This window comes from Streptomyces sp. NPDC086080 (genome assembly GCF_044540255.1).
Lineage (GTDB): Bacteria > Actinomycetota > Actinomycetes > Streptomycetales > Streptomycetaceae > Streptomyces.
The window spans coordinates 1-57671 of record NZ_JBITRU010000036.1; the positions used below are offsets into that span (position 1 = coordinate 1).

The following is a 57671-nucleotide window of genomic DNA, read 5'->3' on the forward strand; positions in this document are numbered from 1 at the left end:
CCCGCGAGGTCTACCGCGCCCTGACCACCACACCAACGGAACGAATCACCCAAACCGACCTCGCTCCTGCCGCTTGACAAGCATAGGAGCATCCCCCCGCGGTGCGCGCTGGGCCGTGCGGTGCGCGCCGGCTCCTGCGGTGTGCGCCGCTCCCTTTGCGCCCGCAGGCAGTCATGCCTCCCGGGGCGGCATGGGTGGGTGCGACGGCAGCCTGTCGGGGCCGGGCCGCGCGACCTGCCCCGGCCCGCGGCAACGGGTGGCATTCGTGGTCCCTCTCGGGGGTGTGTCCCATGGGCCGGATCGACGTGCGGGGGCGAGCGAGGTCCCGCGGGGTCAGGCCGCCCGGGCTGTCGGCGCGGGGTCTGCCGTGTGCAGGGACCGGTGCGCGCCCAGGTCCGTGAGGATCGCGCCGGCGGCCCGGTGGGCCGAGTGCAACGCGCCCTGCACGGACCCCGTGTCCCGGTGGTCGCCGCAGACGTACAGGCCCGCCAGCAGCCGCACCGGCCGGCGCAGGTCGTGCGGCGGGCGCATCGAGGGGACCGCCTCCGCGGTGTGGTGCACGGCCAGCGTTTCCCAGCGCGCCGTGGACACCCCGTACAGCCGCGCCAGATGCAGGCGTACGGCGGTGTCGACGCCCGGCGTCGCGGGGCCCAGGACCGTCGAGGTCACCAGCGTGCGGCCGGCCGGGGCGCGGGACGCGTCGACCCGGCTGACGACCGCCGTGTGCGCGACCGGCCCGCCCCGGTCGGCGTCGAGCAGCAGCGAGGCACCGGTGGCGGGCGGCTCGTCGGTGGTGTGGTGCACCACCGTCACCGGGTGGAAGCCCGGCAACCGCAGCCCCGGCAGCAGTTCGGCGGCGGCCCGCGCGCCGGTCGCGACCAGCACCGCGCCGCACCGGAACTCGCCGTGCTCGGCGGTGGTCACCGAGGTCGTCGACACGGACGTGACCCGCACACCCGTGCGCACCGTGCCCGGTGGCAGCGTCCGCGCCAGTTGCTGCGGCAGCGCCTCCGCACCGCCCTCCGGCAGACACAGCCGCCCGCTCGCGAAGGCGTGCAGCGCGAGGTCCGCGCACCGGCTGGAGGTGGTGAGGTCCGGGTCGCACAACAGGGCGGCGAGCAGCGGGCGCAGAAAGCCGTCGACGGTGCGGGCGGGCAGGCCCCGGGCCGCCAGCGCCTCGGCGGCGGGCAGTTCGGGACGGACCGGCAGCTGTTCGACGGGCGTGCCCGCGAGCCTGTTCAGCGCGGCCCCCAGCCGGGCCTGGTCGATCGCCGTGCCCAGCGGAGCACCGCCGCGGCCGCGGGCCACGGACACCGGCCGCCCGGGCACGGCCACCGGCCTCCTGGGGCCGGACCCCGGCCGGGGGGCGCTCGCAAGGGCGCGCACCGCATGGAGTGCGCCCCTCGCGCTGCGCGTCCCCCTCTGCTGTACGCCGGCGCGATGGTGGCGTCCGTCGCTGTGCAGGAGGACACCGGGGTCGAAGGGCCGCAGGACCAGCCCGTCGAGCCCGGGAGCCCGCCGCAGTTCGGGATACGCCGTGGAGAGCAACCGCCCGATCCTGTCGAGCCGGAAGCCGTCGACCTTCTCGGTCGCCATACGGCCGCCCACCTCGTGGGCGGCCTCCAGGACGATGGTGGTGACTCCTGCGCCGGTCAGTCGTCGTGCCGCGGAGAGCCCGGCGACCCCGGCTCCCACGACGACGACGTCCGCCCGGTACGTGGGCTCAAGCACGTGCCCCTCCTCGAGGTTGCGCGGGCGCTGGAGACGTCATGCCCTCAACAGGTCCCAGGAATACCCGAGTTCTGGACGAGGTTAGGACCGTGATCGGCCACCGGGTCAGTCGCGCACGGGCAGTGCACGGGCGCACGGCGGTCGCATACGCACGCCGCGTGGGCACGATGTGGTCGCAGGGGAGTCAGTGCCGGAGGTCGTGCCCCACGACGTGGTGCAGGGGATCAAGCACCGCGCGTCCGGTTCGCGGCCCATGGCGGTCTCCGTGGTGACGGCAGCCCGGGAAGCGTCACGGTGAGGCGGGCCGGACGTCGGACGGCGCGCGGGCCCGGCCCCGGCCTGCGGATTCCGGCGCCCTGATCCGCTACACCGCCGGGCGGGACGCCATCGTGCCGGAGCGGTTCGGGTGCGGGCGGTCGCGTGCGGTCACAACGCGGCCCTCACCGCCTCCTCGATGCCGGGGTACGTGAACCGGAAGCCCGACTCCAGCAGCCGCGTCGGTACCACCCGGGCGCTGCCCAGCACATCCCCGGCCATCTCGCCCAGCACCGTCCGCAGGACCGGGGCCGGCACCGCGAACAGCGCCGGCCGGCGCAGTACGCGTGCCATCGCCTCGGTGATCTCACGGTTGGTCACCGGGTGGGGGGCCGTCAGATTGAACGGTCCGGACAGCCCGTCGGTGTCGAGGAGGTGGCGCAGCGCCGCCACCTCGTCGTGCAGCGCGATGAACGACCAGTACTGGCGTCCGTCCCCCATCCGTCCGCCCAGCCCGGCCCGGAAGAGCGGGAAGAGCCTGGCCCACGCCCCGCCCCCACGGGCCACCACCAGACCGGTCCGCGCGAACACCGTCCGCACGCCCGCCTCCCGCGCGGGCGCCGCCGACGCCTCCCACTCCACGCACAGACGCGGCAGAAAGCCCTCGCCCGGAGGCGCGCTCTCGTCCACCGTCCGGTCGCCGGTCTCGCCGTAGTAGCCGATCGCGCTGCCGTTCAGGAACACCCGGGGCCGTACGTCCTCGGGCAGCCCGGCGACGGCCTCGGCGAGCGCGGTCGTGCCCCGTACCCGGCTGGCCCGGATCCGCGCCTTGTAGGCGTCCGTCCAGCGCCGGCTGCCGACCCCCGCCCCCGCCAGATTCACCACCGCGTCGCACCCGGCGAGCCCGGCCGCGTCCACGGTCCCCTGCTCCGCGTCCCACCGGACCTCGTCCGCCCCCCGCGGTGCGCCCCGCACCAGCCGGACCACCGTGTGCCCGTCCGCCGTCAGGGACCGCACCAGGGCACCACCGATCAGCCCGGACGCCCCGGCCACCGCGATTCGTGAACGCTCCATGGCCTCCATCCTGCCCTCCCGGCACCGGAATCACGGCCGGGCCGCGCCCGATCCGGTGGTGTCCTACGAGGTCACCGGGTCGCCCGTGTCCACGGGTGCCGTCGCGTCCGCCGCGCGCTCGGCGTCGTCCGCGACCTCGCCCGCCGTCAGGACGTAGCCGGTCTCCGCGTCCGTGGTGGAGCGCGCGAACACCACGCCGAACACCCGCCCGTCGGTGGTCAGCAGCGGGCCGCCGGAGTTGCCGGGACGGACGGTGGAGCGGACCGAGTAGATCTCACGGGTGACCGTCGCGTCGTTGTAGATGTTCTGCCCTCTGGCCTGGAGCCGGTTGGCCACCGTCGCCGCCTGCAGATTCAGGGCGCCGTCCTGCGGATAACCCGCGACGACCGCCGAATCACCGCGCCCGGCGTCCTTCACGAACTCCAGCACCGGCGCCCGCAGACCCGGCACGTGCAGCACGGCCACGTCCTTCTGCGGGTCGAAGAGCACCACCCGGGCCTCGTACGTCCGCCCGACCCCGCCCACGCGCACCGTCGGCTCGTCGATGCCCGCCACCACATGGGCGTTGGTCATCACATGTTCCCGCGCGTACACGAACCCGCTGCCCTCGCGGCCCTGCGTGCCCGCGACACCCTCGACCTTCACCGTGCTGCGCTGCGCCGCGCGGGTCGCGGCCGCGGTGACACTGTCCCCGGAGGGCTCGGCGACCTCGGCGGTCGACTCGTTCTCGAACGGGTTGAACACCTGCGGGAAACCCGCCTCGGTCAGCGCCGAGGTGGCCCGGGAGAACCAGCCCGGAGTGCTGTCCGGCATCACCTCCTGCACGGTGCCCAGCAGCCGGGAGTCCCGGATCGCCGACGTCACCAGCGGGGAGGACGACACCCCCAGTACGCTCGCCACCACCCACGCCACGATCAGCACGGCCACCGAGTTGGCCAGCGCCCCGCCGATCCCGTCCGCCACCCGCAGCGGGCCCCGGTCCAGTTCCCGCCGCAGCCTGAGCGCCAGCCGGCCCGCCAGCTCATGGCCCACCACGGCCGGCAGCAGCACCGTGAACACGGCCGTCACCGTCGCCCGGGTCGTCCCCGCCGTCACCAGGTCCATGACCCACGGCAGGATCCACACGCCGACGACCGCACCGCCGACGAAACCGGCCAGCGAGACACAGCCGGCCAGCAGCCCCCGCCGGTAACCGGACGCCGCGTAGGCGAGGACGACCAGCAACAGCAGGATGTCGAGCAGGTCCACGCGCGCCGCCTTTCTCTCGGGACCACCGACCCATCAATACGGGATGGAGGGGCCAGGTGATCAGCCTCGCGCGCGCGGCCCCCGGAAGGCGGCCACGCGCGCGTGCACTGGGGAAAACGTCACGCACCGAGGCGATGGTTCCACCGAGTGGCACAGCACATATCGCGGACCCCGCCGATCGCACCCACAGTGAGACCATGCGTGTCCCGAGACGACCGCGCGGAGCGCGGAAGCGCCGCTCCCCCCGGATAACCGGCGGGCCCGGCTCACCGCGGCTGCCCCGAGCCGCCACGGTGGCGCTCGGCTGTCTGCCGGGCCTGGCCGCCGCCGTCGCCCTGGTGCTGTGCGCCTACGGCGTCGAGCGGGCCGCCGGCTCCACCGACGCCGCTTCCACCGCCGCCCGGACCGAGCCCGCCTTCCGGGCGCCCCGGCCACCGATCGTGCCGCGTTCGGTCTGGCTGGGCGACGGCGCCCGCGAACAGCCGCCCCCGCGCTACGACCACGAGGTCGTCGCCGTCTTCATCCACCACACCGACTCGCCGAACGGCTACGACTGCGCGGACGCGCCCGGCATCATCAGGGCCTTGTACGAGGGCCAGACCCTCGGCCGCGACTGGGACGACCTCGGCTACAACTTCGTCGTGGACCGCTGCGGCACCATCTACGAGGGCCGCGCGGGCGGCACCGACCTGCCCGTCACCGGCGCCCACACCCAGGGCTTCAACCACGGCACCGCCGGCATCGCGGCCCTCGGCACCTTCACGGAGGGCGCGCACGTGCCGTCCGGGATGCTGGACGCGATCGCCGCACTGACCGCCTGGAAGCTCGGCACCTCCGGCACCGACCCGCGCGGCGAGGTGCGGCTGGTCTCCAGCAACGGCGGCAGCCGCTACGCGGCCGGCACCACCGCCACGCTGCACGCGGTCGCGGGACACAGCGACGGCTACATGACCAGCTGCCCGGGCGCCGCCCTGCAGGCCCGGCTCCCCGACATCAGGACCCTCGCGGCCCGCATCCAGGGCCGCGACACCACCCAGCAGGCCAGTGCCACCCGGAAGGACACCCCGACGAGCCACGCGACACCCTGAAACAGAACGTCACACGGAACGAAGAGCAGACGTCATGAGCGACACCCCTGAGCGAAGTACCACCTGGGCGGACGTCCTGCGCCGCCCCTGGACGGCGCTGTGCGCCGCGGCGGCCGTCGTGCTGGGCCCGGCGGCCCACACCGCCTCCGCCCTCACCCAGGCCAACGCCGCACCCCTGCGCCACGCGCCGAGCCCGCACCGCCGTCTGTGAATCCCGCCCCCAGGCTGCGCTGCGAAAGCGGCGCCTGCCGTGCGACGCCCGGCACACACGCTCGCCGCACCGGCCGCAGACCCGGGAACGCCCCGTGCCGCCCTTCGGGCGACGACGCCGCGTTCGCAACACCACCGGCGTCAGCAGTTGGGCAGTCCCATCGGCGCAGAATCTGCCCTCCCGGGGCGTGGTCCACCTGGCCCTGGCCGCGTGCCTGCTCCCGGAGGTGGGACACCCCGGCGTGGGGCGCAGGCCCACCAGGGCGCCCTTCGGCTCACGCCGGTCATGCCACGGCGAGCGCGCGCCCGCCCAGGCCGGCCGACGCGTCGGCAGCACGCCGCTGCGGTGGCGGTTTCAGCCGCCGGAGGCCGCCGCACCGCCGCCGAGCATGCCGCGCAGCAGTTCCCCGAAACCGCGGCGCAGCTCCTCGCGGGCGGGCACCTCGGAGTGGTACGAGCCGGCCACGCAGGAGAACATCATTCCCTCGCTCCAGGCGAGCAGGGACAGGGCGTGCCGCTCCGGCTCCGGTGATCCGACGCCCTTCATCACCGCGGCCAGCACGTCGCGGAACTGCCGTCCCGTCGCGTCGTAGAACTCCCGCAGCTCGGGCCTGCGGGTGGCCTCGAGCGCCAGTTCGTAGCGCGACACCAGCAGTCCGCGGTGATGGGTGAGGTACCGGTGCAGCGCGTGTGCCAGCGCGTCGACGAGGAGCTCGGGTCCGCCCGCCGGATCCGGCAGCTCTCCGGGGAGGAGTACCTGGGCCTCGCGCTCCGCCTGCCGTCGTACGGCGGTCTGCAGCAGCGCGAGACGGGTACGGGCGTGATTCGAGGTCGACCCCTGGGGCAGCCCGGCCCGTTCGTCCACCGCCCGGTGGGTCAGCCCGCGCAGCCCGCGCTCGGCGAGCAGGACGAGGGCCGTGTCGGCGATGAGCTCGGGGCGGGAGACGCCGCCGGTGGCGCGTGCGGGCATGGGGACAATCTACCGGGCTCACTACGGTTGTAGTATCTTCACTCTCACTACAGGTGTAGTAGACGAGGGAGTGGTCACGCATGGCAGCAGCGGACGTACAACGCCACGTGGTCGTCGTGGGAGGCGGCATCGGCGGACTGACCGCCGCCGCCGCACTGCACCGGGCCGGCCGGCGCGTCACCGTCCTGGAACGCGCGGACACCCTCCGCCCCGTCGGCGCCGGCATCTCACTCGCCCCCAACGCCCTGCGCGCCCTCGACGTGATCGGCCTGGGTGACGAGATCCGGTCCCTGGCCGCCTGGCAGGGCGAGGGCGGCCTGCGTACACCGGGCGGCCGATGGCTCTCCCGCACCGACAGCTCGGCCGCCGCCGGACGCTTCGGCGACCCCTTGGTGCTGCTGCACCGCGCCACCCTCGCGGAGCTGCTCGCTGCCCGGCTGCCGGAGGGCGCGGTACGGACGGCGAGCCCCGCCACCCTCACCGACCCCGGCGAGCCCGGCGGCCGGCCCGCCCTCGTCGACACCCCCGACGGCACCCTGGAGGCGGACCTCGTCATCGGCGCCGACGGCATCCGGTCCGGAGTGCGGCACACCCTGTTCCCCGCCCACCCGGGGCCGCGGTACGCGGGCTTCACCACCTGGCGCGCCGTCGTGCCCGCGCCGGAGCGGCCCTTCCGTCCGCACGAGACCTGGGGCCGCGGCCGGATCTGGGGCACCCAGCCGCTGAAGGACGGCCGGGTCTACGCCTACGCGGCCGCCGCACGCCCCGAGGGCGAGCGCGCCCCCGACGAGAGGGCGGAACTGCTCCGCCTGTTCGGCGACTGGCACCACCCCGTACCCGAGATCCTCGCCTCCGTCGCCCCTGAGGACGTGCTCCGGCGCGACGTGCGGTTCATGGGGGAGCCGCTGCCCGCCTACCACCGCGGCAGGACCGCGCTCCTCGGCGACGCCGCGCACGCCATGCCGCCCAGCATGGGCCAGGGCGGCAACCAGGCCATCGAGGACGCCGTCGTCCTCGCCCATCTCGTGAACGGCGAGAGGACCCTCCGGGACGCCCTCGAGGACTACACCCGCGAACGGCTCCCGCGCACGATGGAGGTCGTACGCCGCTCGGCTCGCACCGGCAGGATGACGATGCTGGAGAACCCCGCGGCCGTCGCCCTGCGCAACGCCGCGGTCGCCGCCGTCGGCAGGATCGGGCCCGCCCTCGCCCTGCGAGCCTTCGACGGCATCGCCGACTGGCGCCCGCCGTCCGGCACGTCTTCCGCGGGACCACGGGACACGCGGTCCGCCGCACCACACTGAGGTCGTGGACACCCTGCGCTTCCTGATGCCGGCCTTGAAGCTAGCCCCGGAACCGTTCCCAGAGCCGTGGATAGCGTTCGGCGAGCAAGGCCTTGTTCTCGAAGTCGGCCGGCGTGCCCTCCGGCTCCTCCGGGGCCGGGGGCAGCCCGAGATCGGGTGCCACCGTCCCGGTGAGCTGCTCGTACGCCTCGTCCGCCGCGTAGCCGAGGTCCTCGCCGTCGCCGTCGATCTCCTCGTCGAAGTCGTCGCCGAGGAGATCGGCCAGCGCGTCCGGGTCGTGCAGCGCGCCCTCGAAGACCTCACGGCCCTGGCCGATCAGCCAGCAGCGGAAGGAGTCGAAGGCGTCGTCGCTCGCACCGTCGAGGAGCACCCACGCGGCCCCCCACAGATCCCACTGGTAGGCGCGGTGGTAGCGGGACTCGAAGTGCCGGGCGAAGTCCAGGACCGCCTCGGGGTCCAGTCGCAGGAGCCGCTCCACGAGCAGATCGGCCTGCTCCTCGGGGTCGCCCTCGGCGTCCTCCCGGGCGGCGTCCATCAGCTCCCAGAACTCCGTCTCGTCCATCACGAGGTCAAGCATCGACCCTGCGGCCCCCGGACGCACTCCAGACCACACAAGCCACCCCCTGAAGCACCACGGGCCCACCCAGAAGCGGCACGGGACTGCCCCTGAAGGGGCGCGGGGAACTGCGCGACGGGGTCTGGGGCGGAGCCCCAGGACGGGACGGGAAGGGGCGGCGGGGGCGAAGAAGCCAGGCACCGCACCACCGCTTCCAGAGACACAAGCACCCACCCCAGAGCCGCACCAGCCGAACCACCCCGGACCTCACCCCCCGTACAACGACGCCATCCGCGCGGCCTCCACCGCGAACCGCTCCCGCAGGGACGCCGGCGCCACCACCTCCACCTCCGCCCCCAGCGCCGTCAACTGGTGGTGGGCGACCTCCTCGGACTCCACCGGCAGAATCACCCTCACCCAGCCGTCCTCCCCGGGCTCACCCGCCCCGGCCAGGGCCTCCCGCGCGGCCAGTGGATCGACGGCGTGCGCCAGCCGACGTACACCCCGCGCTGACAGCCGTACCACCACCTCCGCCCGCAGGAGCGAGCGCGCGAACTGCTCCGCCCGCTCCACCCAGAAGGCCGGCAGATCGAACTCCTCCGCACGCTCGAAACGCTCCTCGCCCGCCTCCGCCGCGGTGAAGCGGTCGATCCGGTACACCCGGAAGGAGCCGTGCCCCGCGACCCGCGCGCACAGGTACCAGACGCCCGCCTTGAGCACGAGCCCGTACGGCTCCAGCCGCCGTTCCACCTCGCTCTCACCGCGCCGGTAGCGGGCGGTGATCCGCCGGTCGTCCCACACGGCGTCGGCGACAACCGGGAGCAGCCCGGGTGTCGTCGGCTCGCTGAACCAGCTGGGGGCGTCCAGATGGAAGCGCTGCGCCGCCGTGCGGGAGGCGTCCCGGTGGGACGGCAGCAGGGCGGCCGACACCTTCAGGCGGGCCGCCGAGGCCGCGTCCTCCAGCCCCATCTCGCGCAGCGCCCCCGGTACCCCGGACAGGAACAGCGCCTCCGCCTCACCGCGGGCCAGCCCCGTCAGCCGCGTACGGTAACCGCCGATCAGCCGGTAGCCGCCGAGCCGCCCCCGGTCCGCGTACACCGGCACCCCGGCCTCCGACAGTGCCTGCGCGTCCCGGGTGACCGTGCGCTCCGACACCTCCAGTTCCCGCGCCAGTTCGGCGGCGGTCATGGAGGACCGGGACTGGAGCAGCAGCACCATCTTGATCAACCGGGCAGCACGCATGCGCCCCATCATGCAAGAGGCCCCCGCCGGGCGTGGCGGGGGTCTCCTGGGGTGATCAGGCCCTACAGGCCGTACTTCGCGCGCGCTTCCTTCACGGCCGTGGCCGCGACCTCGCCGCGCCGGGCCAGCTGGGCCAGGGCCGCGACGACGATGGACTCGGCGTCGACGCCGAAGTGCCGGCGGGCCGCGTCACGGGTCTCCGACAGACCGAAGCCGTCGGCACCCAGCGACGTGTAGTCCTGCTCGACCCACTGCGCGATCTGGTCCGGGACCTGGCGCATGAAGTCGGACACCGCCAGCACCGGGCCCTCGGCGCCCTGCAGCGCCTGCCGGACGAACGGCACCCGGTCCTCGCCGCGCAGCAGCGCCTCGTCGGCCTCCATGGCGTCGCGGCGCAGCTCGGTCCACGAGGTGGCGGACCACACGTCGGCGGCCACCCCCCACTCCTCGGCGAGCAGCCGCTGAGCCTTCAACGCCCAGTGGATCGCCGTACCGGAGCCGAGCAGCTGGATGCGCGGGGCGTTGGCGGCGGGGCTCAGCCCGGCCGTCTCCGCCGTGTTGAAGCGGTACAGGCCCTTGACGATGCCCTCGTCCACGCCGGCCGCGGACGGCTTGGCGGGCTGCGGCAGCGGCTCGTTGTAGACCGTCAGATAGTAGAAGACGTTCTGGTCCTCGCCCGGCCTGCCCTCGCCGAACATCCGGCGCAGACCCTCCTTGACGATGACACCGATCTCGTACGCGAACGCCGGGTCGTACGTCAGCGCCGCCGGGTTGGTGGCCGCGATGACCGGGGAGTGTCCGTCGGCGTGCTGAAGGCCCTCGCCCGTCAGCGTCGTACGGCCCGCCGTGGCGCCGACCAGGAAGCCGCGGCCCATCTGGTCGCCGAGCTGCCACATCTGGTCGCCGGTGCGCTGCCAGCCGAACATCGAGTAGTAGATGTAGAACGGGATCATCGTCTCGCCGTGCGTCGAGTACGACGTCGAGGCGGCGACGAACTCGGCCATGGCGCCGGCCTCGGTGATCCCCTCGTTGAAGATCTGGCCGTTCTTCGCTTCCTTGTAGTACATCAGCTGGTCGCGGTCGACCGGCTCGTACGTCTGGCCCATCGGCGAGTAGATGCCGAGGGACGGGAAGAGGCTCTCCATGCCGAAGGTGCGCGCCTCGTCGGGGACGATCGGCACCCAGCGCTTTCCGGTCTCCTTGTCGCGGACCAGGTCCTTGACCAGGCGGACGAACGCCATCGTGGTGGCCACGTTCTGCGAGCCGGAGCCCTTGTCGAACGCGGCGAACGCCTTGTCGGCGGGCTGCGGCAGCGGCGCGACCGGGTGCACGCGGCGGGCCGGGGCCGGACCGCCGAGGGCGGCGCGGCGCTCCTGGAGGTAACGGACCTCGGGGGAGTCGGCGCCCGGGTGCACGTAGGGCACCACTCCGTCGACGAACTGTGCGTCGGAGACCGGAAGTTCCAGCCGGTCGCGCATCGCCTTGAACTCGTCCACCGTCAGCTTCTTCATCTGGTGGTTGGCGTTCTTGGAGGCGAAGCCCTCACCGAGGGTGTGGCCCTTGACCGTCTGGGCGAGGATCACGGTCGGCGCGCCCTTGTGGGCGAGCGCGGCCTTGTACGCGGCGTAGACCTTGCGGGACTCGTGGCCGCCGCGCGAGAGGTGGAAGCACTCGAGGATCTTGTCGTCGCTCAGCAGCTTCGCCATCTCGGCGAGCGCCGGGTCCTTGCCGAAGAAGTCCTCGCGGATGTAGGCGGCGCCGCGCGTCTGGTACGTCTGCACCTGCGCGTCCGGTACCTCGCGCAGCCGCCGTACCAGGGCGCCGGTGGTGTCGAGCCGGAACAGCTCGTCCCACGCGGTGCCCCAGAGCGTCTTGATGACGTTCCAGCCGGCGCCGCGGAACTGGGCCTCCAGCTCCTGCACGATCTTGAAGTTGGCGCGGACCGGTCCGTCGAGGCGCTGCAGGTTGCAGTTGATGACGAACGTCAGGTTGTCCAGCTGCTCGCGGGAGGCGAGGGTGAGCGCGGTCGTCGACTCGGGCTCGTCCATCTCGCCGTCGCCGAGGAAGGCCCAGACGTGCGACTCGGAGACGTCCTTGATGCCGCGGCTGGTCAGATAGCGGTTGAAGCGCGCCTGGTAGATCGCGGAGATCGGCCCGAGGCCCATGGAGACCGTCGGGAACTCCCACAGCCAGGGCAGCCGGCGCGGGTGCGGGTACGACGGCAGCCCGTTGCCGCCCGCCTCACGGCGGAAGTTGTCGAGCTGCTCCTCGCCGATCCGGCCGTCGAGGAAGGCACGGGCGTAGATGCCGGGGGAGGCGTGGCCCTGGATGTAGAGCTGGTCGCCCGAGCCGTCGCCCTCCTTGCCGTGGAAGAAGTGGTTGAAGCCGGTCTCGTACAGCCAGGCGGCGGAGGCGAAGGTGGCGATGTGGCCGCCGACGCCGTACTTGCTGCCCCGGGTCACCATGGCGGCCGCGTTCCAGCGGTTCCAGGCGGTGATCCGCTGCTCCATCGCCTCGTCGCCGTCCACGGTGGGCTCGGCGGAGGTGGGGATGGTGTTGACGTAATCGGTTTCGAGGAGCTTCGGCAGCGCGATGCCGGCGCCCTCGGCGCGTTCCAGAGTGCGGCGCATCAGGTACGCGGCACGGTGCGGCCCGGCCGCCTCGGTGACGGCGTCCAGGGAGGCCTGCCATTCGGCGGTCTCCTCGGGGTCGCGGTCCGGGAGCTGGTCGAGCTCGCTCGGCTGGATGGCGTTGAGGTCGGTCATGACGCCGCCTTCCTCAGTCGAAGGGGGGTGCCCCAGGTCTTTGGCAGGACAGGGCGAAGGGCTCGGGTGAAAGCCCGGGGGTGACAATAACTCCCTGATCGATGATCGATCAAAGGGTTGAAGGGTAAAACCTCTCGATCCCGAGAAAGTCGGCACGGGGTGCCTCCGGCGGTGGCACGGGGTGACTGTCCCTTCGGGGAGTCTGCGCAGGTGAGGGGGCGTGCGCGCGGAAGAGCGACCGCGGGCCGCCAGTGGCTGATCGCGCAGTTCCCCGCGCCCCTTCAGGGGCGCGGGGAACTGCGCGAAGGGGGTCTGGGGGCGAAGCCCCAGGGACGGGATGGGAAGGGGCGGCGGGGGCGAAGAAAGGCCACGCCACTACGCCCGCGGCGCGCACCCCAGCACATGCGCCTTCACCAGCTCCGCGATCCGCGGATCACGCCGCCGGAACGCCGCGACCAGCTCCTCGTGCTCCTCCGCGTACGACTGCTGCACCGTCCCCAGCCACCGTATCGACAACGCGGTGAACACCTCGATCCCCAGCCCCTCCCACGTGTGCAGCAGCACCGAATTCCCCGCGGCCCGCACCAGCTCCCGGTGGAACGCCACCGTGTGCCGCACCTGCCCGGTCCCGTCCGCCACCCGGTCCGCCTCGTACAGCGCGGCGACATGCGGTTCCAGCGTCGAGCAGTCCTCCGCCAGCCGCTCCGCCGCCAGCTCCGCCGCGATCGCCTCCAGACCGGCCCGGACGGGGTAGCTCTCCTCCAGATCGGCGGCCGTCAGATTCCGTACCCGTACGCCCTTGTTCGGCGCCGACTCGATCAGCCGCAGCGACTCCAGCTCCCGCAGCGCCTCCCGCACGGGCGTCTGGCTGACCTCCAGCTCCGTCGCGATCCGGCGCTCCACGATCCGCTCGCCCGGCTTCCAGCGTCCGCTGATGATCCCTTCCAGGATGTGCTCGCGGATCTGTTCGCGCAGCGAGTGGACGACGGGCGCGGTCATGAGGGGCTCCTTAGCGGGGCCCACGGGCCCCCGGGGGGCTTTGACGATTAGACAATACGGCTGTGAGCCCGTCCCGCAGGGGCGCACAGGGGTGCTTTCGCCCAGGTGAGACGAGACTTACACGCCCCACACGGCGATGCCCCCGCCCGGAAAGCCCTCAGGGGCTTCCGGACGGGGGCACCGTACGACCGTGTCAGCGGCCGAAGATCACCGGTCGGATCACAGGCCGAGCTCGACCTCGAACTCACCGGCCTCCAGGATCGCCTTGACCGCCGTCAGGTAACGGGCGGCGTCGGCACCGTCCACCAGGCGGTGGTCGTAGGAGAGCGTCAGGTAGGTCATGTCGCGGACACCGATGACCGTGCCCTCCTCGGTCTCGATGACGGCCGGACGCTTGACCGTGGCACCGATACCGAGGATCGCGACCTGGCCCGGGGGCACGATGATCGTGTCGAACAGCGCGCCGCGCGAACCGGTGTTGCTGATGGTGAAGGTCGCGCCGGACAGCTCGTCCGGGGTGATCCTGTTGCCGCGGACCTTGCCGGCCAACTCCGCCGTGGCCTTGGCGATACCGGCGAGGTTGAGGTCACCGGCGTTCTTGATGACCGGGGTCATCAGGCCCTTCTCGGAGTCCACCGCGATACCGATGCTCTCGGTGTCGAAGTAGGTGATGGTCCCCTCGGCCTCGTTGATCTTGGCGTTGACGACCGGGTGGGCCTTCAGCGCCTGGGCCGCGGCCTTGACGTAGAACGGCATCGGGGAGAGCTTGACGCCCTCGCGCGCCGCGAACGCGTCCTTGGCCCGGCCGCGCAGCTTCATCAGCCGGGTGACGTCGACCTCGACGACCGAGGACAGCTGGGCCTGCTCGTGCAGGGCCTTGACCATGTTGTCGCCGATGACCTTGCGGATCCGCGGCATCTTCACGGTCTGACCGCGCAGCGGGGAGGCCTCCAGGACGGGGGCCTTCTTCGCGGCGGGAGCGGCGGCCGCGGCCGGAGCCGGGGCGGCGGCCTTCGCGGCCTCGGCGGCGGCGATGACATCCTGCTTGCGGATGCGGCCGCCGACGCCGGTGCCCTTGACGGTGGACAGGTCGACGCTGTTCTCGGCGGCGAGCTTGCGCACCAGCGGGGTCACGTAGGCGCCCTCGTCCGTGGCCTGCGCGGCGGCCGGGGCCGGAGCCGCGGGCGCCTGCGGAGCCGGGGCCGGGGCCGGGGCCGGAGCCGGAGCCGGAGCCGGAGCCGGAGCGGCCTGCTGAGGTGCCGGTGCCGGTGCCGGCACCGGGGCAGCGGGGGCGGGAGCCGGGGCCGGGGCGGGCTGCGCCGGGGCCTCGGGAGCGGCCGGGGCGGGAGCGGCGGCCGGCGCGGCACCGGCCTCGCCGATGACGGCGAGCTTGGCGCCGACCTCGGCCGTCTCGTCCTCGCCGACCACGATCTCCAGCAGCGTGCCGGAGGTGGGCGCCGGGATCTCGGTGTCGACCTTGTCCGTCGACACCTCCAGCAGCGGCTCGTCGGCCTCGACGGTGTCACCGACCGACTTCAGCCAGCGGGTGACGGTGCCCTCGGTGACGGACTCGCCGAGTGCGGGCAGGACCACGTCCGTGCCCTGCGCGGAGCCGCCTCCGGCCGCGGCCTCGGCGCTGGGCGCCGGAGCCGGGGCGGGCTGCTCGGTGGACGGCTGGGCCTGCGGCTCCGGGGCGGGAGCCGGCGGGGCGGCCTGCTCGGCGGCCGGGGCCTGCTCGGCCGCCGGAGCGCCGCTGCCGTCGTCGATCAGGGCCAGCTCGGCGCCGACCTCGACCGTCTCGTCCTCGGCGACCTTGATGGAGGACAGCACGCCGGAGACGGGAGAGGGGATCTCGGTGTCGACCTTGTCGGTGGAGACCTCGAGCAACGGCTCGTCGGCCTCGACGCGCTCACCCTCGGCCTTCAGCCACCGGGTGACAGTGCCCTCGGTGACGCTCTCGCCGAGCGCCGGAAGGGTTACGGAAACCGCCATGGTTTCGGTTGCTCCTTTAAAAGTGCGGAAGTCTGTGTCGTAGCGCCCGATGACCGAGAGCGTCAGTCGTGGGAGTGAAGGGGCTTCCCGGCCAGCGCCAGGTGGGCCTCGCCCATCGCCTCGTTCTGCGTCGGGTGGGCGTGGATGAGCTGGGCCACCTCGGCCGGCAGCGCCTCCCAGTTGTAGATCAGCTGCGCCTCGCCGACCTGCTCGCCCATGCGGTCACCGACCATGTGGACGCCGACCACCGCACCGTCCTTGACCTGGACGAGCTTGATCTCGCCCGCGGTCTTGAGGATCTTGCTCTTTCCGTTGCCCGCCAGGTTGTACTTCAGGGCGACGACCTTGTCCGCGCCGTAGATCTCCTTGGCCTTGGCCTCGGTGATGCCGACGGAGGCGACCTCCGGGTGGCAGTACGTCACGCGCGGGACACCGTCGTAGTCGATCGGGACGGTCTTCAGACCGGCCAGACGCTCCGCCACCAGGATGCCCTCCGCGAAGCCGACGTGCGCGAGCTGGAGCGTCGGGACGAGGTCACCGACGGCGGAAATGGTGGGGACGTTGGTGCGCATGTACTCGTCGACCAGGACATAGCCGCGGTCCATGGCGACCCCGGCCTCCTCGTAGCCCAGGCCCTGCGAGACCGGGCCGCGGCCGATGGCGACGAGCAGGATCTCGGCCTCGAACTCCTTGCCGTCGGCGAGGGTGACCTTCACGCCGTCCTGGGTGTACTCGGCCTTCTGGAAGAAGGTGCCCAGGTTGAACTTGATGCCCCGCTTGCGGAAGGCGCGCTCCAGCAGCTTCGAGCTGTTCTCGTCCTCGACCGGGACGAGGTGCTTGAGGCCCTCGACGATCGTGATGTCCGTGCCGAAGGACTTCCACGCGGAGGCGAACTCGACGCCGATGACGCCGCCGCCCAGCACGATCGCGGACTTCGGCACACGGTCCAGGACCAGGGCGTGGTCGGAGGAGATGATGCGGTTGCCGTCGATCTCCAGGCCCGGCAGCGACTTCGGCACGGAGCCGGTCGCCAGCAGGACGTGGCGGCCCTGGACGCGCCGGCCGTTCACGTCGACGGAGGTGGGGGAGGACAGCCGGCCCTCACCCTCGATGTAGGTGACCTTGCGGGAGGCGATCAGTCCCTGCAGGCCCTTGTAGAGCCCGGAGATGACGTCGTCCTTGTACTTGTGGACGGCCGCGATGTCGATGCCCTCGAAGGTGGCCTTCACACCGAACTGCTCGCTCTCGCGGGCCTGGTCGGCGATCTCGCCCGCGTGCAGCAGGGCCTTGGTGGGAATGCACCCGTTGTGCAGGCAGGTACCGCCGACCTTGTCCTTCTCGATCAGGGCGACGTCCAGGCCCAGCTGCGCCCCGCGCAGCGCCGCGGCGTAACCACCGCTGCCACCGCCGAGGATCACTAGGTCGAAAACGGTGCTGGCGTCGTTCGCCACGTCACGTCCTCCATGCATGTGCGCCACGCCGGTCTCCAGTGACCGGTCGGCGGCTGGTGTCCGGCCGCTCAATTGTTCTCGGCCCTTGAGTGGGGCCCTGTCCTGCCGAGCCCTATCCTCGCACCTGTCACGCCTGAACGAGACGCCGGGCCGTTGTGTGACACGTCCCACGTCCGCCCGCCGTGGAGGGCGGGGCGGCCCGCCGGGGCCGCGGGCCGCACCCGGCGCACGGCTCCGCCGCGCGGGCGCGACCCTTGCGCGTCACCCGCGCTCGCCACGCGACGGACGGACGGACGGACGAACCGACCGGACCGTCCGGTGCCGGGCCCTCGCTCCACCCGCGTGCCAGGCCCCGGCACCGGGGCGCGTCCCGCGAGGTGGTGTGAGCGATCACGCGCTTCGCCCTCCGGTCCCCGGATCGCGGTGATCTCCACGTCGGCGCGGCACGCGAAGTGCTCTCGGTGGGGCGCCAGGAGTGCCCCAGCCGGTCGACGGGCCGGCGTGACGTGCGAGTTCCGGTCCGTCGATCGGCTGCACCACCCGGCGGGACGCCATCCGGCACCGGACGAGGGGTCAGTCCAGGTCGCCGGAGGCGGCCCGCTCCGCAAGGCGGACCAGCGTGCGCACCGCGGAGCCCGTACCGCCCTTGGGCGTGTACCCGTACGGGCCGCCCTCGTTGAAGGCCGGACCGGCGATGTCGAGGTGGGCCCAGGTGATGCCCTCGCCGACGAACTCGCGCAGGAACAGACCGGCGACCAGGCCGCCGCCCATCCGCTCACCCATGTTGGCGATGTCGGCGGTGGCCGAGTCCATGCCCTTGCGCAGGTGCTCCGGCAGCGGCATCGGCCAGGCCGGCTCGCCGGCCTCCTCGGCGGCCTCGAGCACGGCGGAGCGGAACGCGTCGTCGTTCGCCATGATCCCGAACGTGCGGTTGCCCAGGGCCAGGACCATGGCGCCGGTCAGGGTCGCGACGTCCACGAGGGCGTCCGGCTTCTCCTGGGAGGCGGCCCACAGCGCGTCGGCGAGGACGAGCCGTCCCTCGGCGTCGGTGTTGAGCACCTCCACGGTCTTGCCGCTGAACATGCGCAGCACATCCCCCGGACGGGTCGCCGAGCCGGACGGCATGTTCTCGGCCAGCGCCAGCCAGCCGGTGACGTTGACCTCCAGGCCCAGGCGGGCGGCGGCGACGACCGCGGCGAACACCGCGGCGGCACCGCTCATGTCGCACTTCATCGTCTCGTTGTGGCCGGCCGGCTTCAGCGAGATGCCGCCCGAGTCGTAGGTGATGCCCTTGCCGACCAGGGCGAGGTGTTTCTTCGCCTTGGACGCGGTGTACGACAGCTTCACCAGGCGCGGACCGGCCGCGGAGCCGGCGCCGACGCCGAGGATGCCGCCGTAGCCGCCCTTGGTCAGGGCCTTCTCGTCGAGCACCTGCACCTTGATGCCGTGCTCCTTGGCCGCCGTCATCGCGACGGCCGCGAACGCCTCGGGGTCGAGGTCGTTCGGCGGGGTGTTGATCAGGTCACGGGCGCGGTTGAGCTCCTCGGCGACGGCGGTGGCGCGCTCGACGGCGGCCTTGTACGCCTTGTCGCGGGGCTTGCCGCCGAGCAGCGCGGCCTCGGCGAGCGGCGCCTTGCCGTTCTTCTTGTCCTTGCCGTCCTTGCCGTTGTCCTTGTAGGCGTCGAAGGAGTACGCGCCGAGCAGCACGCCCTCGGCGACCGCGCCGGCGTCGGCGGCGTCCGTCAGGGGCAGGGCGAACGCTGCCTTCTTGGTACCGGCGAGGGCGCGGGCGGCCACACCGGCCGCCTTGCGCAGCGCCTCGGTGCCGTAGCCGGAGTCCTTCTCGGGCTGGGCTCCGAGGCCCACCGCCACCACGAGCGGCGCCTTGAAGCCGGCCGGCGCGGGGAGTTTCGTCACCTCGCCCTCGGCACCGGAGGCGCCGAGGGTCTCCAGGACGCCGGCGAGCCGGCCGTCGTACGCCTGGTCCACGGACTCGGCGCCCGGTGCGACGACGGGGCCCTGGGACTTCGCGGCAGAGCCCTTGGCGACACCGATCACGATCGCGTCGGCCCGCAGGCCGGGGACCGCGGCGGTGCTGAGAGTGAGAGCAGTCACGGTGGTGAAATCTCGCTTCCGATGTGAAGTTGCGGTGGCCGAAAGATGTGGGTCGACCGGGCCCGGCAGCCGACCCTAGTTGCGCTGTTCGGGTGCGGTCCCGTCGGGGCCTCTCCCCGGTGTGGCGGACACGTGGGACGAGCCTACGCGCGTCCGCGCCCGCGCTCCTTCACGAGGGTGTTCACCTTCCGGTGACGTCGCGGCCGTGCCCGGGGCCTCGCCACGGGAACCGGCGGACGGCGACGATCATCTTGCACAGTCCCCGGCAGTGGCTCGTCGTCCCGCGCGGTCGCGGTGCGCCCGCCCTGCCGCCCGCCCCTTCTTCTGGAGACCGTCGGTGAGACGACCGTTCCCGTTTGTCATGCTGCTCGCGCTGCTGTTGGCGGCCTGCACCACCACGCCCAAACCCGATGCCACGTCCGCGCCCGGACCCGGTGCGACGTCCCCGTCCGGTGACCGCTGGCGGCCACGGCCGGGCCTTGCCTGGCAGTGGCAGCTCAGCGGGCGGCTCGACACCTCCGTCGACGTCCCCGTGTACGACATCGACGGCTTCGACCACTCCCGCGCGACGGTCGCGAAGCTGCACCGCGACGGCCGCAAGGTCATCTGCTACCTGTCGACCGGAGCCTGGGAGGACTTCCGCCCGGACGCCGGCGACTTCCCCGCGGCGGTGATCGGCCGGGGCAACGGGTGGGAGGGCGAGCGCTGGCTCGACATCCGCCGTACCGACGTCCTGGAGCCGCTCATGGCCGAGCGTGTCGACATGTGCCGCGACAAGGGCTTCGACGCGGTCGAGCCGGACAACATGGACGGCTACCGCAACCGCACCGGCTTCCCGCTCACCGCCGCCGACCAGCTCCGGTACAACCGTCTGATCGCCCGGCTCGCCCATGAACGGGGACTGGCCGTGGGCCTGAAGAACGACCTGGACCAGATCCCGCGGCTGGTCGACGACTTCGACTTCGCGGTCAACGAGCAGTGCGCCCAGTACGGCGAATGCGCGCGGCTGACTCCGTTCGTCGAGGCGGGCAAGGCCGTCTTCCACGTCGAGTACGAGCTGCCCACCGGCCGCTTCTGTGCCGACTCCAGGCGTCTGAAGCTGAGTTCACTGCTCAAGAAGTACGAACTGGACGCATGGCGCCGGCCGTGCTGAGCCCCAGGCCGGTCACCGAGGTGCCCGCCACCCGGTCGGCGAGGGACCGGTGGCCGGGGCCGAGCACCGGCAGGGCGTTGAAGAGGAACAGTGCCACCGCCACCGCCCACACCAGCACCGACAGCAGGATCTCCCCCTCGACCAGCAGCACACAGGCCACCGCGTACACGGCGACATCGGTGGCCGTGGTCACCGCCGCCCTGAGCGCCGCCCGGCCGGGCACGCGCGGGGTGACCCTCAGCCCGGTCAGGCCCTTGCCGAGGGTGCGCCCGGCCAGAGCGAGGCACCCCCACTGGTAGAGGAACGTCGTGACGACCAGCACCCCGAAGGCCTGTTCGACGTAGAGCACCGACTTGTCCCACAGGGACACACCGACGTTCCCGGAGGCGCCGATCACGTCACCGCGCGAGGCCAGCAGGTCGAAGCCGCCGCGGGCGGCGAGTTCGGGGACGTCGGTGACCAGGGCGGACACCCGGTTGAAGGTGAGCACCGCGAGCACCGAGGCGAGCGCCGCCACCAGTGCGAAGTCGATGAACCAGGCCATGGATCGACGGAATTTCGGCATCAACGTCCCCCGTTGTCTCGTCGGTTCGGCCGACCACGGTAGCGGGCGGGAACCGCGCGGCCACCGGGGGCCCTCGCGACCACACATATGTACGAAAGAAATCCGACATCACCCGAATGCCGAGTGGAAAGCGCGCCACGGCGCCCAGCTTCGGGCGGAGCCGGACGCCGTCCCGCCATGCTGGCTCAGGGAGTCTCTCCGAGCCCGTAGTAAGGAAGTGGACAGTGGCGGACAAGAGCACAGTGGCCTCGTTCGACGAGGAGACCTACGAGGACGAGCTGCCGGTCCGGCGCAAGAAACCCGGCAACGTCGTGGTCAAGTGGCTGACGACCACGGACCACAAGACGATCGGCACGCTCTATCTCACCAGTTCGGTCGTGTTGTTCGTGGTCGGCGGCATCATGGCGCTGGTGATGCGGGCCGAGCTGGCCCGGCCGGGTCTGCAGATCGTGTCGAACGAGCAGTACAACCAGGCGTTCACGATGCACGGCACGGTCATGCTGCTGATGTTCGCGACACCGCTGTTCGTGGGCTTCGCGAACTGGATCATGCCGCTGCAGATCGGCGCGCCCGACGTGGCCTTCCCGCGGCTGAACATGTTCTCCTACTGGCTGTTCCTGTTCGGCTCGCTGATCGCGCTGAGCGGTTTCCTCACCCCGGACGGCGCGGCGAGCTTCGGCTGGTTCGCCTACACCCCGTTGTCGGACGTGACGCGCTCACCGGGCATCGGCGGTGACCTGTGGATCATGGGTCTGGGGCTCTCCGGCTTCGGCACGATCCTCGGCTCGGTCAACTTCATCACCACGATCATCTGCATGCGCGCCCCCGGTATGACGATGTTCCGCATGCCGATCTTCACCTGGAACGTGCTGCTGACGGCGGTGCTGGCCATCCTCGTGTTCCCGGTACTGGCGGCCGCGATGCTGGCTCTGGAGGTGGACCGCACGTTCGGGGCGCACATCTACGACCCGGCCAACGGCGGGCCACTGCTGTGGCAGCACCTGTTCTGGTTCTTCGGCCATCCCGAGGTGTACATCATCGCGCTGCCGTTCTTCGGCATCGTCTCCGAGATCATCCCGGTCTTCTCCCGCAAGCCGATCTTCGGCTACCTGGGCCTGATCGGTGCGACCATCGCGATCGCGGGTCTGTCGATGACCGTATGGGCGCACCACATGTTCGCCACCGGTGCGGTGCTGCTGCCGTTCTTCTCCTTCCTGACGTTCCTGATCGCGATCCCCACCGGCGTGAAGTTCTTCAACTGGATCGGCACCATGTGGCGGGGCAGTCTGTCGTTCGAGACGCCGATGCTGTGGTCCCTGGGCTTCATGATCACCTTCCTGTTCGGTGGTCTGACCGGCGTCATCCTGGCCTCGCCGCCGCTGGACTTCCACGTCACGGACTCGTACTTCGTGGTGGCGCACTTCCACTACACGGTGTTCGGCACCGTCGTCTTCGCGATGTTCGCCGGGTTCTACTTCTGGTGGCCGAAGTTCACCGGCAAGTTGCTCGACGAGCGCCTGGGCAAGATCAGCTTCTGGACGCTGTTCTTCGGCTTCCACGGCACCTTCCTCATCCAGCACTGGCTGGGTGTCGAGGGCATGCCGCGCCGGTATCCGGACTACCTCACGGCCGACGGCTTCACCGCGCTGAACACGGTCTCCACGATCGCCTCGTTCCTGCTCGGCCTGTCGCTCCTGCCGTTCTTCTACAACATCTGGAAGACGGCCAAGTACGGCAAGCCGGTCGGCGTCGACGACCCCTGGGGCTACAGCCGTTCGCTGGAGTGGGCGACGTCCTGCCCGCCCCCGCGGCACAACTTCCTCACCCTGCCGCGGATCCGCAGTGAATCCCCGGCGTTCGACCTGCACCACCCGGACATCGCCGCGCTCGACGACCTCGAGAACCATCCCCAGGCCTCCAAGACCGTGGCCCCCGGTGACAAACAGCGATGAGGTGACGGCCCGGACCATGGAGGAGCGTGTGAACCCCCGTCAGGACAGCGCCCTCGATCTCCACCGGATCGAGGGGCACCTCCTGTGGGCCGCCGAGGTCGACGACGCCCGGCGGCGGGCCGAACGGTTCACCGGGGAACTGGAGTGGCTGACGACCGCCCAGCGCGAAGAGGTGGAACGCGCGTACCGGGCCGACCGGATCGCCGCCTCCCGGGACACCCTGGTGCGGATCTGCGACCGCGCGGCCGAACTGCGCGCCGAGTACGAGGCCCGCTACCGGCAGCTCCGGGCGCGCTGTGTCGCCCTGGCGGTCGTCGCGGTGGCGGGCGGCGGGGGCACGGCGGTCATCGCGATCCTCGGCCGGTAGTGACCCCCGGTTCCGGCGCGGTCTCAGCCCAGCGAGGAGACGACGAGCGCGGTCGTCGCCGCCGTCTCCGCGAGCCCGCCGAACACATCGCCGGTGACCCCGCCGAAACGGCGGACGCAGTGCCGCAGCAGCAGTTCGGCGACGGCGACGGCCGCCACCACCGCGAGCACGGCACGCAGGACGTCGTACGCCCCCAGGAACGCGCCACCGGCCGCCGCGAGCGCGGTGACCACGAGCACGGCACCCACCGCGGCCGCGGTCGGCACCACTTCCGCGACTGCCGCGCCCAGCCCCTCCGGCCGGGCGGACGGCACGCCGTGCCGGGCGGCCACGGTGAGCGCGAGCCGCGCCGCGACCGCCGCCACGACGGCGGCGAGAGCGCCCCGCGCCCCGCCGTGGCCGTAGGCCTGCGCCAGCGCTGCCACCTGCGCCAGCAGGACGAGAACCAGTGTGAGCACCCCGAACGGGCCGATGTCGGACTGCTTCATGATCCGCAACGCGTCCCCGGCGGGCTTGGCGCTGCCGAGCCCGTCCGCGGTGTCGGCGAGCCCGTCGAGATGCAGACCCCGGGTCAGGACGGCCGGCACGGCGACGCTCGCGACGGCGGCGAGCAGTGCGCCCGCGCCGAGGAGCAGCAGAAGAAGGCCCACCCCCGCGGCCAGGGCACCGACCACCAGGCCGACCACCGGGGCGCACAGCATTCCGGCGCGCGCGGCCGGCCGGTCCCAGCGGGTGACCGCGACCGGGAGCGCGGTGAGCGTGCCGAAGGCGAAACGGAGGCCTTCGGCGGTGGAGACAGGGGATGCGGGGGATCCGGGACATCCGGGGGAGGGTTCGGGGGGTGCGGGCACCGGCGCAGAGTACCCGGCTCACCCGGCGGGCACCGGGGCACCCCCGGCAGCCATGACTAAAGTGCACATATGGGACAATGGCTGGACCGGAACATCATCGAGCCGGGCAAACTTCCGCTGCTCCTCGCGCTGGCGGCCTTCGTCCTCACCTTCCTGATCACCCGGGCCATCACGCGTCTGATCCGGGCCGGCAAAGGGCCCTTCGGCAACGTCACGGCGGGCTCGGTGCACATCCACCACGTGGTGCCCGGCGTCGTCCTCATCGTGATCGGCGGGTTCGGCGCGGTGGCGAGCGGCGGGCACGGCTTCGGTTCGGCGTTCAGCGCCGTGATCTTCGGCATCGGTGCGGGGCTGGTCCTCGACGAGTTCGCGCTCGTCCTCCACCTCGACGACGTGTACTGGACCGAGGCCGGGCGCAAGAGCGTGGAGATGGTCGTCCTCACCGCCGCCCTGGTCGGGCTGCTGCTGGCGGGGTTCAGCCCGTTCGGCGTCGACGATCCCTCCGAGGACGAGCTCCAGAACCGTGCCGGGGTGGTCGTCGCCGTCGGTGTGAACTTCCTCTTCGCGCTGATCGCGCTGAGCAAGGGCAAGGCACGGACCGCCGTGTTCGGCGTGATCGTTCCGGTGGTGGCGCTGATCGGGTCGGTGCGGCTGGCCCGGCCGGAGTCGTGGTGGGCGCGGCACTTCTACCGGCGGCGGCACCGGGCACGGGCGCGGGCGATCCTGCGGGCCTACCGCCACGACCGCCGCTGGTCCGGACCCCGCCGGACCTTCGAAGACTGGCTCGGCGGCAAACCGGACCCCCCACACCCCCTCAAACGCGGCTGAGACCATCCCCCTCCAGGACCACGACGAACTCCACGAGCACCCGCCCGCGCCCCTTCAGGGGCGCGGGGAACTGCGCGAGCAACCACCCACCCACCCGCACGTCCGGGGTCAAAGGGGCAGCGCCCCTTGAGGACGGGACGGGAAGGGGCGGCGGGGGCGAGGAAAAAAGGGGGGGCGCCCCCTGGGTCACTCCGCGTCCACCGCGTCCACCGCGTCCACCGCATCCCCCGGGCCCCCCGCCCGCTCCGGCAACTCCGCCCGCTCCGGCAACTCCGCCGCCAGCGCCGCCGCCGCCTGCACCAGCGGAAGGGCCAGCAACGCCCCCGCTCCCTCCCCGACGGTCACCCCCTGAGGCAGCAACGGTTCCAGCGCCATCCGGTCCAACGCCTTCGCCTGCCCCGGCTCACCACTCGCGTGCGCCGCCACCCACCAATCCGGTGCCCGGAACGCCACCCGCTGCGCCACCAGCGCACACGCCGCGGTCACCACCCCGTCCAGCACGACCGGGAGCTTGCGCACCGCCGCCTGCAACAGGAAACCCGTCATCGCGGTCAGATCGGCGCCGCCCACCGTCGCCAGCAGCCGCAGCTGATCGCCCAGCACCGGGCGCGCCCGCCGCAACCCGTCACGGATCGCCGCACACTTGCGCATCCACGCCAGGTCGTCGATCGCCAGCCCCCCGCGCCCGGTCACCACCGACGCGTCCGTCCCGCACAGCGCCGCGACCAGCACGCCCGCCGCGGTGGTCCCGCCCACGCTCACATCGCCGAGCACCACCAGATCCGTACCGGAGTCGGCTTCCTCGTCGGCCACGGCCATCCCCGCGCGGAACGCCGCCTCGGCCTCGTCCGCGCTCAACGCGTCCTCGATGTCGATGCGCCCACTGCCCCGCCGCACCCGGTGCCGCACGACGTCCTCGGGCAGCACTCCGGGATCGCAGTCCAGGGCCATGTCGACCACCCGCACCGGCACGCCCAGCCGCCGGGCCAGCACGGACACCGGACGGCCGCCGTCCAGCACCTCCCGCACCAGTTCCACCGCGGTGCCCGCGGCACGCGCGGAGACATCCAGCGCGGCGATCCCGTGATCACCGGCGAACAGCACCACGCGCGGCCGTTCGATCGGCCGTACCGGCACCGAGGACTGCGCCGCCGCCAGCCACTCGCCCAGCTCGTCGAGCCGGCCCAGTGACCCGGGCGGCACGACCATGCGCTCCCGCCGGGCCTCCGTGTCGCGGCGTACCCCGCCGTCCGGACGCTCGATCAGATCGGTGAAGTCGTCGAGATTAAGCGAGCTCATTCGCCGAACAGTACCGGCCCTGATGGAACGCCACGCGGCCCCGGTGAGGCCCCCGCGCGCACGTTGCCGGCCCCACCACGCCACCCCGGCGCCGTTCCACCCCCGAAGGCCCTCCCATCCGTAACGTTTTGCCATGTAATGCCGGACATCCAACCGTCCGTCCTGCCCATCCCGCCCGCCTCGTCCGTCCCGCCCGCCCCGTACGTCCCCTCGCCTCCGCGCCACGCCGTACGCCCTCACGCAGGGAGCCGCCCATGTCCGCACCGACCCCCGACGCCGCGATCCCCGTCTCCCACGGCTCCGCGCGGGTGCACGAGCCGCGCCGCGCGGACTGCCCCTGGTGCGGCTCCGCACGGCTGCGCAACCGGCTGAGAACCGGTGACCTGCGACGGCACCGGCCCGGCCTGTTCACCGTCGACGAATGCCGGGACTGCGGCCACACCTTCCAGAACCCCCGCCTCACCGCCGAGGGCCTCGCCTTCTACCGGAGGGCCGTACGCGGCGCCCCCCGCGACCCGGCCACCGAACGCGTCCTCGCCCTGCACGCCGTACGGCGCCGCCGCCGCGCCGCCGCCCGGGCGATGCTCCCCTTCGGGGAACCGGAGAGCTGGCTGGACGTCGGTACCGGACTCGCCCGGTTCCCGGAGACCGCGCGGGAGTTCTTCCCGTACACCGCCTTCGACGGCACCGACCTCACCACGCGGGTCGAGAAGGCCCGTACGCTCGACCGCGTCGAGGAGGCCCACATCGGGTCACTGACCGACCCGGGGGTCATGGCCCGGCTGGCCGGCCGCTACGACGTGGTCAGCCTGCTACACCACCTGGAACACACGACGGATCCCCGCGCGGAGCTCCACGCGGCCCTCGACGCCCTGCGCCCCGGCGGCCATCTGCTCATCGAGACCCTGGACCCGCGCTGCGCCTTCGCCGCCCTGTTCGGCCGCTGGTGGCTGCCCTACGACCAGCCCCGCCGACTGCACCTGATGCCCCGTCACAACCTCCGCGCGGAGCTGGAGGAACACGGCTGCACACTCGTCACCGCCGGGAAGCGCGCCGCGCACGTACCGCACGACCTGGCGGGACTGGCCGCTCTCACCCTCTCCCACGTCCTGCCCGCACCCGACACCCCCTGGCGCGCCGTCCCCCCGACCCCGCTGCAGCGGCACCTGCGCACGGTACTGCTCCGTGCGGGCACCCCGCTGGTGGTCGCCGCGGCGGCCGCCGACCTGGCCCTCGCCCCCTTGCTGCGCCACACCCCGTTCGCCAACGCCTACCGCGTCATCGCCCGCAAGCCGTGACGCCGGTCCGCCCCCGGACGACACCCGCCTGCCTCGTCGCAGCCCCGATCACCTTCCTCGGGTACGGCCGCGCGCGCCCGCCCGCCCGTGGGCCGACGGGCGGTGACGGTGGCTGACCTGGATCTCGCCGTTGCCGGGCCGCACGCCGCGGAACCGACCGAGCGCGGTAGGGGAGCACCGCCCGGGTCTCATCCCCGCAGGACGACCGCCTGGCCGGCCACCACCAGCAGCACCTGCTCGCACTCCTGAGCGAACGCCGCGTTCAGCCGCCCCAGTTCGTCCCGGTACCGGCGGCCGGACGCGGTGGCGGGCACGATGCCCGAGCCCACCTCGTTGGACACCGCGACCACGGTCCGACGGGTCTCGCGCACCGCCTCGGTCAGGGCCCGGACCCGCTCCCGCAGCGCCCGTTCCCCGCCGTCCGCCCACTCCGCGTCGTCCCACGCCCCCACGGAGTCCATCGCGTCCGTCAGCCACAGCGACAGACAGTCCACCAGCAGCGGCGGCCCGTCGTCCTTCAGCAGCGGCACCAGATCGCAGGTCTCGACGGTCCGCCACGACCCCGGCCGCCGCTCCTGATGCGCCGACACCCGCACCGCCCACTCCGTGTCACCGTTGCGCGAGCCGCCGGTCGCCACGTACAGCACCTCGGGAAACGACTCCAGCCGTCGCTCGGCCTCCACCGACTTGCCCGAGCGCGCCCCTCCCAGCACCAGTGTCCGCCGCGGTACGTCGGGAACGTCCTCGTAGGCGCCGACCTCCAGCGTGGTCCCGTCCGGTACCGCGCGGGCCCCGGCCACCGCGAGCCGGCGCCGCGATTCCCGGCCCGGCGGCACATCGTGGTCCAGGTGGACGGCGACGACATCCGTGGTCGGCCCGACCGCGCCCACGTCCCGCAGCCGCGCCAGCGCGTCCGGGCGCCCGACGACGTCCAACAGCACCATCGCGTACGACTCGGCCGGCTCCTCGAGACCGGCGGGCGCCCCGCCCGGCGGCAGGTACAGCAGCCGCTGCCCGTCCGGACCGGACACCGCGTACCCGGTGCCGGGCGCGTCCAGTGCCACCGCCCGTACCCGATGGCCCGTCAGCAGCGCCAGCTCCCGTCCGTCCGGCACCCGCCCCGGCTGCGGCAGCCCGGCCGGCACCTCCACCGCGGGGCCGTCGTGCGGGTGGGACAACAGCACCTGGCGCACGCCGCCCAGCGAACGGCCCGCACGAGCGGCCGCGAACGCCGCGCCCGGGGTGAGGTCGAGCAGCAGCGCCCCGTCCACGAGCAGCGAGGTGGCCGCCCGCGCGTCCGCGCCGAGCGCGGAGGCGCACGCGGCGCAGGGACAGTCGGGGCGGGGCAGTCCCGCGGGGGCACCGGTGCCGAGCAGAGTCAGTTCCACGGACCCGATCCTCTCCCGTCCCCACGACCACTGCCCGTCCGACTAGGCTTCCGGCAGGAGCCGGACCGAGATCCGGCTTCTTTCGTGCAGTGTGCTCACACCATGGGAGGCGTACATGGCGGCATGGACGTGGCGGTTCGAGAAGGCCGACGGGACGCAGGTCGAGCCCGCGGTGCCGCCGGAGGAGTTCTCCACACAGGGGGACGCCGAGTCCTGGATCGGGGAGAACTGGAAGGCACTCGCGGAGGGTGGTGCCGACCAGGTACGGCTGCTGGAGGACACCACGGAGATCTACGGCCCGATGAGCCTGCACGCGGAGACGGAGGCGGAGTCGGAGTCGGAGTCGGGCACGGAAGAGGCGTAAGCCCTCGGGGCGGCGCCAGGCCCTCCCTCGCCCCCGCCGCCCCTTCCCGTCCCGTCCCCTGGGGCTGCGCCCCAGACCCCCGTTCGCGCAGTTCCCCGCGCCCCTTGAGGGGCGCGGGGAACTGCGCGAACAACCCCCACCCACCCGCGCGTCCGGGGTCAAAGGGGCAGCGCCCCTTGGGGACGGGAAGGGAAGGGGCGGCGGGGGCGAGCCTCAGCCCCGGACCCCGCACAGGTGCAGCAGCGAGGCGACCCCCCGGTACGGATCCGTCCGCCCGGCCCGGTCCTCGACCGCGAGCAGCGTGTCCAGCTCAGCCGGAAGGCGCGCGTCGTCCGCCACGCTGTCCGTGAAGACCCGCACCCCGTACCAGGCGTGCAGCGGCGCCCCGATCCCCGCGAGCGTCGACGTCAGCCTCTTCAGCCCGTACCCCGCCGTGCAGAAGCCCGCCAGCGCCCCGGCCCAGTCACCGGACAGGCCCGCCCGCATCGCCGGCGCGTCGCCGTTGCGCACCAGCAGGGACAGCAGCCCGCCCGGCGCCAGCATCCGGGCCACACCCGCCAGCAGCGCGTCCTGCTCCTCGACGTGCATGAGCACGCCATGACACAACACCACGTCGAAGCTGCCCGGCAGGAAGTGCACACCCGTGTCCCCGGCCTGGCCCTCGATGATCCGCATCCGCTCCCGGATGCCCTCGGGCTGCCCGGCGAGCTCCTCCCGCACGACGGAGATCATCGTGGCGTCCTGTTCGACACCGGTCACCTGGTGGCCGGCCCGGGCCAGCCGGAGCGCCTGCGCGCCCCGGCCCATGCCCACGTCGAGCACCCGCAGCCGCCGTCCGACCGGGAAACGCCCGACTATCTGCTCGTCCAGCTGGCGGGCCACCAGCTCCTGCCGGACGACGTCGCGCAGACCGTCGAGCCCCGGGCGCCGGTCCGCTGCCGTGCCGTCGGCGAACGGCGTGGTGCTCAGGGCCGCTCCCCGCGCTTGACCTGGGGCTTGGGCAGCCGCAGCCGGCGCATCTGGAGCGAGCGCATCAGGGCGTAGGCCACCGCACCGCGCCGCCTGTCGTCGGGGAAGCGCTCGGCCAGCCGCTTCTTCAGCCGGAACCCGCTCACGATCGAGTCGACCACGATCATCACGATGACCAGCAGCCACATCAGCAGCGCGGCGTTCTGCAACTGGGGCACCTGGACCAGGCTCAGCCCCAGGATGATCACGGCCATCGGCAGGAAGTACTCCGCGATGTTGAACCGCGAGTCCACGAAGTCACGCGCGAACCGGCGCACCGGTCCCTTGTCACGGGCGGGGAGATAGCGCTCGTCGCCGCTGGCCAGCGCCTTGCGCTGGCGCTCCAGCGCGCTGCGGCGCTCCTCCCGCTGCCGCTTGGCGGCCTCCTTGCGCGTCATCGACGTGTTGGCCACGCTGCGGCGCTGCGACTGGGCCACGCTGCGCTTGGGTGTGGGGCGGCCCTTCGGGGCCTCCGGGTGACGGGTCTGCTTGGAGTCGGTCATCGTCGCCTTGTCGGCGACCGATGCCTTCTCTTCCTTGGCACGGCTACGGAACACAAAACCCAAGGGTACGGGGTGCCCGGGGTTGGACCCCAGCCCGGTGGGGAACGATCCGGCAACACCGGACGTCTCCAAAAGGACAGGAGGGGACGTAGTACGGCTCTCCGGGGCGTCCCGCGGGGCCGACCCCGGGAACCACCTACTCCTTGCGCCGGAGCGGAGGGGCACGTAGTCGTCCTTGGGGATGAGCGCATCCGTCCTTGGACAGTGCGGTAATGGATGCAGGGCCCGTACTGTGGGTTCTGTTGCAGTCACTGGAGCTGGAGTCCGTCAGAAGGGGGCGCGCGAAGCCCATGAGCGGTGTCATGAAGCGTATGGGGATGATCTTCCGCGCGAAGGCGAACAAGGCCCTTGACCGGGCCGAGGACCCGCGCGAAACCCTCGATTACTCGTACCAGAAACAGCTGGAGCTGCTCCAGAAGGTCCGCCGCGGCGTCGCCGACGTGGCGACCTCGCGCAAGCGGCTGGAGCTCCAGCTCAACCAGCTCCAGTCCCAGTCGGGCAAGCTGGAGGACCAGGGCCGCAAGGCACTGGCGCTCGGCCGCGAGGACCTGGCGCGCGAGGCGCTCTCCCGCCGTGCCGCGCTCCAGCAGCAGGTGACGGACCTGGAGACCCAGCACGCCACGCTCCAGGGCGAGGAGGAGAAGCTCACCCTCGCCGCCCAGCGCCTCCAGGCCAAGGTGGACGCCTTCCGCACCAAGAAGGAAACCATCAAGGCCACCTACACCGCGGCCCAGGCGCAGACCCGGATCGGCGAGGCCTTCTCCGGCATCTCCGAGGAGATGGGCGATGTCGGCCTGGCGATCCAGCGGGCCGAGGACAAGACCGCCCAGCTCCAGGCGAGGGCCGGCGCGATCGACGAACTGCTCGCCTCCGGTGCCCTCGACGACCAGTCGGGGATGCACAAGGACGACATCCAGGCCGAGCTGGACCGGCTCTCCGGTGGTACGGATGTAGAGCTGGAACTCCAGCGCATGAAGGCCGAACTGGCCGGAGGCGGCAGCGGTGACCGACAGGCCATCGAGGGCGGCGACGCGTCGCAGCAGGCCCAGCAGCAGCCGCAGGACACACCGCGCTTCGACAAGCAGTAGCCCACGCCGAGGAGGGCGACATGATCGTACGGATCATGGGGGAGGGGCAGGTGACGCTGGCCGAGAGCCGGCTCGCCGAGCTGGACGTACTGGACGAGGAACTGCTCGCCGAGATGGAGAACGGCGACGGGCCCGGCTTCCGCGCCACCTTGAAGGCGCTGCTGGCCAAGGTCCACGAACTCGGCAAGCCCTTGCCGGACGACTCCCTGGAGCCCTCCGACCTGATCCTGCCGTCCCCCGAGGCGACCCTGGAAGAGGTCAGGGAACTGCTGAGCGACGACGGCCTGATCCCGGGGACGACCTAGCTGTTCCGTCCACGAGGGCGCCTGCCGCGCGACGCCCGGCACGCCCTCCCGCCGCACCGGCCGAAAGCCCGAGTACGCCCCGTACGAGGACTTCCGGCGGGCACGCCGAGAGCACGTACCGGACGCCGCGCCGCCGCCCTCCCGGCGACGACGCCGCGTGCGCAACAGGCCCTGGCTGCAAGCGGGGCCGGAAGCGGGGGAGAGCCGGTGCACGGAGCGCCCTCTTCGGGGCGGGCACCCCGTGCGTGTCCGGATTCGCCACCCCACCCGGCGGGCGGACCCCCGGTGACCGCCCGCACCGACGCGCACCCCGGCTACGGTAGAACCCCGTGAGTACCCTGACCCGCGCCCGGTGCCGAGCGAGGGCGCACCCGTTCGCCCTGGACGCGGCCCTGGCGGCCGGCGTCCTCGTCTGCATGGTCGCCGGCTCCCTCATCGCCCCGCACGGCCCCGAAGGCGTCAGCTGGGAACTGCGCACCCCCGACCCGCTCAGTCTCGTCCTCATGACCCTCGGCGCCGCAGCGCTCGTCTTCCGCCGCCGAGCCCCCCGTACGGTGCTCGCGCTGGCCGGTGGCCTCTCCGTGGCCGAGTCCGTCACCGGCGACCCCCGCGCCCCCGTCGTCATGTGCGCCGTCATCGCGCTGTACACCGTCGCCTCCACCACCGACCGCCCCACCACCTGGCGGATCGGCCTGCTCACCATCACCGTCCTCACCGGCACCGCCATGGCCGTCGGCCCGTTGCCCTGGTACGCCCAGGAGAACCTGGCGATCTTCGCCTGGACCGGGATCGGCGCCACCGCCGGGGACGCCGTCCGCAGCCGCCGCGCCTTCGTCCAGGCCATCCGGGAGCGCGCCGAACGCGCCGAGCGCACCCGCGAGGAGGAGGCCCGCCGCCGGGTCGCCGAGGAACGCCTGCGCATCGCCCGCGATCTGCACGACGTGGTCGCCCATCACATCGCTCTGGTCAATGTGCAGGCCGGAGTCGCCGCCCATGTCATGGACAGGCGGCCCGACCAGGCCAAGGAGGCCCTCGCCCACGTCCGCGAGGCCAGCCGCTCCGCGCTGGGCGAACTGCGCGCCACCGTCGGCCTGCTGCGCCAGTCCGGTGATCCGGAGGCGCCCACCGAGCCGGCCCCCGGCCTGGACCGCCTCGACGAACTCGCGGGCACGTTCCGCAACGCCGGACTGCGCGTCGAGGTCGCCCGCGCCGACGAGGGCACCGACCTCCCCGCCGCCGTCGACCTGGCCGCCTACCGGATCGTCCAGGAGGCCCTGACCAACGTGCAGAAACACGCCGGCACGGAGGCACACGCCGAGGTCAGCGTCGTACGCGTGGGACCCCACATCGAGATCACGGTGCTCGACGACGGCAGCGGTCAGGACCAGGACCAGGTACCCGGCGGCGGGCACGGACTGCTCGGTATGCGCGAGCGGGTCACCGCCGTGCGCGGCACCCTCACCACCGGTCCCCGCTACGGCGGCGGTTTCCGCGTCCATGCGATCCTTCCCGTCAAGACCCGCACGGCCGCGGCCGAGGACGGCCGCCCCTGACCACCCCGGCCACCCGTGACCACCGCGCCGCTGGAGCCCCTATGACGATCCGTGTCCTGCTCGCCGACGACCAGGCACTGCTGCGCAGCGCCTTCCGTGTGCTCGTCGACTCCGAGCCGGACATGGAGGTGGTGGGGGAGGCGTCCGACGGCGCGCAGGCGGTCCGGCTGGCCCGGGAGCGGCGCGCCGACGTCGTCCTCATGGACATCCGGATGCCCGGCACCGACGGGCTCGCCGCCACCCGCATGATCAGCGCCGATCCGGAACTCGCCGGGGTGCGCGTGGTGATACTGACGACCTTCGAGGTGGACGACTATGTGGTGCAGTCGTTGCGGGCCGGTGCCTCCGGCTTCCTCGGCAAGGGCTCGGAACCCGACGAGATGCTGAACGCCATCCGGGTCGCCGCCGAGGGGGAGGCACTGTTGTCCCCGGTGGCCACCAAGGGCCTGATCGCCCGCTTCCTCGCGCAGGAGGGCCCGGCCGAACCCGACCCGGGCCGTGCCGAGAGACTGGACTCGCTCACCGTCCGTGAACGCGAGGTGCTCGTCCAGGTGGCCGGCGGCCACCCCAACGACGAGATCGCCGAACGCCTCGAGGTCAGCCCACTGACCGTGAAGACCCACGTCAACCGGGCCATGGCCAAACTGGGCGCCCGCGACCGTGCCCAGCTGGTGGTCATCGCCTACGAGTCGGGACTGGTCCGCCCGAGGGTGGAGTGACACCGCTGCGCTGTACTGCGGCGGGAGTATGCGCCGCATAAGGAATTGGACCTTGGGTCTACGGATCGGCCCCCGTCGATGGCCCAGGGTGTAGAGCGGGCGCTCACGTGTGCGGGCGCCCGCTCTTCGGACTTCTGCCGCTCGACGGAAAAGAGACCCTGCCCATGTCCTGGCTGTCCAGATTCAGCCTCGCGCAGCGGGCGCTGATCGGACTGATGTCGATCATCGCGCTCGTCTTCGGGGCGATCGCGATACCCCAGCTCAAACAGCAGTTGCTGCCCACCATCGAACTGCCCATGGTGTCCGTGATCGCCCCCTACCAGGGCGCGTCCCCGGACGTGGTCGAGAAGCAGGTCGTCGAACCCATCGAGGACAGTCTGGAGGCCGTCGACGGCATCTCCGGTGTCACCTCCACGGCGAGCGAGGGCAACGCCGTGATCATGGCGTCCTTCGACTTCGGCATCGACACCCAGCAGCTCGTCGCCGACGTCCAGCAGGCCGTCAACCGGGCCGGCGCCCGCCTCCCGGACGCCGTCGAGCCGCAGGTCGTCGCCGGCTCCACGGACGACATGCCGACCGTGGTGCTCGCCGTCACCTCCGACAGGGACCAGCAGGCGCTCGCCGACCAGCTGGACCGGACCGTGGTGCCCGCGCTGGAGGGCATCGACGGCGTCGGTCAGGTCATGGTGGACGGCGTGCGCGACCTCCAGGTCACCGTCACCCCGGACACCGCGAAGCTGACGAGGGCGGGTCTGTCCGCGCAGTCGCTGGCGGGCGCGCTCCAGGCGGGCGGCGCGACCGTGCCGGCCGGCTCCTTCGACGAGGACGGCGCCAACCGCACCGTCCAGGTGGGTGGCGGTCTCACGTCGCTCCAGCAGATCGAGAACCTGATGGTCGCCGGCGCGCCCGGCAAGGGGAAGCCGGTCCGCCTCGGTGACGTCGCCACGGTGACGCAGGAGGAGGCCACGACCGACTCCCTCACCCGCACCAACGGCAGGCCCAGCCTCGCCGTGATGGCCACCATGGACCACGACGGCAGCGCGGTCGCCATCTCCGAGGCCGTCCAGGACAGGCTTCCGGAGCTGCGGAAGGACCTGGGCGACGGCGCCACCCTGACCGTCGTCAGCGACCAGGGCCCGGCGGTGTCCAAGGCCATCGAGGGCCTGACCACCGAGGGCGCGCTCGGTCTGCTCTTCGCCGTCCTGGTGATCCTCGTCTTCCTGGCGTCGGTCCGCTCCACCCTGGTCACGGCGGTGTCCATCCCGCTGTCCATCGTCCTCGCCCTGATCGTCCTCTGGACGCGGGACCTGTCGCTGAACATGCTGACGCTCGGCGCCCTGACCATCGCCATCGGCCGGGTCGTGGACGACTCCATCGTCGTCCTGGAGAACATCAAGCGGCACCTCGGGTACGGCGAGGAGCGCCACGAGGCGATCATGAGGGCGGTGCGCGAGGTGGCCGGCGCGGTCACGTCCGCGACCCTCACCACCGTCGCCGTCTTCCTGCCGATCGGGCTGGTCGGCGGCATGGTGGGCGAGTTGTTCGGCTCCTTCAGCCTCACCGTCACCGCGGCGCTGCTTGCGTCCCTGCTGGTGTCCCTGACGGTCGTCCCGGTGCTGTCGTACTGGTTCCTGCGGCCCCCGAAGGGCACCCCGGAGGACGCCGAGGAGGCGCGCAGGCTCGCGGAGGAGAAGGAGGCCAGGAGCCGCCTTCAGGGTGCCTACCTCTCGGTCCTGCGCTTCGCGACCCGGCGCAGGATGGCCAGCCTGGCCATCGCGGTCGTCGTGCTGATCGGTACCTTCGCCATGGCGCCGCTGCTGAAGACCAACTTCTTCGACCCGGGACAGCAGCAGGTCCTCACCGTCCGGCAGGAGCTGAGGCCCGGCACCAGCCTGGCCGCGACCGACGCCCAGGCGGAGAAGGTCGAGAAACTGCTCGGCGACACCGAGGGAGTCAAGGACTACCAGGTGACGGTCGGTTCGTCCGGCTTCATGGCGGCCTTCGGCGGCGGTACGGACACCAACCAGGCCACCTACCAGGTGATGCTGGAGGACGACGCGTCCTCCGATGACGTGACGGACAGCCTGGAGAAGGGCCTCGGGCAGCTCGACGGCATCGGCACCACCACCATCGCGGCCGGTGACGGCTTCGGCAGCCAGGACCTGAGCGTGGTCGTCAAGGCGGCCGACGCGCAGGTGCTGCGCAAGGCGGCGGACCAGGTCCTGGACGCGGTGGCGTCCCTGGACGACGTCACCGACGTCAGCAGTGACCTCGCGCAGAGCGTGCCCCGTATCTCGGTGAGGGCCAACGACAAGGCCGCCGGGGCCGGGTTCGACGACCAGACCCTCGGTATGGCCGTTGCCCAGGCGGTGCGCGGCACCCCGGTGGCCAAGGCGGTGGTCGACGACACCGAGCGCGATGTGGTCATCCGCTCGGAGCGGCCGGCCACCACGGTGGAGCAGCTCAAGAACCTGCGGCTGGGCCCGGTGAAGCTGAGCGATGTCGCCACCGTCGAGGTGGTGGACGGACCGGTCTCCATGACCCGGATCGACGGCCAGCGTTCGGCCACCGTCACGGCCAGGCCGACCGGTGACAACACGGGCGCGGTGGGTCTGGAACTCCAGACGAAGATCGACGCGCTGACGCTGCCCGCGGGCGCGACGGCGGAGATCGGCGGAGTGACCGAGGACCAGGACGAGGCGTTCGCCAACCTGGGCCTGGCGATGCTGGCCGCGATCGCGATCGTCTTCATGCTGCTGGTCGGCACCTTCCGGTCGCTCGCCCAGCCGCTGATCCTGCTGGTCTCCATCCCGTTCGCGGCGACGGGCGCCATCGGCCTGCTGCTGATCACCGGCACCCCGATGGGCGTACCGGCGATGATCGGCATGCTGATGCTGATCGGCATCGTGGTGACCAACGCGATCGTGCTGATCGACCTGATCAACCAGTACCGCGCGCAGGGCCACGGTGTGGTCGAGGCCGTGCTGGAGGGTGGCCGCCACCGGCTGCGGCCGATCCTGATGACGGCACTGGCGACGATCTTCGCCCTGCTGCCGATGGCGCTGGGCGTCACCGGTGAGGGCGGCTTCATCGCCCAGCCGCTGGCCGTGGTGGTGATCGGCGGTCTGATCACGTCGACGCTGCTGACTCTGCTGCTGGTGCCGACCCTCTACGCGATGCTGGAGCTCCGCAAGGAGCGGCGGGCGGAGAAGCGGGCGGCGAAGAAGGGCGGGGCGGTGGAGGCGGAGGCTTCGCAGGAGCCCACGCCGGCACGGCTCTGAGGCACCCGGAGCGACCAAGGCCCCGTCCGGTCACGTCACGTGACCGGACGGGGCCTTGGTCATGGGATCCGCGGTTACGGCAGTGCCAGCATCCGCTCCAGCGCCAGCTTGGCGAACGCCTCAGTCTCCCTGTCCACCTCGATGCGGTTGACCAGGTTGCCCTCGGCGAGCGACTCCAGCGCCCACACCAGGTGGGGAAGGTCGATGCGGTTCATGGTCGAGCAGAAGCAGACCGTCTTGTCGAGGAAGACGACCTGCTTGCCCTCCGGCGCGAAACGGTTCGCCAGGCGCCGCACCAGATTGAGCTCGGTGCCGATGGCCCACGAGGAGCCGGCCGGGGCCGCCTCCAGCGTCCTGATGATGTACTCGGTCGAACCGACGTAGTCCGCCGCGGCCACGACCTCGTGCGTGCACTCGGGGTGGACGAGCACGTTCACCCCCGGTATGCGCTCGCGCACGTCGTTGACCGAGTCGAGGTTGAAGCGGCCGTGCACCGAGCAGTGGCCGCGCCACAGGATCATCTTCGCGCCGCGCAGCTCGTCCGCCGTCAGCCCGCCGTTCGGCTTGTGCGGGTTGTAGACGACGCAGTCCTCCAGGGACATGCCCATGTCCCGCACGGCCGTGTTGCGGCCCAGGTGCTGGTCGGGCAGGAACAACACCTTCTCGCCCTGTTCGAAGGCCCAGTCCAGGGCCCGCTTCGCGTTGGAGGAGGTGCAGATGGTGCCGCCGTGCTTGCCCGTGAAGGCCTTGATGTCGGCGGAGGAGTTCATGTACGAGACGGGGACGGTCCGCTCGGCCACGCCGGCCTCGGTCAGCACGTCCCAGCACTCGGCCACCTGCTCGGCGGTGGCCATATCGGCCATGGAGCAGCCGGCCGCGAGGTCGGGCAGGACCACCTTCTGCTCGTCACCGGTGAGGATGTCCGCCGACTCGGCCATGAAGTGCACACCGCAGAAGACGATGTACTCGGCCTGCGGCCGCGCGGCCGCGTCCCGGGCCAGCTTGAAGGAGTCGCCCGTGACGTCGGCGAACTGGATGACCTCGTCGCGCTGGTAGTGGTGGCCGAGCACGAAGACCTTGTCCCCGAGCTTCTCCTTGGCGACGCGGGCGCGTTCCACCAGGTCCGGGTCGGACGGCGAGGGCAGGTCGCCGGGACACTCCACACCGCGCTCGCTCCTCGGGTCGGCCTCACGGCCGAGGAGCAGCAGGGCGAGGGGCGTCGGCTGTACGTCGAGCTCCTGGGTCTGGGCGGTGGTCACGACACGCACCCTTTCTGTTCTGGCGACTTCTCGTCGAAATGACGCTATCTATCATATCCGGTTCACGTCACTTTGACGACGGCCAATAGCATCCGTGTGACGTGAATCCCGGTGGGCGCCGGTTCATTCCGGGCAACGCCACACAAGAGCCGGTTTCCGCTCCGCACCGCGTGTGCGAGCATGAGGAGGGAAGCGAGGAACAGACGCGCCCGGCCCGGAATGAATCCGCGGTCCCGCCGGTTGCTACCGTCGGCAAGCAGTCTCCGTACAACCCGGGAGAGATGTAGATGTCCGTATCGGACGAGACCACCACCGTCACCGACGGCATCGTCCTGACCGACGCCGCCGCGTCCAAGGTCAAGGCCCTGCTCGACCAGGAAGGCCGTGACGACCTCGCCCTGCGTGTCGCCGTCCAGCCCGGCGGCTGCTCCGGCCTGCGCTACCAGCTCTTCTTCGACGAGCGCTCGCTCGACGGCGACGTCCTGAAGGACTTCGACGGTGTGAAGGTCGTCACCGACCGCATGAGCGCTCCGTACCTGGGCGGCGCCACCATCGACTTCGTCGACACCATCGAGAAGCAGGGCTTCACGATCGACAACCCCAACGCCTCCGGCTCCTGCGCCTGCGGCGACTCCTTCAGCTGAACCGGGTCACCGGCCCAGGCAGTACCCGCACATTGGGACGTGACGAAGGCGGCGGCCCCTTCGACCGGGGGCCGCCGCCTTCGTCATGTCCGCCGCCCGTTACCGGGTGGGCGGCGCCGGCAGCCGGGCGCCGTCCTTGTGCAGCGGCACCGGCTCGCCGTCGGTGCCCACCACCTCACGGTCACCGAGCGGCGCGTCCAGCCGCACCGTCTCCTGGTACTGCTTGGCGATCAGGATGCACACCTTGTCCGGCCAGGGCGTCTCGGTCACCCGCACCGTCACCCGGCTGTCGCTCTCGCTCGCGGTCACCTTGTAGTCGGCGCACACGCCGCCCGTGAAGACGACGGTCAGTTCCCTGCCCTCCGCCGTGTAGCCCTCGGCGTAGGTCTCACCGGCCGGCGGCGCCGAGGTCGGCTCGTCACCGGGCTCCGTGGGCGCCGGGCTGGCTTCACCCGACCGCGACCGCGGCGCGAGGAACTCCGGGTCGACCGCCGGATACGTCACCGTGAGCGCCTCCCGCGCGCCCTCCGGCCGCACCTCGAACAGCCACGACGGTACGAGGGCGGGCCGCCCGTCCACGGAGTGCGAGGCCAGCCCGAACACGGCGTCGTCGACCGTGACGGTGTCCCCGGACGGCTTCGCCCCCGGAACGCACTGCTCCTGCTGCCCGTCCCCGTCCAGCGGTACGGACGTCGCGCAGCCGCCGATGCCCGCGCGGGGACTCTCGCCCGGCGCCGCGTTCATCAGGTCCAGGGCCTTCTGCGCGCTCACCGTGGGGTAGACGTCCCCCTTCAGCGGCTCCGCGAGCCGGCCGTTGCCGCCGACCACCTCACCCGTGGCGCCGACGACCACACCGGTGGTCCAGCCGTACGTCGGCAGCCCGCCCACCTCGGGGTCGGCGTTCACCACGCGGTTTCCGCCCATGATCCGGCTCGCGTCGAGTTTCGCGTCGTCCTGGCCCACGGCCTTCAGTACGGGGGCGGCGGCCTTCTCGGCGGCGGCCTCGCTCACCACGTCACCGTCACCGTCATCGGGGGACGAGGGCTTGCACGTGGCGCCCTTGCAGTTGTCGGTGCCCGGGGTGTTCCGGTGATACGTCCACGAGCCGGGCGCCTTCCGGTCCACCCGCAGCGCCGGCCCGGAGCCGTCCTGCCCGCCGATCCGCCAGGTCCCGCCCTCCGCGACCGGCTTCCCGTCGAGCCCCAGGGCCTTCGCCAGCGTGAGCACCTGCTGCTCGGACACCTCCCCGCGAGCGCGGTACACCGGCGCCGAACCGGGACCGCCCGGGAGCGTGCCGTCGGCGCGGTAGGTGACGCCGTACGGGTTGGGCTCGCCGGGCGCGATGCCGTTCTCCGGGTCCTCGGAGTCGCCGTCGAGGGAGAGTGGCGGAGGGGTGGCGTCACCGTTCACCCCCGGGGTCGTGCCGCCTCCGGAGTCCCCGGAACCACCGGCCGCACCGGTGGCCAGATAGGCCCCGCCACCCCCGACGAGCAGCACGGCGGCGGCGACAGTGGCGATGAGCACGGGCGAACGCCGCCGCGCCGGGCCCTCGCCGGACCGGTCCCCGGAGTGCGGTTCGCCGGCCCGGTGCGCCCCCACGACGGTCTCGTCCTGGCCGGACTCCGGCCCCGGGGCGCGGTCCGGCCGGCTCTCCGGGACTCCGGTCTCCTGCGCGGTGTCCGGGGCGGGGCCGGGCCGGTTCTCCTCGCCGTCGGCTGCGCCGACGGCGTCGGTGGCGGATTCGTCCGGGCCGACCTCCGGCTCGCGCTCCGTGGCTCCGGCCTCCCCGGCACGGTCACCGTCGGTGGTGTCGTCCACCGGACCGGCCCCGGTGTCCGCGGCGGCCTGCTGGTCCGTACCCGGCTCCGGGGCGGCGTCCGAGCGGTTCCGCCGCCCCGCGTCGTCCGTCGTCCCGTCGCTGCCCGAAGCGCCCCCGGTGCCGTCCGTGCTGCCGGCGGCGCTGCCCGCCTCGGCGTCGGCGTCGTCGTTGTCGGGTCGCTCGGTGTTCACCGCATCGCTCCTTCGGCTGCGCAACTGTCCCTGTGGACCCTGCCCGGTCGCACCGGGACTGCTGAGGGGTCGTATCCCGCATCCCCTGTACGGGGGACAGCGATGGGACGCAGCGGGGGAGCGCGCGGTTCCCCGCGTGGGCTCAGTCGCCGTACTCCGACATCGCGTCCAGCAGCCGGGCGGAGGCGGGCGGCACGCTCACACCGTGGATCAGGGACGGCGACACCGGCCGGGCGGCCACCCGGTCCGGCACCGCCCAGTGGGGAACCATCCGGGCGCAGTCGCCGCGCAGTGACGCCAGGTCGCCCTCGAGGTCGACCGGGGTGGAAGCGTGGACCTTGATGTTCGTCATGCCGGCACCGTACGCACGGCGAAGGTCACGAAGAAAGACCTACTATCGGGTAGTTTTGGCTGCTTCTACGGGCCACTCCCACCCGGTAGCGTGAAGTGACACCCCGCCTCCCTCAGGAGAATCCACGCCGTGCGCATCGCAGTCACCGGCTCCATCGCCACCGACCACCTCATGACCTTTCCCGGCCGTTTCGCCGACCAGTTCGTCGCGGACCAGCTGCACACGGTCTCGCTGTCCTTCCTGGTCGACAACCTCGACGTGCGCAGGGGAGGCGTGGCCGCGAACATCGCCTTCGGGATGGGCCAGCTCGGCACCCGCCCGATCCTCGTCGGCGCGGCCGGCTTCGACTTCGACGAGTACCGGGCCTGGCTGGACCGGCACGGCGTCGACACCGACTCCGTGCGGATCTCCGACACCCTGCACACCGCCCGCTTCGTGTGCACCACGGACGCCGACCACAACCAGATCGGCTCCTTCTACACGGGTGCGATGAGTGAGGCCCGCCTGATCGAGCTGAAGACCGTCGCCGACCGCGTGGGCGGCCTCGACCTGGTCTCCATCGGCGCCGACGACCCGGAGGGCATGCTCCGGCACACCGAGGAGTGCCGCTCCCGGAACATCCCGTTCGCCGCCGACTTCTCCCAGCAGATCGCCCGGATGAACGGCGAGGAGATCCGGATACTGCTGGAGGGGGCGACCTACCTCTTCTCCAACGAGTACGAGAAGGGGCTCATCGAGACGAAGACCGGCTGGAGCGACGCGGAGATCCTCGGCCGGGTCGGGCACCGTGTCACCACCCTCGGCGCGCGCGGTGTCCGCATCGAGCGGGCCGGGGAGGAGCCGATCGAGGTCGGGTGCCCGGACGAGGAGCGCAAGGCCGACCCGACGGGTGTCGGCGACGCGTTCCGGGCGGGGTTCCTGTCGGGCCTGGCGTGGAACGTCTCGCTGGAGCGGGCGGCGCAGGTGGGCTGCATGCTGGCGACGCTGGTCATCGAGACGGTGGGGACGCAGGAGTACCAGCTGCGGCGGGGGCACTTCATGGAGCGGTTCATGAAGGCGTACGGGGACGAGGCGGCGGAGGAGGTCCGGGGGCATCTCGGCTGAGTCGCCGGGTGGGGTGCGTGGGGGGTTGGTTCGCGCAGTTCCCCGCGCCCCTGGAGGGACGTGCCGTTCCTTGCGTCTGTGCTGAGGGGTGGGGCCCCTCTGTGCCGGGGTGCGCGGTTCCTCGCGCCCCTGGGGGTGTGGGACGCCGGGGTGTTGGTGAAGGGCCGGACCTCTCCGTGCAGGGGGGCCGCGCAGTTCCCCGCGCCTTTGGAAGGGACGTGTCGTTTCTTGTGCCTGTGCTGAGGGGTGGGGCCCCTCTGTGCCGGGGTGCGCGGTTCCTCGTGCTCCTGGGGGTGTGGGGTGCTGGGGTGTTGGTGAGGGGCTGGACCTCTCCGTGCCGGGGGCGGGGGTGCTTGCGGCCCCCCGGGGGGAGTCAGTTGAGTCGGCGGACCGTGTAGGCGGTTCCTTCGGTTGCTGGTTCTTCGCCGAGGTACTGCTGGCCGCGCATCTCGCACCACGCCGGGATGTCCAGGCGGGCAGCCTCGTCGTCGGCGAGGACACGGACCGTGCCGCCCACCGGGACGTCCCCGATCACCTTGGCCAGCTCGATCACCGGGATCGGGCACCGCCGGCCCAGCGCGTCCACGACCAGGGCGGCCTCCTCGCCGGGCCGGTTCACGGCCTCCCCCGTGGACACCGGCGCACCCAGCTTCTCCCGGACCCCCGCCACCACCTCCGGCAGGACCGCCAGGAAGCGCTCGACGTCCTCCTCCCGGGTCCCCGGCGGCAGCGAGACGCGGATGTTTCCCTCGCTGAGCACACCCATCGCCTTGAGCACATGGCTCGGCGTCAGCGTGCTGCTCGTACAGGACGAACCGGAGGACACGGAGAACCCGGCACGGTCCAGCTCGTGCAGCAGTGTCTCCCCGTCGACATAGAGACAGGAGAAGGTGACGATCCCCGGCAGTCGCCGCTCCGGGTCGCCGACCACCTCCACGTCCGGCACCAGCCCCGGCACCCGCGCCCGGATCCGCTCCGTCAGCTCCCGCAGCCGTACCGCCTCCTCGGCCGCCTCCGCCCGCACCGCCCGCAGGGACGCCGCCGCGGCCACGATCGCCGGAAGGTTCTCGAATCCGGCGGCCCGGCCCGACTCCCTCTCGTCCCGCGGCCCCTGGGGCGCGAACCGCACGCCCTTGCGTACGGCGAGCAGTCCCACCCCCGGAGGGCCGCCCCACTTGTGGGCACTCGCCGCGAGCAGCGACCAGTCGCCCTCCACCGGCCCCCAGCCCAGCGACTGGGCCGCGTCCACCAGCAGGGGCACGCCCGCCGCCCGGCACACCGCGGCCACCTCGGCCACCGGCTGTACGGTCCCCACCTCGTGGTTGGCCGACTGCAGACACGCGAGCGCGGTGTCGGGCCGCAGCGCCTCGGCGTATCCGGACGGGCTCACGGCTCCCGTGCGCCCCACCGCGACCTCGGTCACCGCCCCTCCGCCGGTCTGGTGAACTTCCGCCGCATGGAGTACAGAAGAGTGTTCGACGGCGGACACGATCAGGTGATGGCCGGCGCGCCGCCGCCCGGCCAGCGCACCCGCGATCCCCGAGTGCACCGCCGAGGTGCCGGACGAGGTGAACACCAGCTCGTCCGCCCTGCACCCCACCGCCTCCGCGGTCGCTTCCCGCGCCGCGTCCAGCAGCATCCGCGCCCGCCGCCCCTCCCGGTACAGCCGGGCGGGATCCGCCCACCCCTCGTCCAGAGAGGCCGTCAGGGCCTGCCGGGCAACGGCATGAAGGGGAGCGGCGGAAGCGGCATCGAAGTAGGACACACCCCCACGCTAAAGCGTCCCAAAGGGACGCGGGGAACCGGGCCGTCGACCACCACGCCGTCGCAGCCGCGAAACCACCCGCACCCCCGCCGATGAGGCGCTCGGCGTAACCCGCGGCGCGTATGGCACCCCTCCCGCGACCCCCCGGAGGGCGTCGGCTAGGGTTTGGTCCGCATAAACATCCAAACCCCTGCCCGACGCAGGGCGGCGACCGACCACCGAGAAGGCCAGGCCGCAGCCGTACAGCGCGGGCGAGACTCTCGGGAAGGCGCTACGTGAGTCCCAACGGCTCCGACCTCCCCCACAGCCTGAAGGGCGTGGGCGGTACCCCCAAGCCGCGGCGCCCCATGCAGCGGAAGCTGCTGCAGGCACTGACCGCGGGCCTGGTCCTCGCGACCGCCACCGGTTGCACATGGGAGGACTTCCCCCGCCTCGGTATGCCCACCCCAACATCGGAAGAGGCTCCGCGGATCCTCTCCCTGTGGCAGGGATCCTGGGCTGCCGCGCTCGCCATCGGCGCGCTGGTGTGGGGCCTGATCCTGTGGAGCGCATTCTTCCACCGGCGCAGCCGCACCAAGGTGGAGGTTCCTCCGCAGACCCGTTACAACATGCCCATCGAGGCGCTGTACACGGTCGTTCCACTCGTCATCGTCTCGGTGTTCTTCTTCTTCACCGCGCGCGATGAGTCCGAGCTGCTGAAGCTCGAGAAGAATCCCGACGTCACGGTCAACGTGGTGGGCTTCCAGTGGAGCTGGTGCTTCAACTACGTCGAGAACGTGGAAGGTTCGACGGGCGACGCGAAGAAGTCCAAGGAACTGGACGCGATTCCGCAGCGGTACAAGGACGCCTTCCCGGCCGACGCCGGCGGTGCCTACGACTGCGGTACCCCCAGCACCCGGAACCCGCAGACCAACAACCCCGGCCCCACCCTGTGGCTGCCCGAGGGCAAGCGGGTCCGCTTCGTGCTGACCTCGCGTGACGTCATCCACTCCTTCTGGGTGGTGCCGTTCCTGATGAAGCAGGACGTCATCCCGGGCCACACCAACGCCTTCGAGGTGACCCCCAGCCGTGAGGGCACCTTCCTGGGCAAGTGCGCCGAGCTCTGCGGCGTCGACCACTCCCGGATGCTGTTCAACGTGAAGGTCGTCTCCCAGGAGCGCTACGAGCAGCACCTCAAGGACCTCGTGAAGAAGGGGCAGACCGGTTACGTGCCCGCCGGCATCGAGCAGACGGGCCCTGAGAAGAACCGGGAGGCGAACATCCTGTGAGCATCCTCAACAAGCCCCAGGGTGCCGAGGCGGCCGGGTCCCACTACGAGGACGAGCTGCCGGTGCGGCGCCAGAACCGTGGCAGCGTGGTCGTCAAATGGCTGACGACCACGGACCACAAGACGATCGGCACGCTGTACCTGGCGACGTCGTTCGCCTTCTTCGTCATCGGCGGCATCATGGCGCTGGTGATGCGGGCCGAGCTGGCCCGGCCGGGTCTGCAGATCGTGTCGAACGAGCAGTTCAACCAGGCGTTCACGATGCACGGCACGGTCATGCTGCTGATGTTCGCGACGCCGCTGTTCGCCGGTTTCGCGAACTGGATCATGCCGCTGCAGATCGGCGCGCCCGACGTGGCCTTCCCGCGGCTGAACATGTTCGCCTACTGGCTGTTCCTGTTCGGCTCGCTGATCGCGCTGAGCGGTTTCCTCACCCCGGACGGCGCGGCGAGCTTCGGCTGGTTCGCCTACTCGCCGCTGTCGGACGCGATCCGCTCGCCCGGTGTCGGCGGTGACCTGTGGATCATGGGTCTGGGTCTCTCCGGCTTCGGTACGATCCTCGGCTCGGTCAACTTCATCACCACGATCATCTGCATGCGCGCTCCGGGCATGACGATGTTCCGCATGCCGATCTTCACCTGGAACGTGCTGCTGACGGCGCTGCTGGCCATCATCGTGTTCCCGGTGCTGGCGGCTGCCATGTTCGCCCTGGAGGTGGACCGCCAGTTCGGGGCGCACATCTTCGACGCGGCCAACGGCGGGGCGCTGCTGTGGCAGCACCTGTTCTGGTTCTTCGGCCATCCCGAGGTGTACATCATCGCGCTGCCGTTCTTCGGCATCGTCTCCGAGGTCATCCCGGTCTTCTCCCGCAAGCCGATGTTCGGCTACATGGGGCTGATCGGCGCGACCATCGCGATCGCGGGTCTGTCGGTGACGGTGTGGGCGCACCACATGTACGCCACGGGCGGTGTGCTGCTGCCGTTCTTCTCCTTCATGACGATGCTGATCGCTGTGCCGACGGGCGTGAAGTTCTTCAACTGGCTCGGCACCATGTGGAAGGGCAGTCTGTCCTTCGAGACACCGATGCTGTGGTCCCTGGGCTTCCTGGTCACCTTCCTGTTCGGTGGTCTGACCGGTGTCATCCTGGCCTCGCCGCCGCTGGACTTCCACGTCACGGACTCGTACTTCGTCGTGGCGCACTTCCACTACGTCGTCTTCGGTACCGTCGTCTTCGCGATGTTCGCCGGCTTCCACTTCTGGTGGCCGAAGTTCACCGGCAAGATGCTCGACGAGCGTCTGGGCAAGATCACCTTCTGGACGCTGTTCTTCGGCTTCCACGGCACCTTCCTCGTCCAGCACTGGCTGGGTGTCGAGGGCATGCCGCGCCGCTACTCCGACTATCTCGCGGCCGACGGGTTCACCGCGCTGAACACGATCTCCACGATCGCCTCGTTCGTGCTCGGCATGTCGCTCCTGCCGTTCTTCTACAACGTCTGGAAGACGGCGAAGTACGGCAAGCCGGTGGGCGTCGACGACCCCTGGGGCTACAGCCGTTCGCTGGAGTGGGCGACGTCCTGCCCGCCCCCGCGGCACAACTTCCTCAGCCTGCCGCGGATCCGCAGTGAATCTCCGGCGTTCGACCTGCACCACCCGGAGATCGCCGCTCTCGACCAGCTCGAGAACGCCGGTCACGGGGAGAAGGCTCTCGCTGGTGGCAAGGAGGCCGGCAAGTGAAGATCCAGGGCACTCTGTTCATGTGGCTGAGCGTCTTCTTCCTGATCGTCGCCGCTGTCTACGGCGTCTGGTCGAAGGAGCCGGTCGGCACCACCGCCCTTTTCCTGGCGTTCGGCCTGAGCATCATGATCGGCTTCTACCTGGGCTTCACCGCCCGGCGGGTCGACGTGGGCGCGCAGGACGACAAGGAAGCGGACGTCGCGGACGACTCCGGCGAGGTCGGGTTCTTCAGCCCGCACAGCTGGCAGCCGCTGGCCCTCGCCGCGGGTGGCGCGTTCGCCTTCCTGGGCGTCGCGGTCGGCTGGTGGCTGCTGTTCTTCTCCGCGCCGCTGCTCCTCGTCGGTCTGTGGGGCTGGGTCTTCGAGTACTACCGCGGTGAGAACCGCACCCAGTAACACGCGCCACGGCATTCAGGGGCCCGGACACTCCGTCAGGAGCGTCCGGGCCCCCGTTTGTGCCGCCTGTCGTCACCCGTTCGGGGCCGTCCAGTGAGCCGACGCGGGCACGGCTTCCTAGCGTGAGGTCATGAGACATACAGAGTCCCCCAGGACCTGCCCGGCGGATCAGGCCCAAGGAGCGGGTCGCACGGTGCGGCCGGTGCCCCCGGGCCCGGTCCGCCGGACAGGCCGTGGTGGCGCGGGCGCGGGCAGCCGGAGCCGTGTCGTCGGCTGCACGCTGCTGCTGATCGCCCTCGGCGCGGGCGTCACCGGATGCTCCTCCGACGGCGACCCGCTGTCCGCCGAGCCCTACGACGCGGCGGACCAGATCTCCTTCAGCGGATCCGTCGAGGCGGGCAAGCCGGCCGATCCCGACAAGCCCCTGGAGATCGTCGCCGAGGACTCCGACGGACGCATCACGGACGTCGTCGCCGTGGATGCCTCAGGGCGCCACGTGGCGGGCGAACTGGCCGCCGACGGCAGCCGATGGCACAGCACCTCCCCGCTGGCCGCCAGCGCCCGGTACACGGTCCGGGTGAGCACCGAGGACGAGGACGGGGCCCCGGGCCGCAAGGTCCTCACCTTCACCACCGGCAAGCCCGCCCCCGCCAAGCGACTGGCCGTCACCTTCGGGCCCGAGGCGGGTACGTACGGCGTCGGCCAGCCGCTCACCGCCGAGCTGAACACCCCGGTCAGGGACCGGGCCCAGCGGGCCGTCGTGGAACGCGCCCTCACGGTCGACTCCACGCCGGCCGTGAGCGGCACCTGGCACTGGGTCGACGACAAGAAGCTGCACTACCGCCCCAAGGACTACTGGCCGGCCCACGCCACCGTCCGGGTGCGCAGCAACCTGGAGGGCGTCAAGGTCGGTGACCGGCTCCGGGGCGGACCTTCGAAGCCGCTGACCATCCGCACCGGCGACCGGGTGATAGCGCTCACCGACGCCGCCACCCACCGGCTGACGGTCTACAAGAACGGTGAGGAGATCAAGCAGATCCCCGTCACCACCGGCAAGCCCGGCTTCGAGACCCGCAACGGCGTCAAGGTGGTCCTCGCCAAGGAACCCTTCGTACGCATGCGCAGCACCACGGTGGGCATCGCCGAGGGCTCCGCGGAGTCGTACGACCTCGATGTCCACTACGCCACCCGGGTGACCTGGAGCGGCGAATACGTGCACGCCGCCCCGTGGTCCGTCGACTCCCAGGGCTACGCCAACGTCAGCCACGGCTGCGTGGGCATGAACACCGAGAACGCCAAGTGGTTCTTCGACACCGTCCGCCAGGGCGACATCGTGGAGGTCGTCAACTCGGACGGCGACTCGATGGAACCCTTCGGCAACGGCTACGGCGACTGGAACCTCGACTGGCCCAAGTGGCGCGCGGGCAGCGCCCTGATCGCCGACGGGACCCCCAGCCGGGCGGAACAGGCCCGACTGAGGCCACAGACCGTGTGAACGCCCCTCAGGACAGCCCCCAGGGGCGCGGGGCTGTATCGATGTGCGGCTCCGCCGCGCGGGCGCGACCAGCCCCCATTGCCCCGCAGCCGCCCCCCGACCAGAGGGACCGAGCTTCTAGGCGCTCTGCAACCGCTTCTGCCGCAGCAAGGACGCCAGCGCCGAGGCGAACTCCACCGGCTCGACCGGCAGGGTCACCGCGGACTCGGCCCGGCTCCACGTCGCCAGCCAGGCATCCTGAGGCCGCCCGATCAGCAACAGCACCGGCGGGCAGTTGAACACCTCGTCCTTGATCTGCCGGCACAGCCCCATGCCCCCCATCGGCACGGACTCGCCGTCGAACACGCACACATCGATGCCACCCCGCTCCAGCTCGGTGAGCACGGCGGCCGGGGTCGCGCACTCCACGAACTCCACTACGGGTACGTCCGGAGCCGGCCGTCGCCCGGTGGCGAGACGCACCTGCTCCCGGGTGTTGGCGTCGTCGCTGTAGACCAGCACCGTGGCGGTCGCCTGCATTGTTCCTCCACGCGTAAGAGAGAGGGCACGGCTCTGTCGGGAACTTCGGGTACCGATGGCGCGGATGCTACCCCCTCGGACCGTCGGTCAGCACTGGTTCGGCCACGGCTTCGAAGGGTCGTCGTCGGGGCTCGGGATAGGCCATCCGGGCAGTCCAGGACGGGGGAACACACCGAACGGCACCCCCGGGAGTGAGGGCGGGATAAGCGACCGACATAATGTCGGCGTGGCGACAGCAACGACAGTAGATACCGGGCACGCGCACCCGTCGGTCAACCGACCGAACCTCACCAGCGTCGGAACCATCATCTGGCTGAGTTCCGAGCTGATGTTCTTCGCGGCCCTCTTCGCGATGTACTTCACCCTGCGATCGGTGACCGGACCCGACTTCTGGTCGGAGAAGGCCGACCTCCTGAACTTCCCGTTCTCGGCGGCGAACACCACGATCCTGGTGCTCTCCTCGCTCACCTGCCAGCTCGGCGTCTTCGCCGCCGAGCGCGGTGACGTGAAGAAGCTCCGGGCGTGGTTCATCGTCACCTTCATCATGGGCGCCGTCTTCGTCGGCGGTCAGGTCCTCGAGTACACCGAGCTGGTCAAGCACGAGGGCCTGTCCCTCTCCTCCGACGCATACGGCTCGGCGTTCTACCTGACCACCGGCTTCCACGGCCTGCACGTGACAGGCGGTCTCATCGCCTTCCTGCTGGTCCTGGGCCGGACCTACGCGGCACGGAGGTTCACTCACGAGCAGGCGACCGCGGCCATCGTCGTGTCCTATTACTGGCACTTCGTCGATGTCGTCTGGATCGGCCTCTTTGCCACGATCTACATGATCAAGTAGCACGGGCCCACAGCCTCGCGCGCTCGAAGCAGCGCACCAACCAGAAGCATCGACGCAGAAGATCCTGACACCGGGGTAATCCGTGAAAAAGCTCTCCGCACGACGACGCCACCCGCTGGCGGCGCTCGTCGTCCTACTCCTCGCGCTGGCATGCACCGGGGGGCTCTACGCCGTGTTCGCACCCGCGGACAAGGCGCAGGCCGACGAAACAGCCCAGTCCCTCACGATCGAGGAGGGCAAGAAGCTCTACGCGGTCGGCTGCGCCAGCTGCCACGGCACCGGCGGTCAGGGCTCCTCCGACGGTCCGAGCCTGGTGGGCGTGGGCGCCGCCGCGGTCGACTTCCAGGTGAGCACCGGCCGTATGCCGGCCGCCACCTCGCAGGGCGCGCAGGTGCCCAAGAAGCCGGGCACCTACAGCCAGGCCGAGATCGACCAGCTGGCCGCGTACATCGCCTCCCTGGGTGCCGGCCCGGCCGTCCCCACCGAGGAGCAGTACGGCCCCGAGGGTGCCGACATCGCCAAGGGCGGTGAACTGTTCCGCAACAACTGCGCCCAGTGCCACAACTTCACCGGCAAGGGCGGTGCGCTCACGAACGGCAAGTACGCCCCGGACCTCGCGGACGTCGCGCCGAAGCACATCTACCAGGCCATGCTCACCGGCCCGCAGAACATGCCGTCCTTCCCCGACGGCGTGCTGCCGGAGCAGAACAAGAAGGACATCATCGCGTACCTGCACGCGGTCAACAGCGATGAGTCCGAGAGCCCCGGTGGACTCGCGCTCGGCGGACTCGGCCCGGTCTCGGAGGGTCTGTTCGCGTGGGTCTTCGGACTCGGCGCGCTGATCGCGGTCGCCGTCTGGGTCGCCGCTCGGACCGCAAAGGCCAAGAAGTCATGAGTAGCCAAGACATTCCAGAAGAGAACCTGCCCGCAGCGCAGGACGCCGCTCCCGGCTCGGTGAAGCTCGCGGACGAGAAGAACCCGTTCGCCGACCCGGGCCTGCCGCCCCACGAGCACCGGATCCAGGACCTCGACGAGCGGGCCGCCAAGCGGTCCGAGCGCACGGTCGCCCTGCTGTTCACCGTGTCGATGCTGGCCACCGTCGGCTTCATCGCCTCGTATGTGACGATCCCGGTCGACAAGTCCGTCTACATCTTCCCGCTCGGTCACATCAGCGCGCTGAACTTCGCGCTCGGTATGACCCTCGGTGTCGCCCTGTTCGCCATCGGCGCCGGCGCGGTCCACTGGGCCCGCACGCTGATGTCGGACCACGAGCTCACCGACGAGCGTCACCCGATCGAGGCCTCCCCGGAGGTCAAGGCGAAGGTCATGGACGACTTCCGCCAGGGTGCCAAGGAGTCGGCGCTCGGCCGCCGCAAGCTGATCCGCAACACGATGTTCGGGGCGCTCGCCCTGTTCCCGCTCTCCGGAGTGGTGCTGCTGCGCGACCTCGGGCCGCTGCCCGGGACCAAGCTGCGCGAGACCATGTGGTCCAAGGGCAAGCTCCTGGTCAACATGAACACCAACGAGCCGCTGCGGCCGTCCGACATCACCGTGGGCTCGCTCGCCTTCGCCAAGCCCGAGGGCCTGGAGGAGCACGACCACGGCTTCATGACCGAGATCGCCAAGGCAGCCCTGATGCTGGTCCGCATCCAGCCGGACGACATCAAGGACAAGCAGGCCCTGGAGTGGTCGCACGAGGGGATCCTCGCCTACTCGAAGATCTGCACCCACGTCGGTTGCCCGATCTCCCTGTACGAGCAGCAGACGCATCACGCGCTGTGCCCCTGTCACCAGTCCACCTTCGACCTCTCCGACGGTGCCAAGGTGATCTTCGGTCCCGCCGGTCACGCCCTGCCGCAGCTGCGCATCGGCGTGAACGACGAGGGCTACCTCGAAGCGCTCGGCGACTTCGACGAGCCCGTCGGTCCTGCCTTCTGGGAGCGCGGATGAGTACTGCAACGACCCCCGAGTCCCGCTCGCGCGGGAAGGCACCGGCCGGCGAAAAGGTCGCCGACTGGGCCGACGGCCGGCTGGGGATCTACTCCCTGGCCAAGGCCAACATGCGGAAGATCTTCCCCGACCACTGGTCGTTCATGCTGGGTGAGATCTGCCTCTACAGCTTCATCATCATCATCCTCACGGGTGTGTACCTGACGCTGTTCTTCCACCCGTCGATGAACGAGGTGGAGTACCACGGCTCGTACGTGCCCATGCAGGGCCAGCTGATGAGTGAGGCCTACAAGTCGACGCTGGACATCAGCTTCGACGTCCGTGGCGGTCTGCTGATCCGGCAGATCCACCACTGGGCCGCGCTGGTCTTCCTGGCCGGCATGTTCGTGCACATGATGCGCGTGTTCTTCACCGGCGCGTTCCGCAAGCCGCGTGAGATCAACTGGCTGTTCGGCTTCCTGCTGTTCGTCCTCGGCATGTTCACCGGTTTCACCGGTTACTCGCTCCCGGACGACCTGCTCTCCGGCACCGGTATCCGCTTCATGGAGGGCGCGGTCCTGTCCGTGCCGATCGTCGGCACGTACCTGTCGTTCTTCCTCTTCGGCGGCGAGTTCCCCGGGGACGACTTCGTCGCCCGGTTCTTCTCGGTCCACGTCCTGCTGTTGCCGGGCATCATGCTCGGGCTCGTGGTGGCCCACCTGATCCTGGTCTTCTACCACAAGCACACGCAGTTCGCGGGCCCCGGCAAGACCAACAAGAACGTCGTGGGCATGCCGCTGCTGCCGGTGTACATGGCCAAGGCCGGAGGCTTCTTCTTCCTGGTCTTCGGTGTGCTCGCGGTCGTCTCCGCGATCGCCACGATCAACCCCATCTGGAACATCGGCCCCTACCGGCCGGACATGGTCTCCACCGGCGCCCAGCCGGACTGGTACATGGGCTTCTCCGAGGGCCTGATCCGTGTCATGCCGGGCTGGGAGATCAACTTCTGGGGTCACACGCTCGTCCTGGGTGTGTTCATCCCGCTGCTGATCTTCCCGCTGGTCCTGGTGGCCATCGCGGTGTACCCGTTCATCGAGTCCTGGGTCACCGGCGACAAGCGCGAGCACCACATCCTGGACCGCCCGCGCAACGCCCCGACGCGGACCGCCTTCGGCGTCGCCTGGATCACGCTGTACTTCGTGCTCCTCGTCGGTGGTGGCAACGACCTGTGGGCCACCCACTTCCACCTGTCGATCAACGCCATCACCTGGTTCGTACGGATCGCGTTCTTCGTCGCGCCGGTCGTGGCGTTCATCGTCACCAAGCGGATCTGCCTCGGCCTCCAGCGCCGGGACAAGGACAAGGTGCTGCACGGCCGTGAGTCGGGCATCATCAAGCGTCTGCCGCACGGCGAGTTCATCGAGGTCCACGAGCCGCTCAGCCAGGAGCAGCTGCACACCCTCACCGCGCACGAGCAGTACAAGCCGCTCGAGCTCGGCCCGGAGGTCGACGAGAACGGCGTCCGGCGCAAGGTGAAGATGAGCGAGAAGCTGCGCGCCAAGCTCAGCAAGGGGTACTACGGCGGGGAATCCCAGATTCCGAAGGCGACCGTCGAGGAGTACAAGGAGATCTCGAGCGGCCACGGCCACCACTGATCACCTTCAGCGCACCACCCCAGTCGCCACACGACGGCGAAGGGCCCCCGTCCGTTCTGCGGACGGGGGCCCTTCGCCGTCCCCGGAGCTGGATAGGGTGGAGCCCGGGACCGCGTCCGGTATCCCGGGACTCTTCTACGACCATCAGGAGCGGCCATGAGCGCTGTGACCCCCGCTGGAGGCGACACCGCGGCGGGCCGCTCCTGGCCCGCCGTGCTGAACGGACTGCTGGACGGCCGGGACCTGTCCGCCGACGACACCGCCTGGGCGATGGACCTGATCATGCGTGGCGAGGCGACCGACGCGCAGATCGCCGGCTTCGCGGTCGCCCTGCGGGCCAAGGGCGAGACCGTCGACGAGATCACCGGCTGTGTACGCGCCATGTACGACCACGCCCATGTGATCGAGGTGCCGGGCGCGACCGTCGACATCGTCGGCACCGGCGGCGACGGCGCCAAGACGGTGAACATCTCCACGATGTCCTCGATCGTCGTGGCCGGCACGGGCGCGAAGGTCGTCAAGCACGGCAACCGGGCCGCCTCCTCCGCGTCCGGCGCCTCCGACGTCCTGGAGAAGCTCGGCGTCAATCTGGAGCTGACCCCGCGCCGGGTCGCCGAGGTCGCCGAGGAGGCCGGGATCACCTTCTGCTTCGCGGTGAAGTTCCACCCGGCGCTGCGCCATGTGGCCGCCGCGCGCGGCCAGCTGGGCATCCGCACGGTGTTCAACTTCCTCGGCCCGTTGGCCAACCCGGCCCAGGTCAAGGCCCAGGCGGTCGGGGTCGCCGACCCCCGGATGGCGCCCATCATGGCCGGGGTCTTCGCCGGGCGCGGCCACTCCTCGCTGGTGTTCCGCGGCGACGACGGCCTGGACGAGCTGACCACCACCGCCACCTCCAGGGTGTGGGTGGTCCGCGACGGCAAGGTCGACGAGCAGACCTTCGACCCGCGCGAGGTGGGCATCGAGCTGGTGCCCGTGGAGGCCCTGCGTGGCGCCGACGCCTCCTACAACGCGGAGGTCGCCCGTCGGCTGCTGGACGGAGAACGGGGCCCGGTACGGGACGCGGTGCTGCTGAACGCGGCGGCCGCGCTGGTGGCCCTGGAGCCCTGCTCCGGCACCCTGACGGAGCAGCTCCGCGCCGGGATGGCGAAGGCGGCCGAGGCGATCGACTCGGGCGGCGCGAAGCGGGTCCTGGAGCGCTGGGTGGCGGTCAGTAACGCGTAGCCCTTGCCGGGGGTGCGGGGCGCGGCGGGGTGCGTGTTGGTTTCGGCGGGCGCGCCGGGGGTCCCGGAGCCCGGCTCCGGCAGCCTGACGGGACAGCTGCGCGCCGGGCTGGCTAGGACGGCCGGGGCGGTCGAGCCGGGGGTCGGCAGGCGGGTCGTGGGGTGTTGGGTGGCGGTCGGTGACGCGTAGCGCCCACCGAGGGTGCGGCGCGGTGCGGTGGGTGGGAGCGACCGCGACGCGCACGGGCGGTACCAGGGCGGTGGATGGGGCCGGGCGTTCACCGGGACGGGTCACTTCGGTCGACCCGCGGAGCGGACCCTGCCGCCCCGAGCGGGGAAGTCCCGTAATCCGGACACGGGTTGCGGGGCGTCGATCACTTCGCATAGCGTCCTCCCCAGGTCATGAGTGACAGCCATAAGGCCCCGGCCGGCTGTCCGGCAACCCTCCGTCCGTGGCGGGGTGCCCCGGGTGAAGACCAGGCCGTAGGCAGCGAGGTCTACGGCAAGCGCGGACCCCTCGTACACCAGGGGTCCTGGTCGTCGAGGAGCCTTCTGTGAGCCAGCGAATGTTCTAGGGCCGCCGAGCCCCGCCTCCGCGCACCCTCATTCCCTTCACCTTCCGCGCTCGAGCGCCGTCCGCTCGCGCGGGAGTTCCGCCTGTCTCACCGGGAGTTCCGCCATGTCCGTTTCCACCCTTGCCGTCGCCCCGTCCGTCCTGGCCCCGCTGCCCGTACTGGGCCGGGACGTCACCGTCCCCCTCGTCACCGGTGGCGAGGTCACCTACGCCGCCCTCGACTACGCCGCCAGCGCCCCCGCCCTCCAGCGGGTGTGGGACGACGTGGCCGCGTACGCGCCGTACTACGGCAGTGTCCACCGGGGCGCCGGGTACCTCTCCCAGCTCTCCACCGAGCTGTTCGAGAACGCCCGCCGCACCGTCGCCGGGTTCCTGGACTGCCGCACCGACGACCAGGTGGTCTTCACCCGGTCCACCACCGACTCACTCAACCTGCTCGCCGCCGCGCTCCCCGACGGCTGTGAGGTCTTCGTCTTCGAGACCGAGCACCACGCCTCCCTGCTGCCCTGGCGGGCCGCCCGCGTCACCTGCCTCGACGCCCCCGACAGCCCCGGCCAGGCCGTGACGACCCTGGAACGCGCCCTCGCCGGGCGCGCCCCGTACGGCCCGGCCCTGGTCTGTGTCACCGGCGCCTCCAACGTCACCGGCGAGCTGTGGCCCGTCCGGGAACTCGCCGCCGCCGCGCACGCGCACGGCGCCCGCATCGTGCTGGACGCCGCGCAGCTCGCCCCGCATCACGCGGTGAGCGTGCGCGACCTGGACGTCGACTGGGTGGCCTTCTCCGGTCACAAGCTGTACGCCCCCTTCGGCTCCGGTGTGCTGGCCGGCCGGTCCGACTGGCTGCGTGCGGCCGAGCCCTACCTCGCGGGCGGTGGCGCCAGCCGGAAGGTCACCCGGGGCGCGGACGGGGGAGTGGACGTGGAGTGGCACGACGGCGTCGCCCGTCACGAGGCGGGATCGCCCAACGTCATCGGCGCCCATGCCATCGCCTCCGCCTGCGAGGCGCTCACCGAGGCCGGCTTCGAGGCGCTGGCCGCGCGGGAGGAGGCGCTGGTCCGCGCGGTGCGGGAGGGGCTCGCCGACGTTCCCGAGGTGCGGTTCCTGTCGCTGTTCGGGGACGACGCCCCGCGCGTCGGTGTGCTGTCCTTCGTCGTCGAGGGCTGGAACAGCTCCCACCTCGCCGCCGCGCTGTCCGCCGAGTACGGCATCGGTGTACGTGACGGGCTGTTCTGCGCCCACCCGCTGGTGCGCAGGCTGCTCGGGGGCGAGCGGGGGGCCGCGGGGGAGTGCGGGGCGCCGGACGCGGCCGCCGGCGGGAAGTCCCTCAGC

Annotated in this window: 48 protein-coding genes and 1 riboswitch (1 of these 49 running past the window's edge); of the genes, 26 read left to right on the forward strand and 22 right to left on the reverse strand. The window is 71.6% G+C overall.

Annotated features, from left to right (window positions below; genetic code table 11):
- Positions 1 to 333 precede the first annotated feature (333 nt).
- The 3 genes from ACIF9R_RS31605 to ACIF9R_RS31615 form a co-directional block, all read right to left on the reverse strand.
- Entirely contained in the window at positions 334 to 1731 is a 1398-nt protein-coding gene (locus tag ACIF9R_RS31605) for an NAD(P)/FAD-dependent oxidoreductase (protein ID WP_399985835.1), read from the reverse strand.
- Between the two features lie 426 nt (positions 1732 to 2157).
- A complete protein-coding gene (locus tag ACIF9R_RS31610; protein ID WP_399985836.1) occupies positions 2158 to 3060 on the reverse strand; it encodes a TIGR01777 family oxidoreductase in 903 nt (300 codons plus the stop codon).
- A gap of 63 nt (positions 3061 to 3123) precedes the next feature.
- Positions 3124 to 4308 carry a MarP family serine protease gene (locus ACIF9R_RS31615; protein ID WP_399985837.1) on the reverse strand — a complete coding sequence of 395 codons (1185 nt, stop codon included), beginning with the start codon at positions 4306 to 4308 and terminating at the stop codon, positions 3124 to 3126.
- Positions 4309 to 4601: 293 nt separating this feature from the next.
- Here ACIF9R_RS31615 and ACIF9R_RS31620 point away from each other — a divergent pair, with 293 nt between their 5' ends.
- On the forward strand, positions 4602 to 5396 hold the full coding sequence (locus ACIF9R_RS31620; RefSeq protein ID WP_399985898.1) for a peptidoglycan recognition protein: 795 nt from the start codon (positions 4602 to 4604) through the stop codon (positions 5394 to 5396).
- Positions 5397 to 5430: 34 nt separating this feature from the next.
- Positions 5431 to 5607, forward strand: a complete 177-nt coding sequence (locus ACIF9R_RS31625) for a hypothetical protein (RefSeq protein ID WP_399985838.1) — start codon at positions 5431 to 5433, stop codon at positions 5605 to 5607.
- A gap of 354 nt (positions 5608 to 5961) precedes the next feature.
- Here the strand turns inward: ACIF9R_RS31625 and ACIF9R_RS31630 are convergent, their stop codons facing one another.
- On the reverse strand, positions 5962 to 6576 hold the full coding sequence (locus ACIF9R_RS31630) for a TetR/AcrR family transcriptional regulator (protein WP_399985839.1): 615 nt from the start codon (positions 6574 to 6576) through the stop codon (positions 5962 to 5964).
- An 80-nt stretch (positions 6577 to 6656) separates the two neighbouring features.
- Between ACIF9R_RS31630 and ACIF9R_RS31635 the strand changes: the two genes are divergently transcribed.
- Positions 6657 to 7880 (forward strand): FAD-dependent monooxygenase, encoded by a 1224-nt coding sequence (locus ACIF9R_RS31635; RefSeq protein WP_399985840.1) that lies wholly within the window; start codon positions 6657 to 6659, stop codon positions 7878 to 7880.
- 40 nt (positions 7881 to 7920) lie between these two features.
- On the opposite strand, the gene ACIF9R_RS31640 is transcribed toward ACIF9R_RS31635, so the two are convergent.
- The 7 genes from ACIF9R_RS31640 to ACIF9R_RS31670 form a co-directional block, all read right to left on the reverse strand.
- Positions 7921 to 8442: a DUF4240 domain-containing protein gene (locus ACIF9R_RS31640; RefSeq protein ID WP_399985899.1), complete on the reverse strand. Its 522-nt coding sequence runs from the start codon at positions 8440 to 8442 to the stop codon at positions 7921 to 7923.
- Positions 8443 to 8703: 261 nt separating this feature from the next.
- A complete protein-coding gene (locus ACIF9R_RS31645) occupies positions 8704 to 9678 on the reverse strand; it encodes a helix-turn-helix transcriptional regulator (RefSeq protein WP_399985841.1) in 975 nt (324 codons plus the stop codon).
- Positions 9679 to 9740: 62 nt separating this feature from the next.
- On the reverse strand, positions 9741 to 12443 hold the full coding sequence (gene aceE, locus ACIF9R_RS31650) for a pyruvate dehydrogenase (acetyl-transferring), homodimeric type (RefSeq protein ID WP_399985842.1): 2703 nt from the start codon (positions 12441 to 12443) through the stop codon (positions 9741 to 9743).
- 375 nt (positions 12444 to 12818) lie between these two features.
- Positions 12819 to 13442, reverse strand: coding sequence for a GntR family transcriptional regulator (locus ACIF9R_RS31655; protein ID WP_399985843.1), 624 nt, complete (start codon positions 13440 to 13442; stop codon positions 12819 to 12821).
- A 219-nt stretch (positions 13443 to 13661) separates the two neighbouring features.
- Complete coding sequence (sucB, locus tag ACIF9R_RS31660; protein WP_399985844.1) at positions 13662 to 15434, reverse strand: 2-oxoglutarate dehydrogenase, E2 component, dihydrolipoamide succinyltransferase; 1773 nt, start codon at positions 15432 to 15434, stop codon at positions 13662 to 13664.
- 62 nt (positions 15435 to 15496) lie between these two features.
- Positions 15497 to 16885: a dihydrolipoyl dehydrogenase gene (gene lpdA, locus ACIF9R_RS31665; RefSeq protein ID WP_399985845.1), complete on the reverse strand. Its 1389-nt coding sequence runs from the start codon at positions 16883 to 16885 to the stop codon at positions 15497 to 15499.
- Positions 16886 to 17458: 573 nt separating this feature from the next.
- Positions 17459 to 19000, reverse strand: coding sequence for a leucyl aminopeptidase (locus tag ACIF9R_RS31670; protein WP_399985846.1), 1542 nt, complete (start codon positions 18998 to 19000; stop codon positions 17459 to 17461).
- Positions 19001 to 19361: 361 nt separating this feature from the next.
- Here ACIF9R_RS31670 and ACIF9R_RS31675 point away from each other — a divergent pair, with 361 nt between their 5' ends.
- A complete protein-coding gene (locus ACIF9R_RS31675) occupies positions 19362 to 20153 on the forward strand; it encodes an endo alpha-1,4 polygalactosaminidase (protein ID WP_399985900.1) in 792 nt (263 codons plus the stop codon).
- Here the strand turns inward: ACIF9R_RS31675 and ACIF9R_RS31680 are convergent.
- The gene (locus ACIF9R_RS31680; protein WP_399985847.1) at positions 20113 to 20697 is read right to left on the reverse strand and encodes a hypothetical protein; all 585 of its coding nucleotides are present in this window, start codon (positions 20695 to 20697) and stop codon (positions 20113 to 20115) included. The genes ACIF9R_RS31675 and ACIF9R_RS31680 overlap by 41 nt on opposite strands.
- A 245-nt stretch (positions 20698 to 20942) precedes the next feature.
- Here ACIF9R_RS31680 and ctaD (ACIF9R_RS31685) point away from each other — a divergent pair, with 245 nt between their 5' ends.
- A complete protein-coding gene (ctaD, locus tag ACIF9R_RS31685; RefSeq protein ID WP_399985848.1) occupies positions 20943 to 22670 on the forward strand; it encodes a cytochrome c oxidase subunit I in 1728 nt (575 codons plus the stop codon).
- Positions 22654 to 23037 carry a hypothetical protein gene (locus ACIF9R_RS31690; RefSeq protein WP_399985849.1) on the forward strand — a complete coding sequence of 128 codons (384 nt, stop codon included), beginning with the start codon at positions 22654 to 22656 and terminating at the stop codon, positions 23035 to 23037. The genes ctaD (ACIF9R_RS31685) and ACIF9R_RS31690 overlap by 17 nt, the downstream gene beginning before the upstream one ends.
- 23 nt (positions 23038 to 23060) lie before the next feature.
- Here ACIF9R_RS31690 and ACIF9R_RS31695 read toward each other — a convergent pair whose 3' ends face one another.
- On the reverse strand, positions 23061 to 23888 hold the full coding sequence (locus ACIF9R_RS31695; RefSeq protein ID WP_399985850.1) for an adenosylcobinamide-GDP ribazoletransferase: 828 nt from the start codon (positions 23886 to 23888) through the stop codon (positions 23061 to 23063).
- Between the two features lie 69 nt (positions 23889 to 23957).
- Here ACIF9R_RS31695 and ACIF9R_RS31700 point away from each other — a divergent pair, with 69 nt between their 5' ends.
- Complete coding sequence (locus ACIF9R_RS31700) at positions 23958 to 24716, forward strand: hypothetical protein (RefSeq protein WP_399985851.1); 759 nt, start codon at positions 23958 to 23960, stop codon at positions 24714 to 24716.
- Positions 24717 to 24902: 186 nt separating this feature from the next.
- Here ACIF9R_RS31700 and cobT read toward each other — a convergent pair whose 3' ends face one another.
- Positions 24903 to 26015 (reverse strand): nicotinate-nucleotide--dimethylbenzimidazole phosphoribosyltransferase, encoded by a 1113-nt coding sequence (gene cobT, locus ACIF9R_RS31705; RefSeq protein WP_399985852.1) that lies wholly within the window; start codon positions 26013 to 26015, stop codon positions 24903 to 24905.
- A 254-nt stretch (positions 26016 to 26269) separates the two neighbouring features.
- On the opposite strand from cobT, the gene ACIF9R_RS31710 reads away from it, so the two are divergent.
- Entirely contained in the window at positions 26270 to 27313 is a 1044-nt protein-coding gene (locus ACIF9R_RS31710; protein ID WP_399985853.1) for a class I SAM-dependent methyltransferase, read from the forward strand.
- Between the two features lie 188 nt (positions 27314 to 27501).
- Here ACIF9R_RS31710 and ACIF9R_RS31715 read toward each other — a convergent pair whose 3' ends face one another.
- The gene (locus ACIF9R_RS31715) at positions 27502 to 28701 is read right to left on the reverse strand and encodes a bifunctional adenosylcobinamide kinase/adenosylcobinamide-phosphate guanylyltransferase (protein WP_399985854.1); all 1200 of its coding nucleotides are present in this window, start codon (positions 28699 to 28701) and stop codon (positions 27502 to 27504) included.
- A 115-nt stretch (positions 28702 to 28816) separates the two neighbouring features.
- Here ACIF9R_RS31715 and ACIF9R_RS31720 point away from each other — a divergent pair, with 115 nt between their 5' ends.
- Entirely contained in the window at positions 28817 to 29065 is a 249-nt protein-coding gene (locus ACIF9R_RS31720; protein WP_399985855.1) for a hypothetical protein, read from the forward strand.
- A 213-nt stretch (positions 29066 to 29278) separates the two neighbouring features.
- Here the strand turns inward: ACIF9R_RS31720 and ACIF9R_RS31725 are convergent, their stop codons facing one another.
- Both ACIF9R_RS31725 and ACIF9R_RS31730 read right to left on the reverse strand, forming a co-directional pair.
- Positions 29279 to 29947 (reverse strand): class I SAM-dependent methyltransferase, encoded by a 669-nt coding sequence (locus ACIF9R_RS31725; protein ID WP_399985856.1) that lies wholly within the window; start codon positions 29945 to 29947, stop codon positions 29279 to 29281.
- Positions 29948 to 30030: 83 nt separating this feature from the next.
- On the reverse strand, positions 30031 to 30708 hold the full coding sequence (locus ACIF9R_RS31730) for a DUF3043 domain-containing protein (RefSeq protein ID WP_399985857.1): 678 nt from the start codon (positions 30706 to 30708) through the stop codon (positions 30031 to 30033).
- Positions 30709 to 30938: 230 nt separating this feature from the next.
- Between ACIF9R_RS31730 and ACIF9R_RS31735 the strand changes: the two genes are divergently transcribed.
- From ACIF9R_RS31735 to ACIF9R_RS31755, 5 genes are all read left to right on the forward strand, one after another.
- Positions 30939 to 31724 (forward strand): PspA/IM30 family protein, encoded by a 786-nt coding sequence (locus tag ACIF9R_RS31735; RefSeq protein ID WP_399985858.1) that lies wholly within the window; start codon positions 30939 to 30941, stop codon positions 31722 to 31724.
- A 20-nt stretch (positions 31725 to 31744) separates the two neighbouring features.
- Positions 31745 to 32029: a hypothetical protein gene (locus ACIF9R_RS31740; protein ID WP_399985859.1), complete on the forward strand. Its 285-nt coding sequence runs from the start codon at positions 31745 to 31747 to the stop codon at positions 32027 to 32029.
- 329 nt (positions 32030 to 32358) lie between these two features.
- Complete coding sequence (locus ACIF9R_RS31745; protein WP_399985860.1) at positions 32359 to 33582, forward strand: sensor histidine kinase; 1224 nt, start codon at positions 32359 to 32361, stop codon at positions 33580 to 33582.
- Positions 33583 to 33623: 41 nt separating this feature from the next.
- Positions 33624 to 34301, forward strand: a complete 678-nt coding sequence (locus tag ACIF9R_RS31750) for a response regulator (RefSeq protein WP_399985861.1) — start codon at positions 33624 to 33626, stop codon at positions 34299 to 34301.
- Between the two features lie 164 nt (positions 34302 to 34465).
- The gene (locus tag ACIF9R_RS31755) at positions 34466 to 37582 is read left to right on the forward strand and encodes an efflux RND transporter permease subunit (RefSeq protein ID WP_399985862.1); all 3117 of its coding nucleotides are present in this window, start codon (positions 34466 to 34468) and stop codon (positions 37580 to 37582) included.
- Positions 37583 to 37656: 74 nt separating this feature from the next.
- On the opposite strand, the gene nadA is transcribed toward ACIF9R_RS31755, so the two are convergent.
- Positions 37657 to 38841 carry a quinolinate synthase NadA gene (nadA, locus tag ACIF9R_RS31760; protein WP_399985863.1) on the reverse strand — a complete coding sequence of 395 codons (1185 nt, stop codon included), beginning with the start codon at positions 38839 to 38841 and terminating at the stop codon, positions 37657 to 37659.
- Positions 38842 to 39128: 287 nt separating this feature from the next.
- Here nadA and erpA point away from each other — a divergent pair, with 287 nt between their 5' ends.
- Positions 39129 to 39485, forward strand: a complete 357-nt coding sequence (gene erpA, locus ACIF9R_RS31765; RefSeq protein WP_399985864.1) for an iron-sulfur cluster insertion protein ErpA — start codon at positions 39129 to 39131, stop codon at positions 39483 to 39485.
- Between the two features lie 99 nt (positions 39486 to 39584).
- Here erpA and ACIF9R_RS31770 read toward each other — a convergent pair whose 3' ends face one another.
- Both ACIF9R_RS31770 and ACIF9R_RS31775 read right to left on the reverse strand, forming a co-directional pair.
- Complete coding sequence (locus ACIF9R_RS31770) at positions 39585 to 41495, reverse strand: hypothetical protein (protein WP_399985865.1); 1911 nt, start codon at positions 41493 to 41495, stop codon at positions 39585 to 39587.
- A gap of 142 nt (positions 41496 to 41637) precedes the next feature.
- Positions 41638 to 41847: a hypothetical protein gene (locus tag ACIF9R_RS31775; protein WP_399985866.1), complete on the reverse strand. Its 210-nt coding sequence runs from the start codon at positions 41845 to 41847 to the stop codon at positions 41638 to 41640.
- Positions 41848 to 41976: 129 nt separating this feature from the next.
- Between ACIF9R_RS31775 and ACIF9R_RS31780 the strand changes: the two genes are divergently transcribed.
- Positions 41977 to 42951 carry a carbohydrate kinase family protein gene (locus ACIF9R_RS31780; protein ID WP_399985867.1) on the forward strand — a complete coding sequence of 325 codons (975 nt, stop codon included), beginning with the start codon at positions 41977 to 41979 and terminating at the stop codon, positions 42949 to 42951.
- A 373-nt stretch (positions 42952 to 43324) separates the two neighbouring features.
- On the opposite strand, the gene ACIF9R_RS31785 is transcribed toward ACIF9R_RS31780, so the two are convergent.
- Positions 43325 to 44716 carry a cysteine desulfurase/sulfurtransferase TusA family protein gene (locus tag ACIF9R_RS31785; protein WP_399985868.1) on the reverse strand — a complete coding sequence of 464 codons (1392 nt, stop codon included), beginning with the start codon at positions 44714 to 44716 and terminating at the stop codon, positions 43325 to 43327.
- Between the two features lie 275 nt (positions 44717 to 44991).
- Here ACIF9R_RS31785 and coxB point away from each other — a divergent pair, with 275 nt between their 5' ends.
- The 4 genes from coxB to ACIF9R_RS31805 all read left to right on the forward strand — a co-directional run bounded on the left by coxB (position 44992) and on the right by ACIF9R_RS31805 (position 49607).
- A complete protein-coding gene (gene coxB, locus ACIF9R_RS31790) occupies positions 44992 to 45984 on the forward strand; it encodes a cytochrome c oxidase subunit II (protein ID WP_399985869.1) in 993 nt (330 codons plus the stop codon).
- On the forward strand, positions 45981 to 47717 hold the full coding sequence (gene ctaD, locus ACIF9R_RS31795; protein ID WP_399985870.1) for a cytochrome c oxidase subunit I: 1737 nt from the start codon (positions 45981 to 45983) through the stop codon (positions 47715 to 47717). Before coxB ends, ctaD (ACIF9R_RS31795) begins: the two co-directional genes overlap by 4 nt.
- The gene (locus tag ACIF9R_RS31800; RefSeq protein WP_399985871.1) at positions 47714 to 48112 is read left to right on the forward strand and encodes a cytochrome c oxidase subunit 4; all 399 of its coding nucleotides are present in this window, start codon (positions 47714 to 47716) and stop codon (positions 48110 to 48112) included. Before ctaD (ACIF9R_RS31795) ends, ACIF9R_RS31800 begins: the two co-directional genes overlap by 4 nt.
- A 193-nt stretch (positions 48113 to 48305) precedes the next feature.
- The gene (locus tag ACIF9R_RS31805) at positions 48306 to 49607 is read left to right on the forward strand and encodes an Ig-like domain-containing protein (RefSeq protein WP_399985872.1); all 1302 of its coding nucleotides are present in this window, start codon (positions 48306 to 48308) and stop codon (positions 49605 to 49607) included.
- 117 nt (positions 49608 to 49724) lie between these two features.
- Here the strand turns inward: ACIF9R_RS31805 and ACIF9R_RS31810 are convergent, their stop codons facing one another.
- Positions 49725 to 50126: a hypothetical protein gene (locus ACIF9R_RS31810; RefSeq protein ID WP_399985873.1), complete on the reverse strand. Its 402-nt coding sequence runs from the start codon at positions 50124 to 50126 to the stop codon at positions 49725 to 49727.
- A 226-nt stretch (positions 50127 to 50352) separates the two neighbouring features.
- On the opposite strand from ACIF9R_RS31810, the gene ACIF9R_RS31815 reads away from it, so the two are divergent.
- The 6 genes from ACIF9R_RS31815 to ACIF9R_RS31840 form a co-directional block, all read left to right on the forward strand.
- Positions 50353 to 50964 (forward strand): heme-copper oxidase subunit III, encoded by a 612-nt coding sequence (locus ACIF9R_RS31815; RefSeq protein ID WP_399985874.1) that lies wholly within the window; start codon positions 50353 to 50355, stop codon positions 50962 to 50964.
- Between the two features lie 82 nt (positions 50965 to 51046).
- Complete coding sequence (locus ACIF9R_RS31820; protein ID WP_399985875.1) at positions 51047 to 51859, forward strand: c-type cytochrome; 813 nt, start codon at positions 51047 to 51049, stop codon at positions 51857 to 51859.
- Entirely contained in the window at positions 51856 to 52914 is a 1059-nt protein-coding gene (locus tag ACIF9R_RS31825; RefSeq protein WP_399985876.1) for a Rieske 2Fe-2S domain-containing protein, read from the forward strand. The genes ACIF9R_RS31820 and ACIF9R_RS31825 overlap by 4 nt, the downstream gene beginning before the upstream one ends.
- The gene (locus tag ACIF9R_RS31830) at positions 52911 to 54548 is read left to right on the forward strand and encodes a cytochrome bc complex cytochrome b subunit (RefSeq protein WP_399985877.1); all 1638 of its coding nucleotides are present in this window, start codon (positions 52911 to 52913) and stop codon (positions 54546 to 54548) included. The genes ACIF9R_RS31825 and ACIF9R_RS31830 overlap by 4 nt, the downstream gene beginning before the upstream one ends.
- Positions 54549 to 54704: 156 nt before the next feature.
- A complete protein-coding gene (trpD, locus tag ACIF9R_RS31835) occupies positions 54705 to 55769 on the forward strand; it encodes an anthranilate phosphoribosyltransferase (protein WP_399985878.1) in 1065 nt (354 codons plus the stop codon).
- Positions 55770 to 56166: 397 nt separating this feature from the next.
- Positions 56167 to 56283: riboswitch (SAM riboswitch) on the forward strand.
- 164 nt (positions 56284 to 56447) lie between these two features.
- Positions 56448 to 57671, forward strand: the 5' portion of a protein-coding gene (locus tag ACIF9R_RS31840) for an aminotransferase class V-fold PLP-dependent enzyme (RefSeq protein WP_399985879.1). It continues 150 nt past the right edge of the window; 1224 of the gene's 1374 nt are visible here — the first part of the coding sequence; it begins with the start codon at positions 56448 to 56450; its stop codon lies off the right edge, out of view.

Coding starts and splice junctions, on each gene's coding strand:
- ACIF9R_RS31610 (WP_399985836.1), bottom strand. CDS start 3,060: ATGGAGCGTTCACGAATCGCGGTGGCCGGGGCGTCCGGGCTGATCGGT.
- ACIF9R_RS31625 (WP_399985838.1), top strand. CDS start 5,431: ATGAGCGACACCCCTGAGCGAAGTACCACCTGGGCGGACGTCCTGCGC.
- ACIF9R_RS31630 (WP_399985839.1), bottom strand. CDS start 6,576: ATGCCCGCACGCGCCACCGGCGGCGTCTCCCGCCCCGAGCTCATCGCC.
- ACIF9R_RS31635 (WP_399985840.1), top strand. CDS start 6,657: ATGGCAGCAGCGGACGTACAACGCCACGTGGTCGTCGTGGGAGGCGGC.
- ACIF9R_RS31640 (WP_399985899.1), bottom strand. CDS start 8,442: ATGGACGAGACGGAGTTCTGGGAGCTGATGGACGCCGCCCGGGAGGAC.
- ACIF9R_RS31645 (WP_399985841.1), bottom strand. CDS start 9,678: ATGCGTGCTGCCCGGTTGATCAAGATGGTGCTGCTGCTCCAGTCCCGG.
- aceE (WP_399985842.1), bottom strand. CDS start 12,443: ATGACCGACCTCAACGCCATCCAGCCGAGCGAGCTCGACCAGCTCCCG.
- ACIF9R_RS31655 (WP_399985843.1), bottom strand. CDS start 13,442: ATGACCGCGCCCGTCGTCCACTCGCTGCGCGAACAGATCCGCGAGCAC.
- sucB (WP_399985844.1), bottom strand. CDS start 15,434: ATGGCGGTTTCCGTAACCCTTCCGGCGCTCGGCGAGAGCGTCACCGAG.
- ACIF9R_RS31675 (WP_399985900.1), top strand. CDS start 19,362: ATGCTGCTCGCGCTGCTGTTGGCGGCCTGCACCACCACGCCCAAACCC.
- ACIF9R_RS31680 (WP_399985847.1), bottom strand. CDS start 20,697: ATGGCCTGGTTCATCGACTTCGCACTGGTGGCGGCGCTCGCCTCGGTG.
- ACIF9R_RS31700 (WP_399985851.1), top strand. CDS start 23,958: ATGGGACAATGGCTGGACCGGAACATCATCGAGCCGGGCAAACTTCCG.
- cobT (WP_399985852.1), bottom strand. CDS start 26,015: ATGAGCTCGCTTAATCTCGACGACTTCACCGATCTGATCGAGCGTCCG.
- ACIF9R_RS31710 (WP_399985853.1), top strand. CDS start 26,270: ATGTCCGCACCGACCCCCGACGCCGCGATCCCCGTCTCCCACGGCTCC.
- ACIF9R_RS31720 (WP_399985855.1), top strand. CDS start 28,817: ATGGCGGCATGGACGTGGCGGTTCGAGAAGGCCGACGGGACGCAGGTC.
- ACIF9R_RS31735 (WP_399985858.1), top strand. CDS start 30,939: ATGAAGCGTATGGGGATGATCTTCCGCGCGAAGGCGAACAAGGCCCTT.
- ACIF9R_RS31740 (WP_399985859.1), top strand. CDS start 31,745: ATGATCGTACGGATCATGGGGGAGGGGCAGGTGACGCTGGCCGAGAGC.
- ACIF9R_RS31750 (WP_399985861.1), top strand. CDS start 33,624: ATGACGATCCGTGTCCTGCTCGCCGACGACCAGGCACTGCTGCGCAGC.
- ACIF9R_RS31755 (WP_399985862.1), top strand. CDS start 34,466: ATGTCCTGGCTGTCCAGATTCAGCCTCGCGCAGCGGGCGCTGATCGGA.
- erpA (WP_399985864.1), top strand. CDS start 39,129: ATGTCCGTATCGGACGAGACCACCACCGTCACCGACGGCATCGTCCTG.
- ACIF9R_RS31775 (WP_399985866.1), bottom strand. CDS start 41,847: ATGACGAACATCAAGGTCCACGCTTCCACCCCGGTCGACCTCGAGGGC.
- ACIF9R_RS31810 (WP_399985873.1), bottom strand. CDS start 50,126: ATGCAGGCGACCGCCACGGTGCTGGTCTACAGCGACGACGCCAACACC.
- ACIF9R_RS31825 (WP_399985876.1), top strand. CDS start 51,856: ATGAGTAGCCAAGACATTCCAGAAGAGAACCTGCCCGCAGCGCAGGAC.
- ACIF9R_RS31830 (WP_399985877.1), top strand. CDS start 52,911: ATGAGTACTGCAACGACCCCCGAGTCCCGCTCGCGCGGGAAGGCACCG.
- trpD (WP_399985878.1), top strand. CDS start 54,705: ATGAGCGCTGTGACCCCCGCTGGAGGCGACACCGCGGCGGGCCGCTCC.